We start from the raw sequence: 56,186 nt of genomic DNA, 5'->3' as shown, positions 1-56,186 counted from the left end.
GCACGGCGACTCGATCGCGGTCAGCGGCGTCTGCCTGACCGTCGTCGAGGTGGCGGGCGGCGAGTTCACCGTCGACGTCGTCAACGAGACGCTGGAGCGGTCGAGCCTGGCCAAGGTCGCGGTCGGCGACCGCGTCAACCTCGAACGCGCCACCCCGGCCGGCGGCCGGCTCGGCGGCCACATCATGCAGGGCCACGTCGACGGGACCGGCGTGTTCCTCGGCCGCGACGAGAACGGCGTCACGACGTTCGCGCTGCCGGCGCACCTGGCCCGGTACGTGGTCGAGAAGGGCTCGATCGCGGTCGACGGGATCTCCCTGACCGTGGCCGCGGTGACCGCCGACCAGTTCAAGGTGGCGCTGATCCCGACCACCCTGGAGGTGACCACGCTCGGCGGCCGGGAGGCCGGCGACCTGGTCAACCTCGAGGTCGACGTGGTCGCGAAGTACGTGGAAAAGCTGGCCGAGGCGCACATCCGCGACCAGGTGCAGAATCAGCACGGAGGAGCGTCATGAGTGAGACGGCAGAGCCGGAAGCGGGCTGGACCCCGTGCGGCACCGGCGCGGTGTTCGACGCCGACGCCATCGAGCGCGCGATCGCGGACATCGCGGCCGGCCGCCCGGTCGTCGTGGTCGACGACGAGGACCGCGAGAACGAGGGTGACCTCATCTTCGCCGCCGAAAAAGCGACGCCGGAACTGCTGGCCTTCATGGTCCGCTACACCTCGGGGTACGTCTGCGTGGCGCTGACCGAGTCCGAAGCGGACCGGCTGGACCTGCCGCCGATGTACCACACGAACCAGGACGCGCGCGGCACCGCCTACAGCGTCACGGTCGACGCCGCCGAGGGCATCACCACCGGCATCTCCGCCGCCGACCGCGCCCACACGATCCGGCTGCTGGCCGACCCGGCGTCCACGGCGAAGGACTTCCGCCGCCCCGGGCACGTCGTGCCGCTGCGCGCCAAGGAAGGCGGCGTGCTGCGCCGGCCCGGGCACACCGAGGCGTCGGTCGACCTGGCCCGGATGGCCGGCCTCGCCCCGGCCGGCGTGCTCTGCGAAATCGTGTCGCAGAAGGACGAAGGCGACATGGCCCGCCGCGACGAGCTCGAGGTGTTCGCCGCCGACCACGACCTGGCGATCATCACCATCGCCGACCTGATCGCCTACCGCCGCCGCACCGAGAAGCAGGTCGAGCGGGTCGCCGAGGCCCGCATCCCGCTGGCCGCGGGCACGTTCCGCGCGGTCGGCTACGACTCGCTGCTCGACGGCATCGAGCACGTCGCGTTCGTCTACGGCGAGATCGGCGACGGCCAGGACATCCTGGTCCGCGTCCACTCCGAGTGCCTCACCGGCGACGTCTTCGGCTCGCTGCGCTGCGACTGCGGGCCGCAGCTGGAGGCGGCCCTGGAAGCGGTGGCCGCCGAAGGCCGCGGCGTCGTGCTCTACATCCGCGGCCACGAAGGCCGCGGCATCGGCCTGCTGCACAAGCTGCAGGCCTACCAGCTGCAGGACGACGGCGCGGACACCGTCGACGCCAACCTCGCGCTCGGCGTCCCGGCCGACGCCCGCGACTACGGCACGGGTGCCCAGATCCTCTGCGACCTCGGCGTCCGCACCATGCGGCTGCTGTCGAACAACCCGGCCAAGCGGATCGGCCTGGAGGGCTACGGCCTGCGCGTCACCGGCCGCGTGCCGCTGCCGATCTCGCCGAACCCGGAAAACCTGCGCTACCTGCGCACCAAGCGCGACCGGATGGGGCACGACCTGGCCCAGCTGGAGCACTACGACCAGGTCGGCGCGGGCACCGAGCACCCCGACGGAGGAGCACTGTGAGCGGCGAAGGCCGTCCGGACGTCAAGCTGGACCTCTCCGACTGCAAGTCGCTGAAGCTCGGCATCGTCGCCACCCGCTGGAACGCGGACATCACCGACGTCCTGCTGGAGCGGGCGCTGGTCGCGGCGCGCGAGGCCGAGCTGGAAGACGAGCCGACGGTCGTGCACGTCGCGGGCGCGGTCGAGCTCCCGGTGGTGGCGCAGGCCCTGGCCCGCAACCACGACGCGGTGGTCGCCCTCGGCGTGGTCATCCGCGGCGGAACCCCGCACTTCGAGTACGTGTGCGACGCGGTGACGGCGGGCCTCACCCGGGTCGCGCTCGACGAGAGCACCCCGGTCGGCAACGGCGTCCTGACGTGCGACACGCACGAGCAGGCGGTCGACCGGTCGGGCCGCCCGGGTTCGAAGGAGGACAAGGGCTACGAGGCGACGGTGGCGGCCCTGGACTCCGCGCACGTGCTGCGGAGCCTGCGCCAGCCGTGGACCGAGCGGGGTTTCCAGTGAGCGTCGCGACTTCGCTGGTGATCCGCCCCCGCCGGGCGATGATCATGTGCAGCGTGCTGGCGGTGGCGCTGCTGGCGGTGTTCGTCGTGGTGGCGATCCTGCTGCGCAACGGCGACACCGGGGTGCGTTTCCAGCGCTCCGACCAGGCGGCGATGGTGGGCATCGGCATCCTGCTGGCGTGCGGGGTGATGCTGTTCGCGATCGCGCGCGTACGGGCGGACGCGGAGGGCATCGAGGTGCGGAACGTGCTGCTCACGCGCCGGTTCGCGTGGAGCGAGGTACTGTCGGTGAGCTTCCCCGACGGGGCTTCGTGGGCGCGCCTGGAGCTGCCGGACGACGAGTACCACGCGGTGATGGCGGTGCAGGCCGTGGACCGCGACCGGGCGGTGGAGGCGGTGCGGGCCCTGCGGAAGCTGCACCGCGCGGCCACCGGCGGCTGATCTTCGCGTCAAACGGAACGGCGCACGAGTTCCGCGGGGTCGGCAGCTGTCGCGGCTCCGAGGAAAAACGCGACGAGTCTGTGGCTGGCGTCGTCCTGCGGAGTCACAGACGCCGCGACGTCGTACATCTCCCGGCGGACCGCCGCCGGCAGAAGGTGCTGAAGACTCAGGCCGTGGGCGAGGAGAAGGCGAGTCCACCGGCTCGTCTCCGGGTCGGCGATGCGATCGAGCACCGGTGCGACGTCGAGCTTGCGGGGCTTCGGCGGGACCCATCCGTCCTGGCCCGAGGTGAGGCTCAGGGTGCTCCAGAAGATGACGTTGGCGTCGCGGTGGATCAAGCAGGCTTGGTCGATCTCGCGAATCACCGGCGGAATCCGGGCGCATGCCTGGTGCCGGTAGCGGGCGATCGTCCACAGTGCGACAGCCGAATCGAGCGACTGTTGGTGCAGTCCGCGGATCCTGGAGACGAGGACATCCACGGACTGACTCAGGACCGACTCGTGCTCGGCTGCCACTTCGAGGCCCTTGGACACGGCGACTCCCACGGTGTACAGGTCGTCGTCGTGGCACCGATCGAGCAGCTTGCCGCACAGTTGCACATAGGCTCGGGCCGCCTTGGTGTTGCTTGATGTGACCGGTCTGCGAAGAAGAGCTATGAAGGCGAAGTAGTCGTTGGCGGAACGCGTGGCCAGTGCTCGGGTCAGCGCATCCAAGAACCGGTCGCTCGTCCAGAGGTGGAAGAACGCCGACCTTGGTAATTGCCGGATGAAGTCGGCCAGGTTCTGGCTCTGGAACTCGTCCTTCGTTATCCTGGTGTGCAGAGCCGACAAGAGGGATTCTTTCGAATCGTTGCTGTTGAAGACCTTCTGGTGCAGTTCGGGGTCCGAGATCCGGCTGGCCCGCATCAGGCGTGCGGCCGAATGGAAGTTCATCCGGAATTGCTGTTGTTCGTCCAGTCTGAGCAGCTCCGTGGTGATCGCCGACACGGGCAAGATTGCGCCGATGACTTGCATGTGTGGCTTCATGTCGAGAATGCGGAGCCTGCCGATCAGCTCCAGAACGTCCTTCACGTGACTTCGGCCGAGCCTGCGCAGCAGCTGGTGAAAGTTCTCGTGAATCGCGTCGGCCAGTGCCTCCCTGGGTACGTGTCTCGACTTTGTCGCCGTTCCGAGGAACTTGGTGCAACTGCGTGGGCTCATCGTTCCGAAGAGCTCGCCCAGCGCGGCAGCCCAAGTGGTTTCCTCCGGGAGTGGGCGCCCGTTCATCGCCTGACTCACGGCCTGCCGTACTGCCTGCAAACTGCGGGGCTGGGGATCGTGCTGGTGCTGGCGGTCATCCGGGTAGGCCAGCCAGTCGGAGAAGGTGACGAGGGTCGCCAAAAGCTGCGTCGCGCGAGCTTCGTTCGGCCCGTGTCTGTCGAACGGGGAGAAGTGGGACGCGACGTTTCTGATCTGCCGGGCATTGGTGAGTGCTCCGGCTACGGTGAACACGGCGGGAGCGTCGAACAGCCCGGAATCGATGGACTTTTCTATCACTTTTTCGAACGTAGACTTTCGGGAAAAGGCGGCCAGGTCGGGCCGGCTCTGCAGGAGGGCCGCCCTGATGTTGGCTTCCAGTATCTGTCCGCAGAGGGCGGTCATCGAACGCCAGGCGCCGACGTGCTCGACCAGGATCAGCTCCTGCCACAGGTCCTTCAGTGCGGCTTGGCTGTTCCCGGCATCGAGAACCTGGGCAGGACTCCACTTCGTCATGATCAAGGAGCGGATGTGCGAGAGTCCGTACTCCATCGTGCCTCCACCGACGCGGACCGGGCTGGTCGTAGGACTTGAGTCGGCGAGCGCGTGATGGTTGTTACGATCAGAGATCCAGGTCGACCACGATCGGCGCGTGGTCCGACGGCCCCTTGCCCTTCCGCATGTTCCGGTCCACATAGGAATCCGTGACGGCGTCGGTGAACGCGGAATTCCCGTACACCAGGTCGATCCGCATGCCCTTGTTGTTCGGGAAGTTCCCCGCCCGGTAGTCCCAGTACGTGAACGGGTGGTCGTACTTCAGCGGCCGCGGGAAGACGTCCGACAGGCCCAGGTCCCGCAGGCGGGCCAGGGCGTCGCGCTCCGGCTTCGTCACGTGGGTCGACTCCGCGAACTGCGTGATGTCCCAGACGTCCGCGTCCGTCGGGGCCACGTTGAAGTCCCCGAGCACCGCGAACGGCCCGGCCGCGATCTCCGCCGCGACCAGCGAGTGCAGCGACGCAAGCCACTCCAGCTTGTACGCGTAATGCGGGCTGTCCGGCTCGCGCCCGTTGGGCACGTACACCGACCACACCCGCACACCGCCGCACGTCGCGCCCACCGCGCGCGCCTCCGCGGCCCCCTCGAACGAAGGCTGGCCCGGCAGCCCGCGGACGACGTCGGCCAGCCCCACCCGCGACACGATGCCGACGCCGTTCCAGCGCCCGAGCCCGTACGCCGCGACCTCGTACCCCAGCGCCTCGATCTCGGCCGCCGGGAACGCCTCCGTCGTGTTCTTCAGCTCCTGCAGGCACAGCACGTCCGGCGCCGTCTCCTCCAGGAAGCCCAGGACGCGGGGCAGGCGGGGGACGATGGAGTTCACGTTCCAGGTGGCGATCCGCATGCCGCGAGCATCGCACACCCCACCGACAAAACCGGGGCGGCGCCGGAACGCCGCCCCGGGAACTCACACGCCCGCGGTCGTCCGGATCCAGGACCGGCTCGCCGCCACGCTCGCGTAGTTGTTCGTGCCGCGCGTGTTCGAGCCGCTCTGGTTCTGCACCGTCGACGCGACGCCGACCTGCACCCCGTTCGCGACCTCGGGACCGCCCGAGTCGCCCTTCCACGCCGAGCCGTTGACGCCGACGCTCTGGATCGCGCGGCCGCCGTAGGCGTCCGTGGACCGGCCGGTCACCTGGACGTTCGCCGTCTTCAGGGCCGTCGCCGGCGGGCCGCTCGGGGTGGTGCGGCCCCAGCCGTAGATCTGGTTCGTGCTGCCGGTCGCCGGGTCGGAGCTGCCCAGCGAAATCGGGGACGCGCTGGTCGCCGAGGCCAGGTGCAGCAGCGCGATGTCGCCGTTCGGGGACTCGTACTCGCCGTCGACGGCGATCTTCGTGCCCGAGAGCAGCGTGTTGCTGCCGACCCGGACGTACATCCCCGAATTGTCCTGGTCCAGGCAGTGCACCGCGGTCAGCACCCAGCGCGACGCGATGACCGTGCCGGAGCAGTTGAAGCCCTGGTAGTCGCGGCCGGGCGTGTTCACGTACACCTGGGCGCCCCAGGAGACCGCCGGGGCGGTGCCGCCGCCGACGATGTTCGGCTGGACGCCCGCGGAGGCGACCGCGCCGCCGGCGAGGGTGAGCGCGACAGCGGCCGCGGTGGCGGCGCCGGCCAGACGGAGAGAGCTCACGGTGGTGATCCTTTCGACAGGGGGACCGGATCGGCCGGTCGGAAAGTAACCACCACGTCACCGAGCGGGACACCGACGAAGGTCGGAAACGGACGAACACCCTACTTCCGATGGGGCAGCCGGGGGCCCACCGGAAACTGTCGGTGCCGCCCCATAGTCTTGAGGAGTGGCTGACCCGACCACCTACCGTCCCTCGCCGGGGAGCATCCCGGATGCCCCTGGCGTGTACAAGTTCCGTGACGCGACCAAGCGGGTCATCTACGTCGGCAAGGCCAAAAGCCTCCGCAGCAGGCTGAACTCCTACTTCGCCGACCTCTCCGGCCTGCACCCGCGCACGCGCCAGATGGTCACGACGGCCGCGAGCGTCGAATGGACCGTCGTCACCACCGAGGTCGAGGCCCTCCAGCTCGAGTACAACTGGATCAAGGAGTTCGACCCGCGGTTCAACGTCCGCTACCGCGACGACAAGAGCTACCCGGTGCTCGCGGTGACGCTGAACGAGGAGTTCCCCCGCCTGCACGTCTACCGCGGCGCGCGCAAGAAGGGCGTCCGGTACTTCGGCCCGTACGCGCACGCGTGGGCCATCCGCGAGACGCTCGACCTGCTGCTGCGCGTCTTCCCCGCGCGCACCTGCTCGGCCGGGGTGTTCCGGCGCCACGGCCAGATCGGCCGCCCCTGCCTGCTCGGCTACATCGACAAGTGCTCGGCGCCCTGCGTGGGCCGCGTCTCCGCCGACGAGCACCGCGACATCGTCGAGGACTTCTGCGACTTCCTGGCCGGCAAGACCGACGTCATGATCAAGCGCCTGGAAGCCGAGATGGCCGCCGCGTCCGAGGAGCTGGAGTTCGAGCGCGCGGCCCGGCTGCGCGACGACCTCGGCGCCCTGCGCCGCGCCATGGAGAAGCAGGCCGTCGTGCTCGGCGACGGCACGGACGCCGACGTCGTCGCGTTCGCCCACGACGAGCTCGAAGCCGCCGTCCAGGTCTTCCACGTGCGCGGCGGCCGGGTCCGCGGCCAGCGCGGCTGGGTCATCGACAAGGCCGAGGAGATGGACGTCCCGGCGCTGGTCGACCACTTCCTCACCCAGTTCTACGGCGACGAAGCCGAGCTCGACGCCCGCGACGACGTCGACTCCGGCCCGGTCGTCCCGCGCGAGGTCCTGGTGCCGGAGCTGCCCGCGGACGCCGAGGCGGTCGCGGAGTGGCTCACCGGGCTGCGCGGCTCGCGGGTCCAGCTGCGGGTGCCGCAGCGCGGCGACAAGAAGGCCCTGGCCGAGACCGTGCAGCGCAACGCGGGCGAGGCGTTCACCCAGCACAAGCTGCGCCGCGCCGGTGACCTCACCGCCCGCTCGGCCGCGCTCACCGAGCTGCAGGAGTTCCTCGGCCTCGACACCGCGCCGCTGCGTATCGAGTGCATCGACATCAGCCACATCCAGGGCAGCGACGTCGTCGCGTCGCTGGTCGTCTTCGAGGACGGGCTCGCGCGCAAGTCCGAGTACCGCCGTTTCGCGCTGCGGGAGGCGGCGGCCGAGGGTGACGTCGCTTCGATCGCCGAGGTCGTGCGGAGGCGGTTCTACCGCTACCTGAAGGAAACCGCCGAGGAGTCGAGCACGCCCGGCCTCGACCCGGAGACCGGGCGGCCGAAGAAGTTCGCCTACCCGCCGAACCTGCTGGTCGTCGACGGTGCGGGCCCGCAGGCCACCGCGGCCGCCGACGTGCTGGCCGAGCTCGGCATCACCGACATCTCCGTGGTCGGGCTGGCCAAGCGGCTGGAAGAGGTCTGGCTGCCGGCCGACCCCGATCCGGTGATCCTGCCCCGGACGTCGGAGGGGCTGTACCTGCTGCAGCGGCTCCGGGACGAGGCCCACCGGTTCGCCATCGCCTACCACCGCGAGAAGCGCTCCAAGCGGCTGCAGACGTCCGAATTGGACAGTGTGCCCGGGCTGGGGCAGGCTCGCCGCACCGCGCTGATCAAGCACTTCGGCTCGGTGAAGAAGCTCAAGCAGGCCAGGGTCGAAGAGATCGAGGCGGTGCCCGGCTTCGGCAGGCGCACCGCGGAGGCCGTGGTCGCCGCGCTGGCCGGGGAGTCCGGCGCGAGCAACGGCACAGGAGCAGGGGAGTAGGGAAACACAGTGAGTGCGCAAGAGGAGATCCGCGGCTCCGGCATGGAGGTCGCGGTCGTGTCCGGGTTGTCCGGGGCGGGCCGCAGCACGGCGGCCAAGTGCCTGGAGGACCTGGGCTGGTTCGTCGTCGACAACCTGCCCCCGGAGCTGATCGCCACCATGGTCGAGCTGGGTGCGCAGGCGCGCGGCGCGATCACGAAGGTGGCGGTCGTGATGGACGTGCGCTCGCGCGCGTTCACCGACGACCTGGCCTCGGTGATCAAGGACCTCGACGCCCGGGGCTACAAGCCGCGGGTGCTGTTCCTGGAGGCGACCGACGCCGTGCTGGTGCGGCGCTTCGAGGCCGTCCGCCGGGGCCACCCGATGCAGGGTGACGGCCGGCTCGCCGACGGCATCACCGCGGAGCGGACGCTGCTGGAGCCGCTGCGCGAAGAGGCCGACCTGGTGCTCGACACGTCGTCGCTGTCGGTGCACGACCTGCGAGCCAAGATCGAGGACGCGTTCGGGTCCGAGGCGAGCACCCAGACCCGCGTCACCGTGCTGTCCTTCGGCTACAAGTACGGCCTGCCGATGGACGCCGACCTGGTGATGGACGTCCGGTTCCTGCCCAACCCGTTCTGGATCCCGGAGCTGCGCGAGCACACCGGGCTCGACGGCGAGGTCCGCAACTACGTCCTCTCGCAGGAGGGCGCCGAGGAGTTCCTCGACCGCTACCACCAGCTGCTGCGGCTGATCGGCGCCGGCTACAAGCGCGAGGGCAAGCGGTACCTGACGCTGGCCGTCGGCTGCACCGGCGGCAAGCACCGCAGCGTGGCGCTGTCGGTCGAGCTCGCCCAGCGCCTGTCCAAAGAGGACGGTATGGCCGTGAAGGTGGTGCACCGCGACCTTGGTCGTGAATAACGTGCGCGCGGTCGCCCTCGGGGGCGGCCACGGACTGCACGCCACACTGTCCGCGGTGCGGCGGGTGACCCCCGACGTCACCGCGGTCGTGACCGTGGCCGACGACGGCGGATCGTCCGGCCGGCTGCGGCGCGAACTCGGGCTGCTGCCGCCGGGCGACCTGCGGCAGGCGTTCGCCGCCTTCGCCGCGGAGGACGGCGGCACGCTGTGGGCCGAGGTCTTCCAGCACCGCTTCGGCGGCGACGGCGCGCTGGCCGGGCACGCGGTGGGGAACCTGTTGCTGGCCGGGCTGTTCGAGGTGCTCGGCGACCCGGTCGCCGCGCTCGACGAGGCCTGCCGGCTGATGGGCGTCTCGGGCCGGGTGCTGCCGATGTCGCCGGAGCCCCTCGAAATCGAGGGGCAGGTCAGCGGCCTCGACAGCGAGGACCCGGCGGCCCTGCGGACGATCCGCGGCCAGGTCGCGGTGGCCACCACCCCGGGTCAGGTGCGGCGGGTCAGCCTGCGCTCGCCGGGCCGGGCCGGGCGCCCGCCGCTGGCGTGCGAGGAAGCGGTGCAGGCGGTGCTGAACGCCGACGTCGTGTTCCTCGGGCCCGGCTCGTGGTTCACCAGCGTGCTGCCGCACCTGCTCGTGCCGGGGCTGCGCGACGCGCTCGTGCGGACGGCCGCGACGAAGGTGCTCGTGCTCAACCTTGTCCCCCAGCCGGGGGAAACCGCGGGATTCTCACCGGAGCGGCACCTCGACGTCCTCTTCGAGCACGCGCCCGATCTGCGGGTCGACGCGGTGATCGCGGACCGCGATTCCGTGCCCGACCCGGCGAATCTCCGGCGCGCGGCGGAACGGCTGGGCGGCCGGGCGCACCTGGGGGCGGTGGGCGACCCCGAAGTGCCGGGACGGCATGATCCTGATGCGCTCGCGTTGTGCATGCGGGAGGCTCTCGGTCTCGGCGGGGAGCACGGGGGAGGAGCGAAAGGCAGGGAGGGGCAGTAATGGCGATGACCGCCGCGGTGAAGGACGAGCTGAGCCGGCTGGAGATCACGAAGATCGGGCCGCGCCGGGCGGAGGTCGCGTCGCTGCTTCGCTTCGCCGGCGGGCTGCACATCGTGGCCGGCCGGGTGGTCGTGGAGGCGGAGCTGGACACGGGCTCGGTCGCGCGACGGCTGCGCAAGGAGATCCACGAGCTGTACGGCCACCATTCGGACGTCCACGTCATCACCGCCAGCGGCGGCCTGCGCAAGGGCACCCGGTACGTCGTGCGCGTGGTGAAGGACGGCGAGGGCCTGGCCCGCCAGACGGGGCTGATCGACCAGCGCGGCCGCCCGGTGCGCGGCCTGCCGGCGGCGGTGGTGTCCGGGGGCGTGGCGGACGCGGAAGCGGCGTGGCGGGGCGCGTTCCTCGCGCACGGCTCCCTGACCGAACCGGGCCGCTCGTCCTCGCTCGAGGTGACCTGCCCCGGCCCGGAAGCGGCGCTGGCCCTGGTCGGCGCGGCGCGCCGGATGGGCATCCAGGCGAAGTCCCGCGAAGTCCGGGGAGCGGACCGCGTGGTGGTCCGCGACGGCGACGCGATCGGCGCGCTGCTGACGCGGCTGGGCGCGCACGCGAGCGTCCTGCAGTGGGAAGAGCGCCGGATGCGCCGCGAAGTCCGCGCGACGGCGAACCGCCTGGCCAACTTCGACGACGCGAACCTCCGGCGCTCGGCCCGCGCGGCGGTCGCGGCGGCGGCCCGGGTGGAGCGCGCCCTGGAAATCCTCGGCGACACGGCCCCCGACCACCTCCTGGCCGCCGGTCGGCTCCGGCTGTCCAACCGCCAGGCGTCCCTGGAGGAGCTGGGGCAGCTGTCGGACCCGCAGATGACGAAGGACGCGGTGGCGGGCCGGATCCGCCGCCTGCTGGCGATGGCGGACAAGCGGGCCAAGGACCTGAACATCCCGGACACCGAGTCGGCGGTCACCCCGGAGATGCTGGAAGAGGAAGACGCCTGAGAGCCCGGTGCCAAGTCGCTTGGTGTCGGAGGTCGGTCAGGCGGCCGGGTGGGCCGGCAGCGCTTCTGCTGATCGGCAGGTCGAGCCGGCTGAACGGGCTCTCAGCGGTCGCTGTCCGGTCCGTGGTTCGGGCATTCGGCCGCGTGCCGCGCGTTCCAGGCCTCCCGCATCGACTCCTGCTGCCGCTCGAACTTGGCGTCGCGGCGCACTTGCCAGGGCGAGCGGGCCAAACAGCGGGTCACCAGCAGCTGGTCCGGCGAGTAGTCGTCGCCGCTGTCGGTGACTTCGAGCCCGGCCGCGGTGAGGATCTTCCGCATCGCCTCGGCCATCGCCTCGCCGACCGCGACCGCCAGCCTGCCGAACGCCGCGCATTCGGCGCCTTCCTGGTGCGGATCCTCGGCCCAGGCCTCCTGGCTGGCGTCCCAGAAGAGACCGTGGGCCTGCCAGTCGACCGTCACGCCGCGAAGCTCCGGCACATCGGCGTGCACGACGGCGCCGACCGAGCCGATCGGATCGTTGCCGGACAGCACCGGCAACCCGGCCGCCATCAGCTCCGCCTGGACGGTGGTGGCCAGGACGTCCAGGCGGAACCGCCGGTCCTGGTCGTCGTGCGCTGCGGTCATGTGCTCCCCTTGGGGGTGAGATGCCCGACGAGCTCCCGCAGCCACGGCTCGGCGATCGCGGGTTCGCGCTGGAGGACCCGGACCAGCTTTTCGCGGACGGCCGGGGTACGCCCGGCCTCGACGATCGCGGCCGCTTCGGCCAGCGCCCGGCGGGTCCGGTCGTCGTGGCCGGGCCGGCGGACCCGCTCGTCGGCCCACAGGTAACGGCCGAACGACGGCGTCAGCTTGTGCTGGTGGTCGGCGAGGTAGCTGAACAGCGCGGACTCGACGGCGACGTTCCGGATCGGCACGTCGCGAGCCCAGTCCGCGTGCTGCTGCCACCGGCGGGTGTTCGGGCTGGTGTACGTGCGCCGGGTGAGACCGACGATCCGGACCCGGCGCCGGATCGCCGGCCAGTCGGCCCGTTCGTCGGCGGCCCAGTCCCGCAGGAGGCCGAGCAGCTGCTCGAGTGTCCGGCCGGTGGACACGACGTCCGCGAAGGCGATCGGCCGCGAACCGCGGGCGAGCCCGGCCGGGTGCAGGCCGTGCGCGGCCAGGTTGGCGCGCAGCTGCGCCACTTCGGCCGGGTGCAGCCGGGGGGCAGGCCAGCCGCTCAGCCACGTGGTGGACAACGGCAGCAAGTGCAGCCGCCCCGGGTCGGGCAGGGCACCGCCGAGCAGGTCGAAGACGGAGTCCGCGGACCGGCCGACGAAGTGGAGCTCGCCGTCCCCGGACCGGGCGAGCACCTTCGCGGCGCACTCGATCAGGTCGTCGAGGAACCACAGGTCCGGCTCGGGAAGGCCGTCGAGCAGGGTGCCGAGGTGGTCGGGGCGCACGAGGTCCCAGCGGAACGGCCGGATCGCTTCGCGCACTCTTCCCCCTCGGTTCGCCGTGAGCCTAGGCGCGTTGCCTGCGGCCGTCAGCCTGATTAACACGGCGCGCCATCTCGTAACACCGCGGTAGCGCCCGGGAGCCGTGCCGGAAACGCGGGCCCCCGAACCTCGGAAGCGAACGAGGGAAGGGGAAGCGCATGCTGCAGGTTTCGCCGGAAATCGGCACCTGGCTCTCCCGGCGCAGCAGCAAGGCCGGGGATTGGACCACCCAGGAGCTCGTCGCGGCCAAACGCGGCACCACCGTCTCCGTCGTCATCCCGGCCCGGAACGAGGAAGCCACCGTCGGCGCGATCGTCGGCGCCATCCGTGACGAGCTGCACGGCAGCCTCGTCGACGAGATCCTCGTCGTCGACAGCCACTCCACCGACGCCACCGCCGAGGTCGCCGCCGCCGCGGGGGCCGACGTCGTCGCGCAGGACGCCGTCTTCCCCGGCCTCGAAGGCCTGGCCGGGAAGGGCGAAGCGCTGTGGAAGGGCGTCGCGGCGACGAGCGGCGACCTCGTCGTCTTCGTCGACGGCGACCTGTTCGACTTCACCACCGACTACGTCACCGGGCTGCTCGGCCCGTTGCTCACCGACCCCTCGGTCGCCTACGTCAAGGGCTTCTACCACCGCCCGCTCGGTACCGAGGCCGATGGCGGCGGCCGGGTCACCGAACTCGTCGCCCGCCCGCTGCTCAACATGTTCTGGCCCGAGCTCGCCGGGTTCGTCCAGCCCCTCGCCGGGGAGTACGCGGGCCGCCGGGAAGTGCTGGAGAGCATCCCGTTCGTCGCGAACTACGGCGTCGAGGTCGGGCACCTGATCGACCTGCTCGAACTGCGCGGCCTCGACGCGCTCGCGCAGGTCGACCTCGGCCACCGCGCGCACCGCCACCAGAGCACCCAGGCGCTGGGCCGGATGTCCGGGCAGATCATGCAGACGCTCTTCGACCGGCTGGAACGCCACGGCCGGCTGGTCACCGCGGCCCCGCCGGCGACGCTGCTCGCCCAGTTCCGGCGCGGGACGTCACCCGGCGTCGAGCGGGAGATCGTGCTGACCGACCTCACCTCACCGCAGCGCCCGCCCCTCAACAGCCTCGCCCTGCGGGACATCGCGTAGCTGCCAGCCGGGCGGCCCGAACACGTACCCGGCGCGCTCGCGCCACGTCCGGGCCGCCCGGAGGTCGCGCAGGATCGAGCCGTACTCGTGGAAACCCACGCGTAGCAGGTTGTACGTTCCGATGTTCGTCGTCAGCCCGTACGTCGGCCGCTTGCCTTCGGGGACGAAGCTGCCGAACATGCGGTCCCAGATGATCAGGATCCCGCCGTAGTTGGCGTCGAGGTACTCCTCGTCGCTGCCGTGGTGGACGCGGTGGTGGGACGGGGTGTTGAAGACGTACTCGAACCAGCGCGGCAGCTTGCCGACCTTCTCGGTGTGCACGAAGAACTGGTAGACGAGGTCGATCGACAGCCCGGTCAGGATCATCCACGGCGGGATACCGCACAGCGCCAGCACGGACCAGAACGGCAGCTGGAAGTACGGGGTCCACTTCTGGCGCAGCGCCGTCGAGAAGTTGTAGTGCTCGCTGGAGTGGTGCACCTGGTGCCCGGCCCAGAGCAGCCGCACGCGGTGGCTGGCCCGGTGGTAGGCGTAGAACACGAGTTCCTGGCCGAGCAGCATGAGCACCCACGTCCACCAGTCGCGCGGGTCGAATTTGACCGGCGCCAGCTCGAACAGTGCCGCGAACACGACCAGCATCACGAGCCGGAACAGCGCGTTGACGCCGACGGCGACCGTGCCCATCAGCATGCTCGTCCGCGTGTCGGCGACGCTGTAGCCGACGACGTTGTCGTCGTGGCCGAGCACGTGCACGGCGACGATTTCGATCGTCACGAACAGCAGGAACACCGGAACCGCGAACAGCACGGGGTCGCGCAGGTGCGCCAGGAAGTCGGCCACGTCGCCTCCTCGGATCTGACCATACGGTAACTTACCCTTGGGTCACTTTACGCACGGTAGGCTCTTCCGTGTGACGGAGTCAAGGGCGGTCGGGACCAAGGGGATGCCCCGCGAAGAGCGCGAGGCCCAGCTCGTCGTGGCCGGCACCGAGGAGTTCGGCCGGGCGGGGTACGCGGGCGCGTCGATGGTCGAGATCGCGCGCCGGGTCGGGGTCACGAAGCCGTTGCTGTACCAGTACTTCGGCTCGAAGGACGGGCTCTACCTAGCCTGTCTCCACCGCGCCGGCGGCCGTCTCACCGACGGCGTGGCGGCGACCATGGCCGCCGGCGGCGAGCCCGACCAGATGCCGCTCAAGGTGCTCTCGGCGATCTTCACGACGTTCGACCACGACCGGTACGCCTGGCGCCTCCTGCGCGACGCCACGGTGCCCTCCACGGGCGACATCGCCGCGGCCGCCGCGGACTACCGCCGCCGGCTCGACGCGTTCGCGGTGCTGGGCGCCACGCAGCTGCTGACCTCGCGCGGCCTGGCCGACCCGGCGGACATCGAGGCGGTGGCGCAGGTGTGGACCGGCGTGGTCGACTCGCTGATCAGCTGGTGGATCGACCGCCCCGACGAAGACGCCGACGCGATGACGGCCCGCTGCGCGCGGATCATGGGTGGCCTGTTCGGCTGGTGACTTCCGCCAGTGCCGCACGCACCTCCTCCCGGAGCCGGGCCCGATCGTCGCCGTAGGTGTGCTCGGCCGCGGACAAGGCCGACCCCAACGCCTCCCAGGCGTCCTCGCCCGCCGCGGCGAAGATCGCCGGGAACGCCATGGCCTGCTGCAACGCGTTGTCGTGCCGCCCGTCCGGGGTGCGCACCAGCGTCTGCGGCACCGCCGGATCCGACAGCAGCCGGTCCCACGCCGCGGTCCAGTCGCCGAACGGCGGCGGCAGCGGGCTCCCTTCGTCCAGCGCGCGCAAGCCATCGGCGATCCAGCCGACGCCGTCCAGCCCGGCCCGCTCGAACGCCAGGTGCGCCACCCGGCGGGCGAGCGCGCGGCAGACCTCCGGCCCCGCGGTGACCGCCGCTCCCACCAGGGCCCGATCGCGCTTGGCGAACTCCCGCAGCGAACCCGGCGGCAGCTTGCGCACCGGCAAGGGCGGCAGCACGCCACCCCATTCCCGCAGCAACCGTTCCCGCTCCGCCTTCGCCCGCGCCTCCTCCTCGGCCCGTTGGCGGGCTTCCCACCGCTGCGCGAGCTCCTCGTCCGTCGGCGGCGGGGGCAGCTCCCGCGCGAAACCGTGCCAGTAGGCCGCGATCGCGCTCGTTTCGCGGACGACGGCGTCCGGAGCCGGCGGCGCGGGCCAGAACTGCAGCAGGTAGCTGTCCTGCAGGGGCTCGCCGCCCAGCCGGGTGTCGCGCTCGCGGCCCGCGTCCATCGCCGTGCCGCTGTAGCGGACGCGGTAGTCGCCCGGCGTCAGCTCGAGGTCCCACGCGTCGCCGCCACCCCAGGTGACCAGCGCCGTGCGGCCTTCGGCGCGGAAGGAGGCCTCGACGACGTCCTCCGTGCCGCTCTCCGGCGGCGCGGACGAGTGCACTTCGGCGGTGAAGCCGACCTCGCCGGTGTGCAGCCCGGTGATCAGGAAGAGGGTGCCGGGCACCGCGGCGCCGCACAGCCCGTTGCGCTGCCCGGCGAAACACGCGTGCAGGTCACCCTCGAACGGCTCTCCTTCCTCGTCGTGGACGTAGATCTGTCCATAGTGGACGTGAACCTCGCCGTGGACCACGGTGCGCATGGCGGTCAGGATGGCAGAGACCACCGACAGTTTTCGGGGGTTCGGGTGGCGAAGCCCCCGACCTGGGGCGAAGCCCCAGATGTCGCTGCCAGTTTCGGCTTTGCCCTATTTGTCCGCTTGGTCGACACGGAGAGTGCTCTTCGCGAATTCGTTGCTCGAATGGCGTAGCGAAACCGGGCCGGTTCGCGATTAATCTGGGAAGCCGTCGCGTCGAGAGGTTGCCCCATGCCCGAACCAGCCGCATCCGTCCCGGCCGATCCTCGGCTCGCTGCGCGATTCACCGAGGATCTGCTCGACGGATGCCGGGTTCTCGCCAAGGATTACGGCTACCGGCCCGCCCAGTTCGAACGCATGGTGCGCGAGCACGGCGGCGTCGAAGCGGCCCGGCTGCTGCTGCGGGGCGCCGGCACCGCGGGCGGGTTCACCGTGCTCTGGGAGAAGAACCAGCTCGGCCGCAGCTCCGAGGCGGTCATGCTGCGCGAGGAGTACGCCGAGCTGTTCACCCCCGACGAACTGCTGCTGGCCCGCCGCCGGCTGGAGGAACACGGCTTCGACGTCGACGCGCACCTGCGCCGGCTGTCGGGGACGCAGTGAAGGGCGGCAGGGGTGACCGGCGCCGCTCCGGTCACCCCTGCCGCGGCTTTCAGGCGGCCGCGCTGGACTTGCCGCGCAGCACGACGTTCGCCGTCGACGCGCCCTTGATCGCCGTTTCGACCTGGGCCATCGTCGAGGACGACGTCAGGCCGGGGACCGTGGCGGTGTTCAGGGCGTAGAGGGTGAACGTGTACGGGTGGCTCGAGCCGCCCGGGCAGGGGCCGAAGAACTTCTGGCTGTTCGCCCCACTGCCCATGGCCTTTTGTTTCGCGCCACCCTGGTTCGGCACGGTGTACCCCGCCCCGAGCCCCTCCGGGAGGGAGCGGGCGGCCGCCGGCACGTCCCAGATCGCCCAGTGCAGCTTGTTGCCGCCGTTGGCGACGTCGGCGAACACGACGGCGTAGCCCTTCGCGCCGTCGGAGGCACCCCACGCCAGCGGCGGCGACGGGTCCTGGCCCGCCGTGCCGTCCCCGGCGCAGGTGTACTTGTCCGGGATGGTCGCGTTGTCGGCGAAGGCGGAGCTGGTCAGCTTGAAGCCGCCGGGGGTGCCGCCGCCCGGGAACTTCAGCCGCACGATCACGTTGTCCAGCACCGACGGCGTGCCGCCGTTCTTGTCGTTGTTCGTCGAGGTCAGCCAGAGCCCGCCGTCCGGGGTCTTGGTGACCGAACGCAGCCGGCCCCAGCGGCCGGAGAAGAGCGTCGACACCGTGCCGACGCCGGTGCCGGCGGCGTTGATCTGCGTGGCGAACAGCTGCTGCCCGGTGACGCCGGCGATGTAGATCCAGTCGTTGACGATCTCCAGCCCGCTCGGCCCGGCCTGCGACGTCGACCAGGTCTTCTTCGGGGCGATGAAGCCGCTGCAGCTGCCCTGCGTGCCTTCGCAGCTGGGCCAGCCGAAGTTGCCGCCCTTCTGGATCAGGTTGAGCTCGTCCTGGCTGCTCTCGCCGAACTCCGCCGCCCACAGCTGGCCGCGGGAGTCCCAGGCCAGGCCCTGCGGGTTGCGGTGGCCGTAGCTCCAGACGTACCGCGCGTTGCCGCCGGTGGCGTAGAACGGGTTGTCGGAAGGCGCCGAGCCGTCCGGGTTGAGCCGCAGGATCTTGCCGTTGAGCGAGCTCTTGTTCTGCGCGTTGTCGCTGTTCTTGGCGTCGCCGACAGTGGCGTACAGCTTGCCGTCCGGGCCGAACTTGATCCGGCCGCCGTTGTGGTAGCGGTTCTTCGCGATCCCGGTCAGCACCGGCGTCGACGTCGACGACAGCGTGGTGCCGTCGTAGGTCATCTTCACGATCCGGTTGTCCCCGGAAGCCGTGTGGTAGAGGTAGATCGCGTGATCGCTCGACCAGTTCGGCGAGATCGCCAGGCCGAGGAGGCCGCCTTCGCCGTTCGTGCCGACCGCGCCCGGCACCTTGCCCAGGGTGGTCTTCTGGCCGGACGGCGTCACCAGCAGGACCTCGAACCGGTCCCGCTCGGTCACCAGCGCGTTGCCGTTCGGGAGGAAGTCCACCGACCAGCCGAGGTCGACCTTCGCGATGTCCTTGTCGTATTCGGGGATGCCCCCGGCGCCGCCCGGAGCGCTGGTCTTCGCCGTGACGGCGTTGCTGGCGGCCGAGGTGTTGCCGTCGGGGTCACGGGCCTTGACGGTGAAGGTGTAGGAGGTGTTCGGGGTGAGGTCGGTGACCGTCGTGCTCAGGGAAGTCGTGGTCGCGACCTTCGTGGCGCCCTGGTAGACGTCGTACCCGGCGATGGTGCCGCCGTTGTCCGTGGAAGCGTTCCACGCCAGGGAGACGCTGTTCGCGGTGACACTCGTGGAGCGCAGGTTGCCCGGCACGCTGGGCGGGGTCGTGTCGTTGCTCGGCGGCGTGGTGAAGGTGACCACGTTGCTCTGCTGCGACGGGTTGCCCGCGGCGTCGTACGCGCCGACGGAGATGTCGTAGGCGGTGTTCGGCGTCAGGTTGTCGACGGTCGCGCTCGTGGTGTTCCCGTCGACGGTCTTGAGGATGTTGCCGCCGCGGTTGATCTCGTAGCGGACGACGCCGACGTTGTCGGTCGCGGCGGTCCAGCTGAAGGTGGCCGCGGTGGGCAGGATGTTGCTCGCCTTGAGGTTCGACGGCGGCGACGGCGGTTCGCCGTCGACCGGCGCGGTGAAGGTGTCGGTGAGCTTGTCGGCGTTCGGGCCGCCGTTGGCGGTGGTCGCGGTGGTGCGGACCTTGTTGACGCCGGCGGTGAGCTGGACGGTCGCGGTGACGGTCTTCCAGGTCGTCCACGCGCCGGTGGCGGGGAAGTCGACGGTGCCCTTGTCGCCGCCGTCGACGGTGAGCTTCACCGGCCGGTTGTCGGCGGTTCCGTTGGCGTAGCGGAAGGTCAGGGTGTGCGTGCCCGCCTGGGCGGCGTTCACGGAGTATTCGACGTAGCTGCCGACGACGTTGTCGAAGTTGACGAAGCCGGTGCCGGAGTAGCCGGCGTGGTTCGACTCGACCGCGCCCTGGGAGATGGTGGCGTTCTCGGACTCGTAGTCGGTATCGGCCGCGAAAGCGTTTACCGGGCTGACCGCGGTGAGGCCGAGCGCCGCGACGGCGGTACCGGCCAGTACCACGCGCCACGGTGGACGGGGTGCCACTGGGAGCCTCCTGCGTTGTCGGGGGACAGGGGGTGACCGGGGCGGAATGGTCGGCGGACCACCGGCGGCAATAGTTAGGAAAGTTTCCTATCTATGGGACAGATCACACACCCTGGGAGCGGGCCCTGTCAATAGTCCACGCAGCTGCTCACCCGGCGTGCCAAGGGTTTCCCGTTCAGCGGGGCGGCTGCCCCCGGACGGCCCAGCGTGGCAGGGGAGGTGGTTCGGTGCGGCGGATCGGTCCGAGGCGCCGGGGCGCTCTGGGGCCGCGGGCGGCCTCGGCCCCGACGGCCAACCGGCTGCACGACGGGGCGCTGCCCAACACCGAACCCAAGCTGAGAGCCCTGTTCAACAAGCGCGCCACGCAGGGTCGTTGCTGGTGGTGGTCGACCAGCCCGCCACGATCGGGGCGCCCGGCATCGGCGCCAAGGGCAAAACACAACGCCGCCCTCAGCCGCCTCGCCCGACGCCGCGGCCGCCGGGGCGCCCCCCGTTTCCGACTCTACCGGCGGGCACCGACAGTTTCGGCCGCCCAGTCGCGCGGCACGAGGAACGACGCCAGCTCCGCCTCCGCGCTCCCCGGCTCCGGCGCGAACTCCGACTCCCAGCGCGCCGACGGCGGCAGGGCCGTCAGGAGCGTGTCGGCGTCGGCCTGGGCCGCGTCGTTGACCAGGGTGAACTCGACGTACCGGCCGCGGCGGTGGAGCTGCCACTGTCGCTCGCGTTCGCCGTACGGCACGTCCTTGCGGCGGTGGACGATCGGGAAGTACGCCGGGTTCACCGCGGCGATGCCCGCCGCCGTGAAGGCCGCCGAGCGTCGCCAGCCGTCCGGGCCCGGCAAGCTCAGGTGGTCGAAGAGGATGCCGCCGATGCCGCGGGCCTCGTTGCGGTGGGGGAGCCGGAAACGGTCGTCGCACGCGCGTTTCGCCTGGGCGTGGAACGCCGGGTCGAGCGTGTCGCAGTGGCTCTTCAGGACGCGGTGGAAGTGGGTTGCGTCCGCGGCGAAGCCGTAGCAGGGGAGGAGGTCGACGCTGCCGCCGAACCACCACGCTTCCGCGGCTTCGCGGTAGCGGAAGTGCGCCTGGAACGCTGGCACGTACGGGTTGCGCGGGTGCAGCACGACCGACAGCCCGGCCGCGGAGTACTCGTCCGAGAAGGCCGCGCTGACGACGGCGCGTTCGAAGACGTCCCCGTTTTCGAGCAGTCTCGTGCGCCCGGACCGGCCGAAGCGCCCGCCGTCGAGGCGTTCCAGCTCGGCGACCAGCTCTCGCTGGCCCGCGCTGAAGATCGCCTTGACGGCGTCGCGTCTGTCCCCTGAAGGCATACCCCCACCCCCGGAGGCAGATTACCAGCGAAACACCCTCAGCCGGCGATGTCGGCGCGCGCGATCACCTTGGTGATCTTCGCCCGGACGAGGGATTCCTCGGGGACGGCGTTGCGTTTGCCGTACTCCTCGCCGCGCTCGGCACCCATGTACCGCGCACCCAGCTTGGTCGCCCACGCCAGCATGTCGTCCAGGTCGTGGGTCAGCCGCGCCTCGGCGGTGAACTGGACGTAGGAGAACGGCGGCTTCTGGTCGTCGACGGCCAGTGAAATCCGGCCGTCGCGGGCGATGGCCTTGCCCTTGAGCGTCTCGGTGCCGGTGGTGAAGATCAGCTCGTCGCCGTCCGGGCCTTCGTTCAGCAGGAACCACACCGGCGTCACGATCGGGGCGCCGTTGGCCCTGACCAGGCCGAGCATGCCGGTCCGGGTCCCCTCGGAGGCGAACTTCCACCACTCGTCACGGCTCATCTCACGCATGTGAGCGACGTTAGCCCGTCACCCGCGCGTGCGCAGAGGGTGGCCGACTAGCCTGGCCTGCTGTGCGAGACGACGACACCGGTATGACGGGCCTGGCCGACGAGGGGCTGACGCGCCGCCTCAAGGCGCTGGCCTGCACCGCGCCGCTGCACGACCTCGACGCGCGGAAAGCGAAGCTCGACTGGGCCGACGCCACGATCTACCAGATGGCCGAGATCGCGCTGCACACGATCGACCAGGTCACCATCGCGATGGACTTCGACACCGGCGCCGGCCACGACGAGGTGATCGACCGGCTGCTGCCCTTCATCGCCCAGCAGGCGCCGTCGCGGATGCCCGAAGAGCACGTCCGGGTGGCCAAGTGGGTCCTGGACAACCTCATCAACGTCGGCACCACCGACCGCGGCTTCCGGCGCGTCTACGGCTCGATCGGGCCGGGCGGCTACCAGCGCCGCCAGTTCGACTTCAAGCTGCTGGTCGAGCTGGCCGCCCGCGACGGCGAGGTCTACCTGCGCGCCACCGACGAGGCGATCAACGTCCTGGTCGGCGCGCTCGACACCGACGTCGAGTCCGCGCAGATCGCCGCCGAGGTCAAGCTCGAGAACCTGATCAACCGCGGCCGGCTCGCCGACGCCAAGCTCGCCGCCGAGCAGGCCCGCTACCGGACCGTCCAGTACGGCGAGACGCTGCGCGCGAAGCTCGACGCGACCCGCCGCGACGTCCGGTCGGTCGACTGGGAACGCGAGGTCCCGGAGCTCCTGGACAGCGCGCTGAGCCACATCGAGGCCCGGTTCCGCGCCGAGAACGCCATCCTCAAGAACATCACCACCGCCCGCGACGAGACCGAGGACCTCGACAAGAAGCGCCGCGCCGCCGAGCTCGTCGACATCGTCGGCGACTGCATCCGCCGCCACACGCGCCTGCAGTCCCGGCTGGCCGACGCGGGCGCGGTGTTCCGCGCCGAGCAGGACCGCCAGCAGTTCTCCGGCCCGCCCCAGCGCGCGACCCTGGACCTCTTCGGCCAGCTCCTCGTGCCCACCTTGGGCCTGCCGCTGGCCGACGCCGTCGCGCCCGTCGAGCACTTCTTCCACGCCGCCGCCGGGATCACCGCACCGGTCGTGCCGTCGCTGTCCTCCCTCGTCTCGCTGCTGCTGCGGCCCGCGCCGGAACGCGATCAGCTGGTCGGCGAGATCCCGGAACCGGAACTCATGCCCGCCGAGGTCAGCGACAAGTTCGGCGACGAGGTCTGGCGGCGCGCCGACGAACTGCTCGACCTGCCCGAAGTGCCACGGCGGCTGTCGGGGCTGCTCGAAGAAGCCCGCCGCAGCCGTCAGCCCGGGCTCGCCGCCCTGGTCGCGCTGCGCGCGGTCCACGCCTACAGTCCCGGGATCGGCGCGGCCCGCCGCCAGGGCGACCGCTCGGTGCTGCTCGCCGTCGACGACGGCACGCTCCTGGACGACCCCGAGTTCGGCGGCGCCGACCTGCTCCTGTCCACCGCCGCCGTAGAGCGGGCCGACGAAGAAGAGGAAGTCGCGTAATGGCGCTGTCCCACAGCAGCGTGGACGCCGAGGCCGCGGCCCGGCTGGTCGCCTTCGGCATGCGGCCGAAGCAGCTGCCCGCGCGTGACGTCGTCTACGGCGACCTCGTGCGCCGCTACGGCGAGGACAACGCGTTCAAGGCCCTCACCCACGCCGTCGCCGCCGGGCTCGGCCTGATGGTCCTCGAGGTCAACCAGCAGGCCGGCGCGGTGCTGGCGGCCACCGACGAGTCCGTCTTCGAGATCAAGATGGACTCCTACGCCCGCCAGGCCAAGATCCGCGAGCGCCGCGACACGGAGAAGGTGCTGCACGGCCTGATCCACCTCGCCACCGCCGCGCTCGGCTACCCGCGGCCCGACGACCTCGCCAACGACACCTACATCGGCCGCGTCAGCGTCGAGCAGGTCGACGCGATGGTCCGCGAAGCCGCCCGGATGCTCGACGAACGCGCCGCGCAGGCCGAGGCCAACAACGACCCCCTGGCCGACGCGCCCGAGCTGGAACAGGCCTGGCGCGCCTACACCCGCCGTCCCGCGGCCGCGGCCACCAAGGACGGCCGGCTCGCCGCCGACACCACCCGCGGCATGGTCTCCCGCGCCCTGCGGTTCCTCGCCGACCAGGGCTTCCTGGTCCCGGTGAGCGACGAGCAGGGCGGCACCTACCGGACCACCCCGCGCTACCAGATCCAGGTCCGCGAACTCGCTGCCGACGCCGCCTTCGACGACTTGCTCGCGCTCGACGTCGTGGCCGTCGCGACCGCCGGGGGCACGCTGCGCGCAGCGGCGTCCGACACGCTGTAGAGGGGAATCGATGTACGAGCTTTCGCGGGTCCGCCTGCACTCGGTGGGCCCGGCGGGTGCCCGCTACCAGGACGTCGTGCTCGACTTCAGCGGCGTCGGCGCCAAGATCACCGCGCCGAAGCAGGACGCGCTGTTCAGCGCGGGCATCCACGCGACCGGCCCGGCCGAGTTACGCCGCCCGTCACCGGCGAGCGTGCTGTTCCTCGAGAACGGCGGCGGCAAGTCCGTGCTCATCAAGCTGATCTTCTCGGTGATGCTGCCCGGCCGCCGCCAGGTCGTGGGCACCACCAGCACGAAGGTCCTGGAGAAGTTCGTCGCCGCCAAGGACGTCTCGCACGTCGTCCTGGAGTGGCTGCACGTCGAGAGCGGCCACCGGATCATCACCGGGAAGGTGTCGGAGTGGCGCGGGCACGTCGTGTCCGCCGACTCCGAGAACCTCGTCGACTCCTGGTACTGCTTCCGCCCGACCGCCGCGCTGGGCCTGGAATCGCTGCCGATGACCCAGGACGGCCGGCTGCTCACCATGTCCGGCTTCCACGACAAGCTCACCGCGGCCCAGCTGGCCGAACCCGAGCTGGAGCTGTCCTGGACCCGCCGCCACCACGAGTGGACCGGCCGCCTGGACGGCCTGGGCCTCGACACCGAGCTGTTCCGCTACCAGCGCGCGATGAACGCGGGCGAAGGTGAAGCGGCGGACGCGTTCGCGTTCGGCACCGACGACGCCTTCGTCGAGTTCCTGCTGCGCGCGGTCATCTCCGAAGAAGAGCCGAAAGACCTCGCCGAGGTCGTCGCGACCTACGCCCACAACTTGGCCCAGCGCGGGGATCTGCTGTCCGAGCGCGACTTCGTCGCGGGCGCGCTCGACCTCCTGGGCCCGCTGGCCGCCGAAGAAAGTGTCGCCGCGGAGTCGCGGAAGATCGCCGAATCCGCGAAGGCCGACATGGCTTCGCTGGCCGGGCGGGTCGTCGCCCGCAACGAGCTGGAGAACGCACGGCTGTCCGGCCTCGAGGACCACGTCACCGAGGTCAAGTCCGCGGAGAAGCTCGCCGAGGGCGACCACCGGCGGCTCGCCGCGGCCGTCACCGAGCTGCGCCGGCTCGTCGCGGTGCTGCGGCTGGACGAGGCCCAGGAGGCCCGCAAGCGCGTCGACGCCGAGCTCGCCGCGGCGAAGACCGAGGCGGAGGCCTGGCGCGAGACGGCGACCGTGCTCAACTCGCTGAACGCGGGACGCAAGGCGAAGGACCTGCGCGAACTCGTCGGCAGCCGGGAGGAGAAGGCGCGTCCGGCCCTGAAGGCGCGCAACGACGCCGCTTCGGCGCTGGCACGCGGGTTGCACGCGCTGGCGCAGGACGCCCAGCGGCAGGCCGACAAGGCCGAAGCGCACGCGGGCGCCTTGCGTGCCGAAGCCGAGAAGGCGCAGACCGAGCGCGACGAAGCCGCGAACCTCGCGGCCGCCCGCCGGGCCGAGGCGCGCGGGCTGACCACGCGGATCACCGAACTGCGCGAAGAGGTCCAAGCGGCGGTCCGTGCCGGGTTGCTGCCCTCGGGGGCCGACGTCGCCGAAGCTTCGCGCGCTGCCCGTGCCGCGGCCGAATCCGCTTCGGCCGAGCTGGCCCGGCGCGAACAGGAACTCGACCGCGCCGGCGCGGACCTCCAGGCGGCGCAACGGGCCGTGAACGAGGCCCACCAGCTCGCCGGCACCACCCAGGACCGCCTCGAACGCGCCACCGAGGACCTCGACCGCGCGCACCGCCGGACCGACGCCCTCGCCGCCGAAAGCCGCCTGGTCGAGCTGCTCGGCGCCGACGACGTCAACCTGGAGAGCGACCTCCCGGTGCTGCTGGAACGGCTGCGCGAGGCGAGCGCGGCCGTCGAGAAGGAGCAGACGGCGCTGCGGATGGAGGAGTCCGCCGACGAGCGGGCCCTGGCCGCGCTGGGGTCCGGCGGGCTGCTGCCGCCGCCGGAGGACGTCCAGGCCGCGCTGGACGCCCTGGAAGAGGCCGGGATCACCGCGTGGTCCGGCTGGCGCTATCTGTCCAAACTGGACGCTTCCCGGCGCGCCGAAGTGCTGGAAAGCCTGCCGCAGCTGGTGTCCGGCGTCCTGCTGAACGACGCCTCGCACGCTTCCCGTGCCCGGGAAGTCCTGACGAAGCGGAGGCTGCTGCCGAGCGCGATCATCGCCGTCGGTACGACCGAAGCACTGCAGGCCGAGGTGCCGTCCGCGCCCGGTGTCGAGTTCCTCGTGCCGCCGAACCCGGCGATGTACGACGAAGAAGCCGCCGACGCCGAACGGGAAGCCGTCGCGCGGCGGCACACCGAGCGGCAGCGGCGGCTCGAAGCGTTGTCCGCCAAGCTGTCCGCGGACGGCGCCCTGACGTGGAAGCTCACGACCTGGCGCGAGGATTACCCGCCCGGCGCCGTCGCCACCCTGGCCGAGCAGGCTCAGGCGGCCCGGACCGCGCGGGAGACCGCCCGCACCGCGCTGGAGCAGGCCGACGCGGAATTCGCGCGGTTGAGCGAAAAAGCCGCGTCGCTGCGTGAGCGCGTCCCCGAGCTGCGGGCGGCCGCCGCCGAGGCCGAGGAGAAGGCCCGGCGGCTCGGCGAGCTGGGTGTCCGCAGCGCCCGGATCGCCGAGTGGACCGAAGAAGCCGAGCGGGCGACCGAGATCGCCGAGCGCGCCGACCTCCAGGCGTCCGACGCGGCGGGCAAGGCGGCCCGGCTGCGCGAGCAGGCGGGGGAGGAGCAGCGCACCGCGGACGGCCACCGCCGGACCGCGACCACCGCGCGCGCCGAGCTGGCCGAAGTGCCCGGGGCGGCCGACGCGGCGGACGGCCCGGCGCCGTCCGAACCGGTGGACGCGCTGCGGCGGGCGTTCGCTTCGGCGTCGGAGGCGTACGCGAAGGTCGAGGTCGGCAGCGACCTGCGGAGCGAACTGGAGCAGGCCGAGTCCGCCGAAGCCGCGGCAGGCTCCGCCGTGGAGGCCATGGACGAGGCCGTTCGCGTGCGTGCGGGCGAGCTCCTGGAGACGCCGGACGGCTCCGACGCGTCGGCCCGGGCGGCCGCGCTGGCCCGCGCCCGCCGGGTCGTCGACGGCCTCGAAGACGAGCGCACCGAAGCGATCGGGCTCGTCTCGACGCGGCGCGCCGAACTGGACGCGCTGCCGCTGCAGAACGGCGTCAACGGCGAGAAGCCGCGGGACATCGAGCACGGCCTGGAACTGATCGACGCGGCCGGGCTGGAGGCGTCGGCGGCCGCGCGGAAGTGGGAAGAGCTGCAGGACCGCCGGGCGGCGGCCGAAGCCACGCTGGAGTCCGCGAAGAACTCGGCGTCCGGCTTCTCGCTGCTCGCCGAGTCGATGGCGCACCTGGTGACCGACACCGAGAAGGACACAGCGGCCGCCTACGACGGCGACGTCGACACCGCGCGCGCCCAGCACGCGCGGCTGAACGCGACCTTCAACCAGGCCCAGGAAGCCGCCGACGCCGGTGACCGGCGGGTGCGCGCGGCCGCGGACCAGCTCGCGCAGTACGCGACGGAGAAGCGGTTCGAGAAGCTGAGCACCCCGGTGCGGCAGCAGGTCATCTCGGTCAAGCGCGACCAGCTGCCGGCGCACGCCGCCGAGTGGGCCGAAGCGCTGCGGCCGCGGCTGCGGTCGCTCACCGACGACCTCGCGCAGATCGACCGGCACCGCGGCGGCATCATCACCCGCCTGCAGGGCATGGTCGACGGCGCGCTCCGGACGTTGCGTTCGGCCCAGCGCGTCTCCCGGCTGCCGGACGGCCTCGGCGACTGGTCCGGGCAGGAGTTCCTCCGCATCCGCTTCACCGAGCTGGAGGACAACGCGCTCACCGAGAAGCTCGGCGAGGTCGTCGACGAGGCCGCCGTCGGCAAGACGGCGGACGGCCGGGACGTCAAGCGCGACGGGCTTTCCCTGGTGCTGCGCGGCGTCCGGGCCGCGGCACCCAAGGGCTTCCGCGTCGACATGCTCAAGCCGGACTCGGTGCTGCGGACCGAACGCCAGCGCGTCTCGGAGATCCGCGACGTGTTCTCCGGCGGCCAGCAGCTGACCGCGGCGATCATCCTGTACTGCACCCTGGCGGCGCTGCGGGCGAACAACCGCGGCAAGGTCCGCAACCGGCACTCGGGCGTGCTGTTCCTGGACAACCCGATCGGCCGCGCGTCGGCCGGGTACCTCCTGGAACTGCAGCGGGCGGTGGCCGAGGCGCTCGGCGTGCAGCTGATCTACACGACGGGCCTGTTCGACGCGGGCGCGCTGTCGGAGTTCCCGCTGATCGTGCGGCTGCGCAACGACGCCGACCTGCGCGCGGGCCGGAAGTACCTGTCGGTGGACTCGACGATCCGCAACTCCCTGGAGGACCTGGGCGAGCCCGACGGTGTCGCGCGGCTGTCGGCGACCCGGATGTTCACGCGGGAACCCGATTCCGCTGAGGACGAACAACCGGCCTGACGGGAACAACTTCCCGGGTCCCGTGGTTGCCGGGCGCATGACGACACTGGGGCCGCTGGGGGCCACCCACACCGCACTGGACACCGACACCGCCGTCGCCGTCGAGCTGGAAGAACTGGGCTTCGACACGCTCTGGCTGGCCGGCGGGCAGGGCAACAACCTCCCGCGGATCGCCGAGGTGGTCCGCGGGACGTCGCGGATCCAGGTGGCGAGCGGGATCCTGTCGGTGGATCGGGTGCCTTCGAGCGAAGTGAGCGCCGCGTACGCGGACCTGCCCGCCGGCCGGTTCGTGGTCGGCCTGGGCGGGGCGCACGGCGCGCGTCCGCTGGCCACGCTCGGCGACTACCTCGACGAGATCGAGGACGTCGTGCCGCCGTCCGCGCGGATCCTGTCGGCGCTCGGGCCGCGGATGCTGGAGCTGGCGCGCGACCGCGCTTCGGGCGCTTACCCGTACCTGGTGACGACGGACTACGTCGCTTCGGCGCGGGAAATCCTGGGCGCGGACCGGCAGCTGGCGGTGCTGCTGAACGTGGTGGCGGAGACCGACGCGGCCCGGGTGCGCGAGATCGTGCGCGGCGGTTCACTGGGGTTCCTGGCCGGGATGCCGGGCTACGCGGCCAACTTCCGGCGGATGGGCTTCACCGACGCGGACATCGCGGACCTGTCGGACCGGCTGGTCGACGGCCTCACCGTGTGGGGCGGCTTCGACGCGGTGGCCGCGCGGCTGCGGGAGTACCGGGCCGCGGGCGCCGACCAGGTGGTCGTCCCGCTCGACGGTCTGCCGCGGGAGTGGTGGCCGGGGCTGGTGGAGGCGGTCCGGTGACCGCACGCGCCCGCGGGCTCACGCACGTGCTCCCGGCGGAGGTCTCGCTGCACGACGCGCTCGCCGCCGTCGCCGATCCGGTGCGCCGCAGCATCGTGCGCGAGCTCGCGGCCGTGCCCGAGTGGACGAAGGCGTGCGGCACCTTCGACCTGCCGGTGGCGAAGGCGACGCTCAGCCACCACTTCGGGGTGCTGCGCGCGGCGGGCCTGATCGAACAGCGCGACGAAGGCCCGCGCCGGCTGAACCGCTTGCGGCGCCCCGAATTCGACGCCGCCTTCCCGGGGTTGCTCGACCTGGTGCTCAGTCACCCCGGCCGGTGAAGGCCAGCGTGGTGCCCAGGCCGATCATGACGAGACCACCGGTGCCGCCGACCATTTCCAGGCGTTTCGGCGAGCGGGCGAACCACGCGCGGGCGGTGCCGGCGACCAGCGCCCACGCGCTGTCGGTGGCCAGCGCGATCGCGGGCAGGCACAGGCCGAGGACGAGCATCTGGGCCGGCACCGAACCGGCGGCGGGGTCGACGAACTGCGGCAGCAGCGCCGCCAGGAACACGATCGACTTCGGGTTGGCGAAGCCGACGACGAAGCCGTCGCGCAGCACGGTCAGCACCCGGCCCGGGGTGGCGCGCACCTTCGCGGCCATCGCGCCGGTCAGCTTCCGGCGGTGGCGCACGGCCTGGATCCCCAGATACACCAGGTAGATCGCGCCGGCGATCTTGATCGCGGTGAACACCGCCGCGGACGTCGTCACCAAGGCGCCGAGGCCGAACGCGACCGCGACGACCTGCGTGTAGACGCCCACGGAGTTGCCGGCGACGGTGAGGAGCGCGTCGCGCCGCCCGACGGTGAGCGCGCGGCTGATCGTGAACAGCACGCTCGGGCCGGGGACCACGACCATGAGGAACGTCAGCGCGGCGAAGGCCGCGAAGTGCGTACCGGAGACCATTTCCCGAGGCTATCGGCTGGTCACCGGCACGACCAGGCGGTTTTGTCGGTGCCGGGTGGTAGGAACAGCGGGTGCCTCCGAAGATCAGCACCTCGCAGCGCCGGGCCCGCCTCGCCGTCCGGCACCACCTGGCCGCGCCCGCGGCCACGGTGACCGAAGCCGTCGCCGGGGTCGTGGCGCTGCACGCCACCGACCCGGCGACCGTCCACCTGTCCGCGTCCGCCCGGCTCGCCGCGCCGGCGGTCTCGGCGGTGGAACGGGCGCTCTACGAAGAGCGTTCGCTGCTGCGGCTGCTCGGCATGCGCCGCACGGTGTTCGTCACGGACCTGGACACGGCGGCGCTGGTGCAGGCGGGCTGCTCGGCGGACATCGTCGTGAAGCAGCGGAAGCTGCTCGAACAGCACCTCGGGCAGCAGGGGCACCCGGAGAACGTGCCGGAGCCGGGCGCGTGGCTGAAGGACGTCGAGGCCTCGGTCGAGGCGGCGCTGCGGGCCCGCGGCTCGGCGACGGCGCAGCAGCTGAGCGAGGACGAGCCGAGGCTGCGCCAGCAGCTGCTGATGGCAGCGGGCAAGCCGTACGAAGCGATCGGCAACGTGACGAGCCGGGTGCTGTTCCTGCTGGCGGCTGGCGGCCGGATCGCGCGTGGCCGTCCCCGCGGCAGCTGGCTGAGCAGCCAGTACGTCTGGCACCCGCTGGACGAATGGGTGCCGGGAGGCTTGTCGCCGCGGGAGCCGGACGAGGCCCGGGCCGAGCTGGCCCGGCGCTGGCTGCGCGCGTACGGCCCGGCCCCGGTGTCCGACCTGAGGTGGTGGACGGGCTGGACGGCGGGCCAGACGAAGAAGGCGCTGGCGGCGGTGTCCCCGGCGGAAGTCGACCTCGACGGCGTGCCGGGGGTGGCGCTGGCGGACGACCTCGAGCCGGTGCCGCCGCCACCGCCGTGGGTGGCGTTCCTGCCGGCGCTGGACCCGACCCCGATGGGCTGGCAGGACCGCGACTGGTTCCTCGGCCCGCACCGCGCGGCCCTGTTCGACCGCAGCGGCAACATCGGCCCGACGGTGTGGGCTTCCGGGAAGGTGGTCGGCGGCTGGGCCCAGCGCGCCTCGGGGGAGGTGGTGTTCCGGCTGCTGGAGGACGTGGGCGAGGAAACCCGGGCGACGGTCGAGGCGGAGGCGGAGAAGTGCGCGAAGTGGTTCGGCGAGGTGCGCACGGTGCCGCGGTTCCGCACGCCGCTGGAGCGGGAGCTGACGGCATGAGGGACGCGTCGGCGGGGTGGTCACCCGACGGGGCGGCTCCGCCCGCGGGCGGTCCCTGGATCGGTCGAGTCATCGACCTCACGTGCCGTCCCGCGAGCCGCTGCCACAACCGCCGGACGGCTCCGGTCGGCTGGATCGTTCAAGTGCCGGATCCCGGCCCGCGGCGGACCCGCTCGCCGGTCACCCCGCACCGGTCACGATCAGCCGGAACCGGTCCCGGAGCGCAGACCATGGGAGCCCACTGGTCCGCCGTGGTCCGCCCCCGGAACACCCGGCGTGGCGGCCTCGCTTCTTAATCGATTCTTGACCCGTTCGCCAAGTGGTGGAAGTCTCGTCAGGGCAGTCAGGGACGCGCATGCCCGCACGCTAGGGTGGCCGCGAGCCCGCAAGTCACGGCCGGAGTGCCGGCCGATCCTCAGAGGAGTGGCAGCAGTGACCGTTCGCGTAGGTGTCAACGGCTTCGGCCGCATCGGCCGCAACTTCTTCCGCGCCGTGCAGGCCAGCGGCCAGGACATCGAGGTCGTCGCCTTCAACGACCTCGGCGACGTCGCCACCATGGCCCACCTGCTGAAGTACGACTCCATCCTGGGCCGGTTCCCGGGTGAGGTCAGCGTCAGCGACGAGGGCATCGTCGTCGACGGCAAGACCATCAAGGCCCTCGCCGAGCGCGACCCGGCCAACCTGCCCTGGGGCGAGCTGAACGTCGACGTCGTCCTCGAGTCGACCGGCTTCTTCACCAACGCCGACGCCGCCAAGGCGCACATCGCGGGTGGGGCCAAGAAGGTCATCATCTCCGCGCCCGCCAAGGGCGAGGACCTCACCATCGTGCTCGGCGTCAACGACGACAAGTACGACGGCTCGCAGGTCATCATCTCGAACGCGTCCTGCACCACCAACTGCCTCGGCCCGCTGGCCAAGGTCCTCAACGACGCCTTCGGCATCGAGCAGGGCCTGATGACCACGGTCCACGCCTACACCCAGGACCAGAACCTGCAGGACGCCCCGCACAAGGACCTGCGCCGCGCCCGCGCCGCCGCCCTGAGCGTCGTCCCGACCTCGACCGGTGCCGCGAAGGCCATCGGCCTCGTCCTGCCGGAGCTGCAGGGCAAGCTGGACGGCTACGCGCTGCGCGTCCCGGTCCCGACCGGCTCGGCCACCGACCTCACCGTGACGCTGTCCAAGGCCGCCACCGTCGAGGAGATCAACGCCGCCTACAAGGCCGCCGCCGAGGGCCCCCTCGCCGGCATCCTGCGCTACTCGGACGACCCGATCGTCTCGGCCGACATCGTCACCGACCCGGCGTCGTGCATCTACGACGCGCCGCTGACCAAGGTCATCGGCAACCAGGTCAAGGTCGTCGGCTGGTACGACAACGAGTGGGGCTACTCCAACCGCCTCGCCGACCTGGTCAAGCTCGTCGGTTCGAAGCTGTCCTGAAGCAGATGAGCGTCAAGAACCTCGACGACCTGCTGGGCGAGGGCGTTCAGGGCCGGTACGTGCTCGTGCGGTCCGACCTGAACGTCCCGCTCGACTCCGGCCGCATCACCGACGACGGCCGGGTCCGCGCCGCGTTGCCGACGATCAAGAAGCTCGCCGACGCGGGCGCGAAGGTCGTCGTCACCGCGCACCTCGGCCGTCCGAAGGGCGAGCCGGACCCGAAGTACACGCTTGCGCCCGTCGCGAAGCGGCTGTCGGAGCTGCTCGGCGCCGAGGTCGCGCTGGCCGGTGACCTGGTCGGCGAGTCCGCGAAGGCGCTGACCGGCGGCCTGGCCGACGGCGGTGTCGTGCTGCTGGAGAACGTGCGCTTCGACGCGCGCGAGACCAGCAAGGACGCCGTGGACCGCTCCGAGCTGGCCGCCGAGCTGGGCGCGCTCGTCCCGGGCGGCGCGTTCGTCTCCGACGGCTTCGGCGTCGTCCACCGCAAGCAGGCCTCGGTCTACGAGGTCGCGTCGGTGCTGCCGGCGTACGCGGGCGGCCTGGTGCTGGCCGAGCTGGACGTGCTGAAGAAGCTGACCGACGACGTCCAGCGGCCGTACGTGGTCGTGCTCGGCGGCGCGAAGGTGTCCGACAAGCTCGGCGTCATCGCGAACCTGCTGACGAAGGTCGACAGGCTGATCGTCGGCGGCGGCATGGCGTACACGTTCCTCAAGGCCCAGGGCCACGAGGTCGGCCAGTCGCTGCTGCAGGCCGACCAGCTCGACCAGGTCAAGGGCTTCCTCGCCGAGGCCGAGAAGCGCGGTGTCGAACTGGTCCTGCCGGTGGACGTGCTGGCCGCGACGGAGTTCTCGGCCGACGCCGAAAACGAAGCCGTCGACGCCACCGCGATCCCGGCCGACCGCCAGGGTCTGGACATCGGCCCGCGCAGCCGCGAGCTGTTCGCGAGCAAGCTGGCCGACGCGAAGACGGTCTTCTGGAACGGCCCGATGGGCGTGTTCGAGTTCGAGGCGTTCTCGGGCGGCACCCGTGCCGTGGCCGAGGCGCTCGTGAAGAGCGACGCGTTCACCGTGGTCGGCGGCGGCGACTCGGCGGCCGCGGTGCGGCAGCTGGGCCTGCCCGAGGACGGCTTCTCGCACATCTCCACCGGCGGCGGCGCCTCCCTGGAGTACCTCGAGGGCAAGGAACTGCCGGGCGTCGTGGCACTGGAGGGATCGAACTAGTGGCACGCAAGCCGTTCATCGCCGGCAACTGGAAGATGAACCTGAACCACCTCGAGGCGATCGCGCTGGTGCAGAAGATCGCCTTCGCGCTGCCGGAGAAGTACTACGCGAAGGTCGACGTGGCGGTGCTGCCGCCGTTCACCGACATCCGCAGCGTGCAGACCCTGGTCGACGGCGACAAGCTGTCGCTGACCTACGGCGCGCAGGACCTCGCGCCGCAGGATTCGGGCGCCTACACCGGCGACATCTCGGGCCCGATGCTGGCCAAGCTGGGCTGCAAATTCGTCACGGTCGGCCACTCGGAGCGGCGCGAATACCACGCCGAGTCCGACGAGCTGGTCAACAAGAAGGTCAAGGCCGCGCTCAAGCACGGCATCACGCCGATCCTCTGCATCGGGGAGAAGCTCGAGGTCCGCGAGGCCGGCGAGCACATCCACCACACCACGACGCAGCTGATCGAGGGCCTGAAGGGCCTCAAGGCCGAGCAGGTCAAAGACGTGGTGATCGCGTACGAGCCGGTCTGGGCGATCGGCACCGGCAAGGTCGCGTCGTCGTCGGACGCCGAAGAGGTCTGCAAGGCGATCCGGGCGACCCTCCAGGAGAAGTACGGCGACGAGGTCGCTTCGTCCGTCCGGGTGCTCTACGGGGGATCGGTCAAATCGGGCAATATCGGCGAACTGGTGGCCTGCGAGAACATCGACGGTGCCCTGGTCGGCGGAGCGAGCCTCGACGGTGAGGAGTTCACGAAACTCTGCGCACTCGCCGCGGGCGGGCCGCTGCCCTGATCGAGGCCACGACCGGGTAGCCTGTGTATCCGGTCCGTCACACAGCAGTGGACGAGTCCAGGGGTACGGTGGTGGTCGGAAACGACCATGCCGTACCCCTGCATTCTCCTAGAGCCCAGAGGATGACATGAAGCTGTTCCTGCAAATCCTGTTGATCGTCTCCAGCGTCCTGCTGGTGGTCGCCGTGCTGCTGCACCGTGGCCGGGGCGGTGGCCTGTCGTCGCTGTTCGGCGGTGGGATGCAGTCGAGCCTGGCCGGGTCGAGCGTGGCCGAGAAGAACCTCGACCGGATCACCCTGCTGCTGGGCGCGGTCTGGCTGATCAGCATCGTGGGCCTGGGTCTGCTGCTCAAGGTGTGAGGCGTCCGGCGTTCCGTCGTCGGCCGCGACCGGGTCGAGGCGGCGGGGCGCAGCGATTCGGCGTGCCTATTGGGGGGCGCGCCGCCGATTCCTAGGTGTGAGGATTCATGGTTGGCGGTAACGCGATTCGGGGCACCCGGGTGGGTGCCGGTCCTACGGGCGAATCGGAACGGGGAGAGTCGGCGCCGCGCCGCCGCATCTCCTACTGGTGTGCCAACGGGCACGAGGCTCGGCCGTCGTTCGCGCTCGACGCGGAAATCCCGGACGAGTGGGACTGCCCCCGCTGCGGGCTCCCCGGTGGGCAGGACGAGAAGAACCCGCCGGCCGCGCCGCGGACCGAGCCGTACAAGACCCACCTCGCGTACGTGAAGGAGCGGCGCAGCGACGCCGACGGCGAGGCCATCCTGGCGGAGGCGCTCGACCGCCTGCGCAAGCGCCGGGAAATCCTCTAGCGGTTCCTGCTGGAAGCCACCCCGAGGGAAGCGGACCCCCTCGAGGTGGCTTTTCGCGCGCTCACCACCGCTCGCCGCGTGATGGAGCAGCCGACACGCGTGATCAGGAGGTCGACACGCGTGATCAGAGGGTCGACACGACGCTGATCCCGTGTCGACCCTTCAATCACGCGTGCTGACTCCTCAATCACGCGTGTCGACCCTTCAAGCACGGGGCGAGCGTGGGCCGGAAGTGTCGGTGCCCGCCGGTAAGCTGGATACCGGGGGCCGGAGGTCAGCGGTCCAGGGGATACCGGGCTCGCACGCGGAAGCCGCCGTCTTCGGTTCCGGACGTCTCGAAGCTTCCGCCCAGCAAGCGGGCCCGCTCGGCCAGGCCCGTCAGGCCGTGGCCGCCCGAGGGGAGGCCCTCCGCCGGGCGGCTGGCCCGCTCGTTGCGGACCTCGATCTTGAGCGCACCGTGCTCACCTTGGATGCGGATCGTCGCCGTGGCGCCCGGGGCGTGCTTGTGGACGTTCGTCAAGCACTCCTGCACCGTCCGGTACGCCGCCGCCGAGACCTGGTTGGGCAGCGCCTCCGGCAGGTGCTCCACCGACAGGTGCACCGGCACCTCCGACGTGCGGATCAGCCGGTCGAGGTCGTTGATGCCGGGGCGCGGGCCGTCGTCGTCCGGGCCTGCGCGCAACACGCTCAGCAGCGACCGCAGCTCCTCCAGCGTCCGCTTGGACAGCGTGCGGATGACCTGTGCCGTCTCCTGCGCGCGGTCGTCGGTGGTCTGGGCCTGGAGCGCGCCGGCCTGCATGGCGATCAGCGTGATCTGGTGGGAGACGACGTCGTGCATCTCGCGGGCCAGCCGGGCGCGCTCCTCGGCGCGGACGGCGTCGGCGTGGAAGCGGCGCTCGCGGTCGCGGCTCGTGGCCAGCTCGGCGAGCTTGTTCGAGACCTCGGTGCGCGCGCCGATCAGCAGGCCGATGGCGATCGGCATGCCGGCGACCAGGACACCGTAGATGCCGTCGAGGATGTGCTCACGCCAGCTCAGCTCGGCGAAGTCTTCCAGCGGCCACTGCACGAACCGGCACGTCCACACCAGCGCCGCGCCGACCCAAACCTGCCAGTGCAGCTGACGGCGGGTGGCGAGCATGCCGAGCGTGATCATCGACGCCAGCTGCGCCCAGCCGGCCAGGAAGCCGGGGACCGCGACGAGCACGGCGAGGAACGGGAACTTCCGGCGGAACACCACCGCGAGGCACGCGGCGCCGGAGAGCCAGATCGAATAGGGCTGGGCCTTCTCGGGGATCACCAGCCAGACGTCGAGCACGGCCAGGATGACGGCCGCCGCCTCGATGGCGAACGTGACCACAGCGGGGCGGGGCACCGAGCCGAACAGGCTCAGCCCGCGCTTGCGCACCCGCTCGGCGGCCGATGGCCCCGAGCCGGCGATCGAGATGCCTGGAATCGAGAGTCCCTCTGTACTCATCGCTGGCGACCCCATTCGTCTTGTGGACTTGTTGGTGAGAGGCGCGCAGGGCCCGATCGGGACGCGCAGCGGCAGACAAATGTGCGGATGCTAACGAGGTCGCGTACGGAGACGGTTAGTTTCACCCGCGGTCGGCGTTCCGGCGTCCGGATTCCGTAATCCGCTGGGCCGTCCGGGGGATGGCGGGCGATGGGTGCTACCCAGTGTGGGAGTGCTGTCTCCCAGCGTGTGCCAAGACGACCACATCGTGGGAATCATGTTACCCACGTGTGGTCGCTTTTGGCACACGGATCTCAGGCGGCCATGGACCTCAGGTCGTCGCTGAGCAGGTCGTGCAGGCCGGACGCGCAGGCCTTCGCCGTCTCGATCGACCGCGGCAGCATGCCGGCCTCGTACGCGCGGACGGCGTCCCCGACGCTCGGCGCCGTGGCCAGCGCGGTCGCCAGCTCGGTGCCGTCCAGCAGGGCGAGGTTCGCGCCGACGCCGAGCGGCGGCATCAGGTGCGCGGCGTCGCCGAGCAGGGTGAGGCCGGGCGTGGTCGTCCAGGCGTGGGGGACCGGCAGGACGTGCAGCGGCCGGTGCGTGAACCCGCCGTCGTGGTCCCGCAGGTAGGCGAGCAGGTCCGGGTGCCAGCCGGCGTACCGCTCGAGCAGGTGGCCGCGCACCGCGTCCGTGGCGGCGAAGTCGAGGCCGGCGGCCCAGTCCTCGGGTGCGTAGAAGACGGCGTAGCAGCGGATGTGGCCGTTGCTGTTGCGTTGCGCGACGAGCGCCTTGCCGCCGGCCTTCGTCATCATCGTTCCCTGGCCGGTCCGCGCGGCCAGGGCTGGGTGGCGGCGGTCGGCGTCGTCGAAGCCGAACTCGACGAACGTGACGCCGCTGTACTGCGGCCGGACGCCGGTGAGGGCACGCCGGACGCGGGACCAGGCGCCGTCCGCGCCGACGACCAGGTCGAACTCCTCGGACGTGCCGTCGGCGAACGTCAGCCGGGCGGCCTCGGTGACGTCGGCGACCGGTCGTCCCCAGCGGACGGTGCCAGGGGAGAGGGAGTCCAGCAGGATGCCGCGGAGCTGGCCGCGGTCGATTTCGGGCCGGATGTCGCCGTCGGGGGTCTCGTCCATGACGACCTCGCCGGTGTGCGGGTCGACGCCGCGCATCTGCTGGCCCTCGGGCCGGGCCAATGTACGAAACGGTTCGTCCAGCTGTGCGGTGCGGAGCGCGACTTGGCCGGTGTCGGCGTGCATGTCGAGCGTCCCGCCCTGCGGCCGCGCGCCGGCGGCGGGTTCCTGTTCGAAGACGGTGACGTCGAGGCCGTGGAGCTGCAGGACACGGGCGCAGGCGAGCCCGCCCAGGCCGGCGCCGGCGATCGCGATACGAGGAAAGGTCATGTCACTACGAAAGCAGAGTCACTCAAAAAGTGCAACGACTAAACTTTTGAAGTGAGTTAGACTTCGCCGCATGACCGAAGTGATCGGACGCCGCGAGCGCAAGAAGGCCCAGACCCGCAAGGCCCTCGCCGACGCCGCGCTCGCGCTGTTCCTCGAGCACGGGTACGAGAAAGTCGGGGTGAAGGAAGTCGCGGACGCCGCGGACGTCTCGGTGACGACGTTGTTCAAGTACTTCCCGAGCAAGGAAGCCCTGGTGTTCGACCAGGACGAGGACATCGAGGCGGCGCTGGTCCTGGCGGTCCACGGACGGCCGCCGGGTCACTCGATCGTGGACGCGCTGCGCAAGCACATCCTGCGCCTGGCCGAAAGCGCCCCGAGCGGGGAGTTCCTGCGGTTGATCGAAAGCGAACCGGCCCTGCGCGACTACGCCCGGCGGATGTGGATGCGCCACGAGACGGCGCTGGCCCGCGCGATCGCGCAGGAGATGGGCGCGCCCGAGGACGACGTCACGTGGGCGGCCCTGGCCCGGTTCGCGCTGGCGTCGCGCGAGCTGATCCAGGCCGACAAGCACCCCCGCCGGGCGGCGGAGCAGATCTTCGCCAGCCTGCAGCGCGGCTGGCGCACGGAGTAAAGCGCGGCCGCCGGGGATCAGCCGAGCCCGCAAACGAATGAAGGCCCCCTGCCGAAGCAGAGGGCCCTCACCCGGAACAACATTCAAGCCGTGGGCGGCTGATAGACCTTCGTCAGCTTCCCCGCCGCAGCGCGGTCCAGCAGCCACAACGTCCGGCGGTGCCCCCGCGCCCCGGCCACCGGCAGCTGAACCTCACCCGCACCGGCCAACGCCAACGCCACCGCGTCCGCCTTCGCCGATCCGGCCGTCATCAGCCACACGTCCCGGGCCCGCCGGATCGCCGGCAGCGTCAACGAGATCCGCGTCGGCGGCGGCTTGGGGCAGTTCCGCACCGCCACCACCGAACGCTCGGTCTCGTACACCGCCGGGGACTCCGGGAACACCGATGCCGTGTGGCCCTCGCCGCCGAGGCCCAGCAGCATGATGTCGAACGACGGCACGTCGCCGTGGTCCTCCGGGCCCGCCTGGGATGCCAGCACGTCGGCGTAGGCCGCGGCCGCCGCGTCGACGTCGTCGCCGAACTCGCCGTCCGACGGAGCCATCGCGTGCACCCGCTTCGGGTCCAGCGGGACGTGGTCCAGCAACGCTTCGCGCGCCTGCTTCTCGTTCCGCTCGTCCGAATCCGCCGGGACGAACCGCTCGTCGCCCCAGTAGATGTCCAGCCGGGACCAGTCGATCGCGTCCCGTGCGGACGAGGCCTGCAGCTCCGACAGCACCGCGATCCCCGTGCCGCCGCCGGTCAGCACCAGGGACGCCGACCCCTTGGCCGCCTGGACGTCCACCAGCCGCGTCACCAGCCGGGCGGCCGCCGCGGCGGCCAGGATGTCCTGGTTCGCGTAGACGACGACTTCCGTCTTGCTCATTTCGTGGCACCCGAAGCGGCCGAACCCGCCGCCGCGGCCGGGGACGTCACGTCCGCCTTGGCCGGGGCGCCCGTCTTGCCGTTCGTGCCCGAGGTGATCTTGCCCAGGCCGTGCAGGGCCGCCTCGTAGACCTCGTCCGGGTCGAGCCGGCGGAGTTCCTCGATCAGGCAGTCTTGCGTGCTGCGCCGCTGCAGGGCGATGCGGCGGGTCGGCTGGCCCGGCTGGGTCAGCGTGCCGACGCGGCCGTCCGGGCGGTGCAGCTCCACCGGGCCCGACTTGCGGTCGAGCGTCACCGAGATGATGCCGGCCGCGCCCGAGCTCTTGACCCGCTTGACCGGCACCTTCAGGTACTCGGCGAGCCAGGCCGCCAGCAGCTCGGTCGACGGCGAGTCGGCCTCGCCGGTCACCGTCGCGCCGGTGATCTTCTCGTACGGCGGCAGGTCCAGCGCCGACACGAGCTGGGCGCGCCAATGGGTCAGGCGCGTCCAGGCCAGGTCGGTGTCGCCTTCGGTGTACGCCTTCGCCCGCGTCGTCAGCGCCTTGACCGGGTTCTTCTCCGCGGCCGAGTCGGTGATCCGGCGCTGGGCCAGCTCGCCGAGCGGGTCCTTGTCCGGGTCCTTCGGGCCGGCCCCGGGCCACCAGCACACGATCGGCGCGTCCGGCAGCAGCAGCGGCACCACCGCGCTCTGCCCCTGCGACGCCAGCGGGCCGTAGAGCCGCAGCACGATGACCTCGCTCGCGCCGGCGTCGCCGCCGACCCGGATCTGGCCGTCGATGCGCGGGGCCGCCGTGCGGGCGCCCTTGGCCACCACGATCACCCGCGACGGGTGTTCGCGGCTCGCGCCGTTGGCCGCCTCGATGGCCTCTTCGAGCTTGGCGTCGTCGTCGGCCACGATCACCAGCGTCAGGACGCGCCCGAGCGCGACCTGCCCGCCCTGTTCGCGGATCTCCACCAGCTTCTTGTTGAGTGCCGAAGTCGTGGTGGACGGCAGGTCGATGATCACGGGCGCCTCCATTTCCGGCCGGTGCGCTCCAGCATTTCGTCGGCGGACGCCGGCCCCCACGTGCCGGGCGCGTACTGCTCCGGCGCGCCTTCCTTCGCCCAGTGCTCCAGGATCGGGTCGAGGATCTTCCAGGAGAGCTCGACCTCTTCATTCACCGGGAACAGCGATGGCTCGCCGAGCAGCACGTCCAGGATCAGGCGCTCGTAGGCCTCGGGGGAGGACTCGGTGAACGCGTGCCCGTAACCGAAGTCCATCGTGACGTCGCGGACCTCCATCGTGGTCCCCGGCACCTTCGAGCCGAACCGCAGCGTGATGCCCTCGTCCGGCTGGACCCGGATGACCAGGGCGTTCTGCCCCAGCTCCTCGGTCGACGTCGAGTCGAACGGCAGGTGCGGCGCCCGCTTGAACACGACGGCGATCTCGGTGACGCGGCGGCCGAGCCGCTTGCCGGTGCGCAGGTAGAACGGCACCCCGGCCCAGCGGCGGCTCTGCACCTCGAGGGTCACCGCGGCGTAGGTCTCGGTCTTCGAGTCCTTCGCGAAGCCCTCTTCCTGCAGCAGGCCCGGCACCTTCATGCCGCCCTGCCAGCCGCCCGCGTACTGGCCGCGCGCGGTGGTCTTGTCCAGCGGCCCGAGCGGCTTGGTGCCCGAGAGCACCTTGATCTTCTCCGCGCGCAGGGCCCGCGGCTCGAACGACAGCGGCTCCTCCATCGCGGTGAAGGCCAGCAGCTGCAGCAGGTGGTTCTGGATGACGTCCCGGGCGGCGCCGATGCCGTCGTAGTAGCCCGCGCGGCCGCCGAGGCCGATGTCCTCGGCCATGGTGATCTGCACGTGGTCGACGTAGTTGGCGTTCCAGATCGGCTCGAACAGCTGGTTGGCGAAGCGCAGCGCCAGGATGTTCTGGACCGTCTCCTTGCCGAGGTAGTGGTCGATGCGGAACACCGACTCCTCGGGGAAGACGTCGTTGACGATCGCGTTCAGCTCTTCGGCGCTCTTCAGGTCGTGCCCGAACGGCTTCTCGATGACCACGCGCCGCCAGGTCTTCTCGTCGGCGTTCGCCAGCCCCGAGCGGGCCAGCTGCTTGGTCACCACCGGGAACGCGCCGGGCGGGATCGACAGGTAGAACGCGGTGTTGCCGCCGGTGCCGCGTTCCTCGTCGAGGTCGCGGACCGTCTTCGCGAGCCGGTCGAACGCTTCGTCGTCGTCGAAGGTGCCCTGCACGAACCGGATGCCTTCGGCGAGCCGGTTCCACACCGACTCCTTGAACGGCGTCCGCGCGTGCTCCTTGACCGAGTCGTGCACGAGCTCGCCGAAGTCCTGGTGCTCCCAGTCGCGACGGGCGAACCCGACGAGCGAGAAGCCGGCGGGCAGCAGCCCGCGGTTGGCCAGGTCGTAGATGGCGGGCATCAGCTTCTTGCGGGCCAGGTCGCCGGTGACGCCGAAGATCACCAGGCTGGACGGCCCGGCGATGCGCGGGAGCCGCTTGTCCCGCGGATCGCGAAGGGGGTTGGTCCAGGTCATGCGGTGACCTCCTGTACCGCGCGGACGACGGCCGCGAGGCCCGCGGCCCGGTCGGTCAGGTGCAGGCGCAGCACCGGGCGGCCGTGCTCGGCGAGCACCTGCCCGTCGCCGAGGGCCTGGGCGTGCTGCAGCTGCCCCAGCGTGTACGGCCGGTCCGGCACGTCGAGGTCCTGCTCGACGGCGCCGGTGAGCTGCAGGAAGACGCCGTTCTGGTGCCCGCCCTTGTGGTACTGGCCGGTCGAGTGCAGGAACCGCGGTCCCCAGCCGAACGTCGTCTGCTTCCCGGTGCGCTTGGCGATCTCGCCGCGCAGCACCGCTGTGGAGGCGTCGTCGAGCCGGTCGAGGTAGGCCTGCACCGCGATGTAGCCCCCGTCCGGCGCCGAAGCGAAGAACGCGCGCAGCACGTCGGTGAGGCTGCCCTCGGTGGACACCCCCTCGCTGCCGAAGATCTCGACCGGACCGTCCACGTTGGACGGCTCTTCGCCGCCCTTCAGCTTCTCCGGGTCGTCCAGCAGCGCCCGTGCCGCCTTCTTCGCGGCTTCGACGTCCGGCTGGTCGAACGGGTTGATCCCGAGCAGCCGGCCGGCCAGCGCCGTGGCGAACTCCCAGAGCAGGAACTGCGCGCCCAGCGAGCCGGTGACGGCGATCTTGGCCGATCCCTGCGGGCCGCCGACCGCGGTGGGCGTGGCGTCGGACCCGGCGTCGGCGAAGCCGGGCGCCTCCGGGCCCTCGACCGCGACCGGCAGCAGGCCGGTGCCCTGCTTGCCGGTGGACTCGGCGATCAGCTGCTCCGCCCAGTCGGGGAAGCCCTTGATGCCCGAACCGGTGTCCGCGAGGACGACCTTCTCGGCGCCGGCCTCGTGCGCGGCGGCCCACGCGGCGGCCAGCTCGACCGCCGGGTTGTCCGCCGAGTCCGCGGCCAGCTGCTCGGCCACCGAAGCGGCCTGGTCGAGCAGCCGGGCGACGTCCGCGCCGGCCAGGCCGGCCGGGACGAGCCCGAACGCGGTCAGCGCCGAGTAGCGGCCGCCGACGTGCGGGTCGGCCAGGAAGGTCTTGCGGTAACCCTCCTTTTCGGACAGTTCCTGGAACGGCGAGCCCGGGTCGGTGACGACCACGATCCGCCGTGCCGCGTCGATGCCGGCGTCGGCGAACGCTTTCGCGAAGATCCGCCGGTGGCTGTCGGTCTCGACGGTGCCGCCCGACTTCGACGACACCACGATCACCGTGCGCTCGAGGTCACCGGCGAGCGCGTCGGCGACCTGGCCCGGGTCGGTGGTGTCGAGGACGGTCAGCGCGACGCCGTCGGTCGCGGTGATCACCTCCGGCGCCAGCGACGAGCCGCCCATGCCGGCCAGCACGACGCGGTCGACGCCCTCGGAGCGCAACTCGGTCCGCAGCGCCTCGATCTCGCCGATCAGCGGCCGCGACGACTTGTGCAGCGTCGTCCACGACAGCCGGATCGACGCCTCGGGTTCGGCGTCCGGCCCCCAGAGCGTTGCGTCCTGCGCCGCCAGCTTCGAGGCGGCCTGGTCGGCGACCAGCCGCTCGGCCAGCGGCGCGGCCCGCTCCGCCAGTGCGGCGTCCACGATCTCGACGCCGGTCTTCTCACCTGTCGTCATGTCGTGCGTCAGCCCTTCGCCTTCTCGAGCTGCCCGTTCACGGTCTCCAGAAGCTCGGTCCACGACTTCTCGAACTTCTCGACGCCCTCGTTCTCCAGGACGAGGAACACGTCGGTGATGTCGATGCCCACCGCGGAGAGCTTGTCGAAGACGTCCTGCGCCTCGGCGGCGCGGCCGGTCACCTGGTCACCGGTGATCTGCGCGTGCTCGGCCACCGCGTCCAGAGTCTTCTCCGGCATCGTGTTGACCGTGTCCTTCACGACGAGCTGGTCGACGTAGAGCGTGGGGGAGTAGTCCGGGTTCTTCACGCCGGTCGACGCCCACAGCGGGCGCTGCGCGTTCGCGCCGTCGGCCGCGAGGGCCTTCCAGCGGTCGGTCGAGAACAGCTCCTGGAACGCCGCGTAGGCGAGCCGGGCGTTGGCGACGGCGGCAATGCCGCGCAGGGCCAGCGCCTCGTCGGTGCCGATGGCTTCCAGCCGCTTGTCGATCTCGGTGTCCACGCGGGACACGAAGAACGACGCCACCGAGTGGATGCCCTTCAGGTCGTGGCCGTTGGCCTTCGCCTGCTCCAGCCCGGCGAAGAAGGCCTCGATGACCTTCTGGTAGCGCTCGACGGAGAAGATCAGCGTGACGTTGACGCTGATGCCCTCGGCCAGGGTCTTGGTGATGGCGGGCAGGCCCTCTTCGGTGGCCGGGATCTTGATCAGCACGTTCGGCCGGTCGACGGTCTTCCACAGGTCCTGCGCCTCGACGACCGTCTTGTCGGAGTCCTTGGCCAGGCGCGGGTCGACCTCGATCGACACGCGGCCGTCGACGCCGTTCGTGGCGGTGTAGACGTCGCGGAACAGGTCCGCGGCGTTGCGCACGTCGGTCGTGGTCAGGTCGCGGATGGTGGCCTCGACGTCGGCGCCCTGGGCGGCGAGCTCGCGCGTGCGCTCGTCGTAGGCGTCGCCCTTCGACATCGCGTTGGCGAAGATCGTCGGGTTCGTCGTCACGCCGACGACGTGCTTGTCACGGATCAGGTCGGCCAGGTTGCCGGTGTTCAGGCGTTCACGGGAGAGGTCGTCGAGCCAGATCGATACACCGGCCTCGGACAGTGCCGCGAGCTTGTCGTTGCTCATTACTGTCATCCCCTTCAGGAATTCTTGGTGTTCTGGATCGAGCGGCGGGCGGCCTCGACGACTGCTTCCGCGGTGAAACCGAACTCACGGAACAGTGTGGCGGCATCGGCGGAGGCGCCGAAGTGCTCGATCGAAACGTTCACCCCGGCGTCACCGGTGAAGCGGTGCCACGACTGGGCGATGCCCGCCTCGACGGACACGCGGGCCTTCACACCGGCCGGGATGACGGATTCGCGGTAGGCCGCGTCCTGCGCGTCGAACCACTCGACGCACGGCATGGACACGACACGCGCCTTGACGCCGTCGGCGTCCAGGGTCTTCTTCGCCTCGACCGCCAGCTGGACCTCGGAACCGGTGGCGATGAGGACCACGTCCGGGGTGCCGTCGGAGTCGGCCAGGACGTACCCGCCCTTGGCGACGCCCTCGGCGCTGGTGCCCTCGAGCACCGGCACGTTCTGGCGGGTCAGCGCCAGGCCGGACGGGTGGTCGGTGTCCTCCAGCACGGCCTTCCAGGCGTACGCGGTCTCGTTGGCGTCCGCCGGGCGGACGACGTTGAGGCCCGGGATCGCGCGCAGCGCGGAGAGCTGCTCGATCGGCTGGTGCGTCGGGCCGTCCTCGCCGAGACCGATCGAGTCGTGCGTCCACACGTAGGTGACCGGCGCCTTCATCAGCGCGGCCAGCCGGACCGGCGGGCGCATGTAGTCGGAGAAGATGAGGAACGTCGCACCGTACGGGCGGGTGCCGCCGTGCAGCGCGATCCCGTTGAGGATCGAGCCCATGGCGTGCTCGCGGACGCCGAAGTGCAGCGTCCGGCCGTACGGGTTGGCCTGCCACATGTCGGTGGCGGCCTTCTCGGGACCGAACGAGTCGGCGCCCTTCATCGTCGTGTTGTTGCTCTCGGCCAGGTCGGCCGAGCCACCCCACAGTTCCGGCAGCGGGTCGGCGAGGGCGTTGAGCACCTCACCGGAGGCCTTGCGGGTCGCGATGCCCTTGGCGTCCGGCTCCCACTTCGGCAGGTTGTCGGCGAAGCCCTCGGGCAGCGTGCGGGTGGCCATCCGGTCGCCGAGCTTCTTGCGCTCCGGGTTGGCCTCGGCCCAGGCCTCGTACTTCTCCTGCCATTCGGCGTGCGCGGCCCGGCCGCGCTCGGCCGCCTGGCGGGTGTGCTTGAGCACGTCGTCCTCGACCTGGAAGGACTGGTCCGGGTCGAAGCCGAGGATCTCCTTGACCGCGGCCACCTCTTCGCCGCCCAGCGCGGCGCCGTGCGCCTTGCCGGTGCCCATCTTCTTCGGCGCCGGGTAGCCGATGATCGTCCGCAGCGCGATGAACGACGGCCGCTGCGTCTCGGCCTTGGCGGCCTTGATGGCCTCCTCGATCGCGACGACGTCCTCGCCGCCCTCGACGACCTGGGTGTGCCACCCGTAGGCCTCGTACCGCTTCACGGTGTCCTCGGACAGCGCGATGTTGGTGTCGTCCTCGATCGAGATCTTGTTGTCGTCGTAGAAGACGATCAGGTTGCCCAGCTCCTGGCGGCCCGCGATGGACGAGGCCTCGGAGGTGACGCCCTCTTCGATGTCGCCGTCGGAGGCGATCACGTAGATGTGGTGGTCGAAGATGCTCTCGCCGGGCGCCGCGTCCGGGTCCAGCAGGCCGCGCTCGCGGCGGGCCGCCATCGCCATGCCCACGGCGTTGGCCAGGCCCTGGCCCAGCGGGCCGGTGGTGGTCTCGACGCCGTCGGTGTGGCGGTACTCGGGGTGACCCGGGGTCTTGGAGCCCCACTTGCGCAGCTGCTTGAGGTCCTCGAGCTCGAGGCCGTAGCCGGCGAGGAAGAGCTGGATGTAGAGGGTGAGGCTCGAGTGGCCGGCCGACAGGACGAACCGGTCGCGGCCCGGCCAGTGCTGGTCGTTCGGGTCGTGCCGCATGGCCCGCTGGAACAGCGTGTAGGCGAGCGGCGCGAGGCTCATCGCGGTGCCGGGGTGGCCGCTGCCACAGTTCTCCACGGCGTCGGCGGCCAGCACCCGGACGGTGTCCACGGCGCGGGTGTCGGTGTCGGTCCAGTCGGCGGGGACGTTACGCCGGAGGAGTGGGTTGTTCTCGCTGGTAGTGGCGGTTTCGGACACTGAACTCCAACTCCCGGTCATGATGGTTGCGGCTGGTCTTCCTCGTTCCGGTTACCCGTACGCGCGGCTACTTATCTCAATCGATCCCGAAGGGACGATATTCCTGCTCGCGGCCATGCGCAGGGGCAATCGCGGCCCGTCGCGGCCAGCCTAGTGCTTGGGCCGGTCGAGGACCCGCGATCACCCACGGGATTCACCACGTCTAACATCGTTCGAGGGTTCAGTGGCTGGTTCTTCGGCTACCCGCGCTGTCCCGCCCGAACCTGACGCAGGGAGTGAAATGTCGTTGGTGAACGCTGCGCACGGACGCAGTGACGACACCAGCGCCGTGCACCCGACCGGTGAGCGACCGCACGGTGAGCGGCGAAGCCTCCGCCGGGTCGTCGGCGCCTACGCCGCGCTGGCCAAGCCCCGGGTGATCGAGCTCCTCCTGGTGACCACCATCCCGGCGATGTTCCTCGCCGGCCGTCAGATCCCCTCGCCGTGGCTGGTCCTGGCCACGCTGGTCGGCGGGACGATGGCCGCGGGCAGCGCGAACGCGCTCAACTGCGTGATCGACGCGGACATCGACAAGGTGATGAACCGCACGAAGCGCCGCCCGCTCGTGAAGGACTCGGTGCCCCGTCGCGGCGCGCTGATCTTCGGCCTGGTGATGGGCGTCGCCTCGGCCGCCGTGCTGTACCTCACGGTGAACCTGCTCTCGGCGATCCTGGCCATCGCGACGATCCTCTTCTACATCTTCGTCTACACGCTCGGCCTGAAGCGGCGCACGTCGCAGAACGTGGTCTGGGGCGGCGCGGCGGGCTGCATGCCGGTGGTCATCGGCTGGGCGGCCGTGACCGGCACGGTCCAGTGGCCGGCGTTCGTGATGTTCGGCGTGATCTTCTTCTGGACGCCCCCGCACACGTGGGCGCTGGGCATGAAGTACCGCGACGACTACGAGCGCGCGGGCGTTCCGATGCTGCCGGTGGTCGCCACCGCCCAGCACGTCGCCCGGCAGATCGTCATCTACTCGTGGGTGATGGTGGCGTGGACGCTGCTGCTGCTCCCGGTGACGTCGTGGCTGTACGGCACGTTCGCGATCCTGGCGGGCGGCTGGTTCCTCTTCTACGCGCACAGCCTGCAGGCGGCCGTGCGGCGGGGCGAGGAGACCAAGCCGATGGCGCTGTTCCACCGGTCGAACACGTACCTGATGATCGTGTTCGTGGCACTGGCGGTGGACTCGGCCATCGGGCTGCCGACCCTCGGCCTGCCGTTCTGATCCTCCGGCGGATCGGGATCGGGGTCACCGCGGTCGTCGCCTTCGGCCTGCTGGCCCTGCTCGGCCGCGGCCGGTTCGACCTCGACCAGGACCGGCTGCTCGGCACCGGCTGTGCCATCCCGGCCAAGATCACCGCACGCCCCGGCCCCGCCCCCGACGGAGGCGGCATCCGGATCGCCGAGCAGGGCCCGGGCGCGGCGGTGCTCGAGAACACCAGCACCCTCGCCGCCTACCGGATCGCGGTGACGTCGGGCACCCGGACCGTCGAGGTGCCGGTCCTCCTGCCCGGCGGGCGGAGCGGGGTCGCGCTCGACCGCCCCGCCGTCGGGCCGGTCATCTGGATCGCGCCGGAGGCCCTCGGCGGCTTCACGCCCGTGACCGCCACTCTTGTCCCCGATGGCGTCCGGTACCGCAGCGAGAACTGCCGGGCCCTGACCAGCCGGGGCGCCGCGGTGCTGTTCCGCGCTCCGGACGGGCGAATCACCGGTGGCGAACAGCTGCCCGCGGCGAGCGTGGGGTGCGCGCCGGGGGAGCAGGTGCGGCCGGCCGCCGTCCCACCGGGCAGCGAGGTCTTCCCCCACTGCGACCTGCGGACGGAATGATCGCGCCGCGGGCGCCGTTAGACTTCGTTGGCTCTTTTTCCCCGAGGCGAAAGCAGGATCCTTGTCTTCGGACGGTTTTTCCGCCGAGCTCGCCCGCGAGCAGGCGTACGTCACCACCCTCTACGCGAAGCTCGACGCCGAGCGCCTCGAAGCCCAGCGCCGCCTCGACGAGACGTTGCGGCAGACCGGCGGCACCCCGCAGGCCCGCACCGAGCGGGACGTCGCCACCACCCTCTACACCGACCGGCTCGCCCAGCTCGGCTCGGTCGAGCAGGGCCTCGCCTTCGGACGCCTCGACTTCGTCCCCGAGAGCGCCGAGGAAACCACCTACATCGGCCGGCTCGGGCTGTTCGACGAGGACGACGACTACAAGCCGCTGCTGGTCGACTGGCGGGCGCCGGTCGCGCGACCGTTTTACCTCGCCACCGCCGCGTCACCCGAAGGGGTGCTCCGGCGGCGGCACCTGCGGTCGCTGAGCCGCAAGGTCACCGGCTTCGACGACGAGGTCCTCGACCTCACCGCCGCCGACCAGGGCCAGGACCTCGGCCTGGCCGGCGAGGCCGCGCTGCTGGCCGCGCTGGAACAGCGGCGCACCGGCGAGATGAGCGACATCGTCGCGACCATCCAGGCCGAGCAGGACCGGATCATCCGCGCCCCGCTCGGCGGCGTCATGGTCGTGCAGGGCGGCCCCGGCACCGGGAAGACCGCCGTCGCGCTGCACCGCGCCGCCTACCTGCTCTACACGCACCGCCAGCAGCTCACCACCCGCGGCGTGCTCGTCGTCGGCCCGAACAGCACCTTCCTGCGCTATATCGGCCAGGTGCTGCCCTCGCTCGGCGAGACCGGCGTGCTGCTCGCCACCATCGGCCAGCTCTACCCCGGCCTGACCGCCGACGGCGTGGAGCCGCGCGAGACGACCGAGGTCAAGGGGCGGCTGGTGCTGGCCGACGTGCTGGCCAACGCCGTCCGCGACCGCCAGCGCGTGCCCGAGCCGGTCCTCGAGATCGAGTACGAGCACGACGTGCTGCGGCTGGACCGCAAGACCTGCACCGACGCCCGGACCCGTGCCCGCCGTTCGCGGCGGCCGCACAACCCGGCGCGGCGCCTGTTCGTCTCCGACGTCCTCGACGCGCTGACCCGCCAGGCCGCCCGCAAGCTGGGGGAGGACCTCCTCGACGGGCAGGACCTGCAGGACATCCGCGCCGAGCTGGCCGCCGACGAAAACGTGGCCGCCGCGCTCGACTCGCTGTGGCCCGTGCTGACCCCGGAGGGCGTGCTCGACGACCTGTTCGCCGACCGCGAACGCCTCGACGCCGCCGCCGGGAAGCTCCTGTCACCCGAGGACCGCGCCTTGCTGGAGAGCGGCCGGGATGCCCGCTGGACACCCGCCGACGTGCCGCTGCTCGACGAGCTCGCCGAGCTGATCGGCGTCGACGACACCGAGGCGCGCGTCGAGCGCAAACGCCGTGAGCGCGAGGACCGCGCGTACGCCGAGGGCGTGCTCGACATCCTCGAGCAGGACGAAGAGATCATCGACGAGGAACTGCTGCGCGTCTCCGACGTCCTCGACGCCGAGCTGTTCGCCGAGCGCCAGCAGGCGCGCAGCGAGCTGACCGCCGCCCAGCGGGCCGCGCAGGACCGGACCTGGACGTTCGGGCACGTGATCGTCGACGAAGCGCAGGAGCTGTCGGCGATGGACTGGCGGCTGCTCATGCGGCGCACGCCGAACCGGTCGATGACGCTGGTCGGGGACGTCGCCCAGACCGGCGCGGCGGGCGGGGCGCGGTCGTGGGGCGAGGTGCTCTCGCCGTACGTCGAGGACCGGTGGCGGCTGGAGCAGCTGACCGTGAACTACCGCACGCCGGCCGAGATCATGGCCGTCGCGGCGCGGGTGCTCGCGGAGGTTTCGCCTTCGCTCTCGGCGCCCTCTTCGGTGCGGGAGACCGGGGTGCCGCCGTGGTCGGTGCGGCCGGCTTCCCTGGAAGCGGAGCTGCCCGGGCTGGTGACGCGCGAGCTGTCCGAAGTGGACGGCGGCACGGTCGCGGTGCTGGTGCCCGCGGGCCGGTTGGACGCCGTTTCGGCGCTGCTCGGGTCGTTCGACGAACGGCTGAGCGTACTGACGGTCGAGCGGTCGAAGGGCCTGGAGTTCGACTCGGTGGTCCTGGTCGCGCCGGACGAGGTCGTCGCGGGTTCGCCGCGGGGCCTCAACGACCTGTACGTGGCCCTGACGCGCGCGACCCGGCGGCTCGGCGTGGTCGCCACCGGTGACGAGATTCCGGCACTCTCCGTGCTTGGCTAGGGTGCCTCGCATGCAGAAGATCGGGAAGATCGTGGTGGTCGCCGCGGCGGCGCTGTCGCTGGCCGCGTGCGGCCAGCAGCCCAAGACCGAGACGGCCGCTCCGGCGGGACCGCCCGTCCCGTCGTCCAGCGCCGCACCGGCGCCCGCCCAGAGCAAGGGCCGCGAGTGCACCGCGGACGACATCAAGACGACGGGCAAGTTCGGCGAGGTGCCGGCGATCACCATCCCGGACGACTGCGACCCGCCGAAGAAGCTGGTGACGAAGGACCTGTCCGAGGGCACCGGCGACCCCGCCAAGGCCGGCCAGAAGCTCAAGATGAACTACCTGCTGGTGACCTGGTCGGACAAGAAGAAGCTGGACAGCTCCTTCGACCGCGGCCAGACGTTCGACCTCAACCTGGGCGCGGGCGAGGTCATCCCGGGCTGGGACCAGGGCCTGACCGGCATCAAGCAGGGCGGCCGCCGCCTGCTGATCATCCCGCCGGACCTCGCCTACGGCGAGGGCGGCAACGGCATGAAGCCGAACGAGACGCTGGTCTTCGTGACCGACGCCGTCGCGGTCGGCGCCGCCTAGGACCCCGATGGAGGTCCGCCGCGGCCACGTCCGCGAATGGCACGGCGAAGAGGGCTGGGGGGTCGTCGAAGCGCCGGGCTTCGACGACCCCGTCTGGGTGCACTTTTCGGCGCTCGAGGCCCCGGCGGGGGCCTTCCGGGAGCTGAGCGCGGGCGCCGAGGTCGAGTTCACCGCCGAGCGCGCCGAGCAGGACGGCTACCACTGGCGCGCGGTATGGGTCAGGGGATGAGCAGCAGCTTGCCGGTGGTGCGCCGGCCCTGCAGGTCCTCGTGGGCCTTGCGGGCGTCGGCCAGGGGGTACTTGCCGCCGATGCGGACGGTCAGCTCGCCGGCGAGGATGGCGTCGAACAGCTCCTTCGAGCGCCAGTCGATCTCCTCACGCGTGCGCGTGTAATGCACCGACGTCGGGCGGGTCAGGTAGAGCGAGCCGCCGGCGTTGAGGCGCTGCGGGTCCAGGGGCGGCACCGGGCCGCTGGAGGCGCCGAACAGCGCGAGCAGGCCGCGGACCTTGAGGCTGGCCAGGCTGCCGTCGACGGTGTCCTTGCCGACGCCGTCGTAGACGACGTCGACGCCCTCGCCGTTCGTCAGCTCGCGGGTGCGCTTGGCGAAGTCTTCGCGGTCGTAGCGGATGACCTCGTCGGCGCCGGCTTCGCGGGCCAGCTTCTCCTTCTCTTCGGTCGACACCGTGCCGATGACCCGGGCGCCGCGCGCCTTCGCCAGCTGCACCAGGAGCAGCCCGACGCCGCCCGCGGCCGCGTGGACGAGCACGTCATGGCCCGGCTTGACCTCGAAGGTCGAGGCGACCAGGTAGTGCGCGGTGATGCCCTGCAGCATGGTTGCGGCGGCGGTCTCCAGGGAGACGCCTTCGGGGACCTTCACGGCGACCGACGCCGGGAGGAGCTTCCGGGCCGCGTAGCTGCCGATCGACCCCTGCCAGGCGACGCGGTCGCCGGGCGCGAAGCCGGTGCCGTCGCCGGCCTCCACGACCGTGCCGGCGCCCTCGAGGCCCAGCACGAACGGCAGCTCCACCGGGTAGATTCCCTGCCGCTGGTAGGTGTCGATGTAGTTGACCCCGGCCGCGGCGACGTCGACCAGGAGCTCCCCGGCCTCCGGGGCGCGGACGTCCACTTCGGCCGGTTCGAGCACTTCCGGGCCGCCGGTCTTCGTCACCTGCACTGCGGTGGGCATGGGGCTCCTCCTCCGGGTCGGGGTTCTTCCGGTGCAACTATGGCCGAGGCCACGCTGTTCCGCGTTCCGGCCGGTTCTTGGTTATGGTTCGGAGCGTGACTTCGGAAGAGACCGTTTCGCCGACCAGCGCACAGCTGGGCGCGGCCCGCAAGTTCGTGAAGGCGCACGGCAAGCCGTCCCGGGCGGTGGTGGAGAACATCGGCCGCGCGGGCGCCCGCGTGGTCCTGGTCGGAGCCGACGGAGCCCTCGGTGACGTGGTGGTGCCGTCGGTGGCGACGGGCGAGGCGCTGATCGAGGCGGTCGAGGACCTCACGCCGGCCACGTGGGACGCGGAGACGGTGCAGGCCACGAAGATCGGCCCGGAGCACCGCCGCAAGATGGCGGGCAAGTGAGCCCCACCGCGGTCCTGGTCAGCTGCGCGGAACTCCCGTCGGGCGACGGCGACGACGACGCGGTCGTGCCCGCTTTGTCGGCGCTGGGCTTTTCGGTCTCGTGGGCGCCGTGGGATTCCTCGTACGACTTCGCCGCGGCGGACGCGGTGATCCTGCGCGCGACCTGGGATTACGCCGACCGGCGTCCGGAGTTCCTCGCGTGGTGCGAGTCGGTGCCGTCCCTGTTCAACCCGGCTGAGGTCGTGCGGTGGAACACGGACAAGTCGTACCTGGTGGAGCTGCTGGACGCGGGGGTGGCGGTGGTGCCGACTTCGCTGGTCCCACCGGACTCCGCTCCGTCCTTCCCCGCCGGCGATTTCGTCGTGAAGCCTTCGGTGGGAGCGGGTTCCCGGGGCGCGGCCCGGTTCGCTTCCGGCTCCGACGCATCCGCGCACGTGGCCGGGTTGCACGCCGAGGGCCACACGGCGCTGATCCAGCCGTACCAGTCCAGTGTGGACGATTCCGGCGAGCTGGCTCTGGTGTATCTGGGCGGGATCTATTCGCACGCGTTCTCGAAGGGCGCGATGCTGGGGTCCACAATGGATTCCTCGGGGCTGTACCTGACGGAATCGCTGGCCCCGGCCACGCCCCCCGCGGACGCCGTGGCGCTGGCGGAGGACGTCCTGGACGCGGCTTCGGGCCTGCTGGGGATTCTGCGGGCCGAGCTGTTGTACGCGCGGGTGGACCTGGTACGGGGGGCCGATGGGAAGCCGTTGCTGCTGGAGCTGGAGCTGACGGAGCCGTCACTGGGCTTCCGCCAGACGGACCCGGCGGCAGTGCTGCGGTTCGCGTCGGCGGTGCGGCAGCAGCTGGCGTAGTCACCAGCCGGCGCGCTGCACCGCGGCCAGTGCGATCGCGACGACGGCGCCGATCGCGGTGACGGCCACCGAGCCGGTGATCAGGTAGAGGCCGCCGATCCCGGTGAAACCGGTCTTGATCGTTTGCTGCGTGAGCCGCGAAGCGGGTCGGCCGGGGACGTGGTTCCCTGTTTTCCTCTCGTTCACTGTCACACCTTTCCGTGGTGTACTAGTACACCTCGGGTTCATGGTGGCCGACGAGTGCTGCGCCGAGCGTGGTCATTCATGTCCGACAGATGTCTTTCGTCGTCGGCCAGGTGCAGGTGTCGTCCACTTCATCGTCTGCCCTTGCCGAGGTATGTCGGCCGTTGCCCTGGGCCGATGACGAAGCGGAGGTGACCGTGGCCATCCGGTTGGACGCCCCGCTCGCCGGCGGATCGACGGCGCGAGCGGACATCGAGGCCGCTTTGCGGTGGCTCGCGATTCGCAAGGACGGTGCGCCGCCGAGGTTTCTCCGCTACGCGATCGAAGAACCGGCGAGCGGCTCGGCGGCCGCCCTTGGCTGTTTGGTCGAACCGGTCGCGTCCCTGGAGACAGCCGCGACGGAATCGCGCGCCTTCGCGGTGTGGGGACTGATCGTCGACGAGATCGGCAATCTGGGCTCGGCCGAGACCTCGCGTCGCCGCTGCACCTTGATGGCCGCTTTCCGGTTGCCGCCGGTTCCGGCACCCGGAACCGGGTGGAGGGCCACGCTCGATGACCGGTTCCACCAGCTGGCCGGTCTTCCCGGAGTGTTCGGTGACCCGCCGCCGACCACGACGACGCCCATGCATAAGGCCTGGCGGCGGGCAGTCGGCAAACTGGCGGACTGCTTGGCGGAGAAGCTGGAGTTGTTGCGGCACGACGGCCGGGCCTACCAGGACTACGTCGAAGTCGGCCGAAGAGCGGCTGAGCAGCCACTTCGCCGTCTCGTCTTCGATCGGCAAAGCGGTGCTGAAGCCGGGTTCCGGGCGCCATCGCCCGGTGCGCAACCGGTGTTCGTGGAACGCATGCTCGTCAGAGTGATCATGCGTCGCCGGCTGATCTCACGGCGCACGACGGAACGCGACGTCGTCGCTCGCGAAGATGGAGTCGACGGGTTCGACGTCCTGGCGTCGGCCGGCCGGTCGGCCGATCTTTCGGAATTGCCGGTGAAGGCGATCTGGGCTTGCCGTCTCTTGGCTCCGCGTGCCGCACCTCCGAGCCCGCCGCGGCTGCAGTTCCGGAAGGTGCTTCGTCGAGGAGACCGGTACCACTTCGTTTCCGAGACCTGGGACGACGACCCGGAGGACTGGCAGAAATGGATCAGTGTGGCTGTGGATCACCACGGCGTCGCGCCGGGCGCCTTCGACGATCACGGCCGGCCCGTCGCCGGACTGACCGTGCAGGTGAACTTCGAACCACAGTGCGTGCCCGATGCCTGCTGGTGGTTCGCGGAGCAGACCGGACTGGAACGGTTGCGACGACCGCCGGACGGTGATCGCCGCCTCCTCGACGTCGAGGACGGCTTCGTGGAGCACACCTTCGAAGAACCGTGCCAACCGCGGGAGGAGTACGGGATCGTCTTCAAGTGGCCGCATGAGTGATCCGGACCTGCCGGATCACCACTGGGTGGGCCTAGACGAGTGATGCGTAACTCGGTCAGTGGTCGTAGGCGGTCAGGGATCGGGTGATGGGTTGGCTGGTGGTGCGGTTGTGCCAGATGGCGGCGGTCAACGCGAGGAGGCGTTGGGCGACGCGGACTCCGACGCCTTCGATGGTGCG

Annotated in this window: 52 protein-coding genes and 1 pseudogene (1 of these 53 running past the window's edge); 31 read left to right on the top strand and 22 right to left on the bottom strand. The window is 71.3% G+C overall.

Annotation, left to right across the window (positions count from 1 at the left end; genetic code table 11):
- The 4 genes in view from ACWDN5_RS21305 to ACWDN5_RS21290 are tightly spaced (each overlapping or abutting the next) and all read left to right on the top strand, a layout consistent with a single transcriptional unit that may run on beyond the window.
- Positions 1-514: the 3' portion of a riboflavin synthase gene (locus ACWDN5_RS21305; protein WP_310975087.1), read on the top strand. 107 nt of this gene lie to the left of the window's left edge; the window shows 514 of its 621 coding nt (coding positions 108-621); its start codon lies off the left edge, out of view; the stop codon is at positions 512-514.
- Positions 511-1,833: a bifunctional 3,4-dihydroxy-2-butanone-4-phosphate synthase/GTP cyclohydrolase II gene (locus ACWDN5_RS21300; protein ID WP_310975088.1), complete on the top strand. Its 1,323-nt coding sequence runs from the start codon at positions 511-513 to the stop codon at positions 1,831-1,833. Before ACWDN5_RS21305 ends, ACWDN5_RS21300 begins: the two co-directional genes overlap by 4 nt.
- A complete protein-coding gene (gene ribH, locus ACWDN5_RS21295) occupies positions 1,830-2,336 on the top strand; it encodes a 6,7-dimethyl-8-ribityllumazine synthase (RefSeq protein WP_310975089.1) in 507 nt (168 codons plus the stop codon). Before ACWDN5_RS21300 ends, ribH begins: the two co-directional genes overlap by 4 nt.
- Complete coding sequence (locus ACWDN5_RS21290; RefSeq protein ID WP_310975090.1) at positions 2,333-2,776, top strand: PH domain-containing protein; 444 nt, start codon at positions 2,333-2,335, stop codon at positions 2,774-2,776. The genes ribH and ACWDN5_RS21290 overlap by 4 nt, the downstream gene beginning before the upstream one ends.
- Before the next feature lie 8 nt (positions 2,777-2,784).
- Here ACWDN5_RS21290 and ACWDN5_RS21285 read toward each other — a convergent pair whose 3' ends face one another.
- The 3 genes from ACWDN5_RS21285 to ACWDN5_RS21275 form a co-directional block, all read right to left on the bottom strand.
- Entirely contained in the window at positions 2,785-4,563 is a 1,779-nt protein-coding gene (locus tag ACWDN5_RS21285) for a hypothetical protein (protein ID WP_449677501.1), read from the bottom strand.
- 70 nt (positions 4,564-4,633) lie between these two features.
- Positions 4,634-5,410, bottom strand: a complete 777-nt coding sequence (locus ACWDN5_RS21280) for an exodeoxyribonuclease III (RefSeq protein WP_449677500.1) — start codon at positions 5,408-5,410, stop codon at positions 4,634-4,636.
- Positions 5,411-5,473: 63 nt separating this feature from the next.
- Positions 5,474-6,196: a S1 family peptidase gene (locus ACWDN5_RS21275; RefSeq protein WP_449677499.1), complete on the bottom strand. Its 723-nt coding sequence runs from the start codon at positions 6,194-6,196 to the stop codon at positions 5,474-5,476.
- A 166-nt stretch (positions 6,197-6,362) separates the two neighbouring features.
- On the opposite strand from ACWDN5_RS21275, the gene uvrC reads away from it, so the two are divergent.
- From uvrC to whiA, 4 genes are read left to right on the top strand one after another with little or no spacing between them, the layout of a single operon-like run.
- Positions 6,363-8,318, top strand: a complete 1,956-nt coding sequence (gene uvrC / locus ACWDN5_RS21270; RefSeq protein WP_449677498.1) for an excinuclease ABC subunit UvrC — start codon at positions 6,363-6,365, stop codon at positions 8,316-8,318.
- A gap of 42 nt (positions 8,319-8,360) precedes the next feature.
- Positions 8,361-9,218: an RNase adapter RapZ gene (gene rapZ / locus ACWDN5_RS21265; RefSeq protein WP_003101350.1), complete on the top strand. Its 858-nt coding sequence runs from the start codon at positions 8,361-8,363 to the stop codon at positions 9,216-9,218.
- Position 9,219: 1 nt separating this feature from the next.
- Positions 9,220-10,206, top strand: coding sequence for a gluconeogenesis factor YvcK family protein (locus tag ACWDN5_RS21260; protein WP_449677506.1), 987 nt, complete (start codon positions 9,220-9,222; stop codon positions 10,204-10,206).
- A complete protein-coding gene (whiA, locus tag ACWDN5_RS21255; protein ID WP_043788299.1) occupies positions 10,206-11,198 on the top strand; it encodes a DNA-binding protein WhiA in 993 nt (330 codons plus the stop codon). The genes ACWDN5_RS21260 and whiA overlap by 1 nt, the downstream gene beginning before the upstream one ends.
- A 101-nt stretch (positions 11,199-11,299) precedes the next feature.
- Here the strand turns inward: whiA and ACWDN5_RS21250 are convergent, their stop codons facing one another.
- The gene (locus ACWDN5_RS21250; RefSeq protein ID WP_449677497.1) at positions 11,300-11,821 is read right to left on the bottom strand and encodes a hypothetical protein; all 522 of its coding nucleotides are present in this window, start codon (positions 11,819-11,821) and stop codon (positions 11,300-11,302) included.
- Positions 11,818-12,672 (bottom strand): hypothetical protein, encoded by an 855-nt coding sequence (locus ACWDN5_RS21245; RefSeq protein ID WP_449677496.1) that lies wholly within the window; start codon positions 12,670-12,672, stop codon positions 11,818-11,820. The genes ACWDN5_RS21250 and ACWDN5_RS21245 overlap by 4 nt, the downstream gene beginning before the upstream one ends.
- Before the next feature lie 158 nt (positions 12,673-12,830).
- Between ACWDN5_RS21245 and ACWDN5_RS21240 the strand changes: the two genes are divergently transcribed.
- Positions 12,831-13,790: a glucosyl-3-phosphoglycerate synthase gene (locus ACWDN5_RS21240; RefSeq protein ID WP_310975104.1), complete on the top strand. Its 960-nt coding sequence runs from the start codon at positions 12,831-12,833 to the stop codon at positions 13,788-13,790.
- Here ACWDN5_RS21240 and ACWDN5_RS21235 read toward each other — a convergent pair.
- Positions 13,740-14,630, bottom strand: coding sequence for a sterol desaturase family protein (locus tag ACWDN5_RS21235; RefSeq protein WP_310975106.1), 891 nt, complete (start codon positions 14,628-14,630; stop codon positions 13,740-13,742). The two genes, ACWDN5_RS21240 and ACWDN5_RS21235, sit on opposite strands and share 51 nt — an antisense overlap.
- 70 nt (positions 14,631-14,700) lie before the next feature.
- Here ACWDN5_RS21235 and ACWDN5_RS21230 point away from each other — a divergent pair, with 70 nt between their 5' ends.
- Positions 14,701-15,309, top strand: a complete 609-nt coding sequence (locus tag ACWDN5_RS21230; RefSeq protein WP_310975108.1) for a TetR/AcrR family transcriptional regulator — start codon at positions 14,701-14,703, stop codon at positions 15,307-15,309.
- Here the strand turns inward: ACWDN5_RS21230 and ACWDN5_RS21225 are convergent.
- Positions 15,284-16,411, bottom strand: a complete 1,128-nt coding sequence (locus ACWDN5_RS21225; protein ID WP_449677495.1) for a hypothetical protein — start codon at positions 16,409-16,411, stop codon at positions 15,284-15,286. The two genes, ACWDN5_RS21230 and ACWDN5_RS21225, sit on opposite strands and share 26 nt — an antisense overlap.
- A gap of 225 nt (positions 16,412-16,636) precedes the next feature.
- On the opposite strand from ACWDN5_RS21225, the gene ACWDN5_RS21220 reads away from it, so the two are divergent.
- Entirely contained in the window at positions 16,637-17,005 is a 369-nt protein-coding gene (locus tag ACWDN5_RS21220; protein WP_310975110.1) for a hypothetical protein, read from the top strand.
- 49 nt (positions 17,006-17,054) lie between these two features.
- Here ACWDN5_RS21220 and ACWDN5_RS21215 read toward each other — a convergent pair whose 3' ends face one another.
- From ACWDN5_RS21215 to ACWDN5_RS21205, 3 genes are all read right to left on the bottom strand, one after another.
- Positions 17,055-19,619 (bottom strand): PQQ-dependent sugar dehydrogenase, encoded by a 2,565-nt coding sequence (locus tag ACWDN5_RS21215; protein ID WP_449677494.1) that lies wholly within the window; start codon positions 19,617-19,619, stop codon positions 17,055-17,057.
- A gap of 502 nt (positions 19,620-20,121) precedes the next feature.
- On the bottom strand, positions 20,122-20,943 hold the full coding sequence (locus tag ACWDN5_RS21210) for a coproporphyrinogen III oxidase (protein WP_449677493.1): 822 nt from the start codon (positions 20,941-20,943) through the stop codon (positions 20,122-20,124).
- Positions 20,944-20,981: 38 nt separating this feature from the next.
- Positions 20,982-21,419 (bottom strand): PPOX class F420-dependent oxidoreductase, encoded by a 438-nt coding sequence (locus tag ACWDN5_RS21205; protein ID WP_310975115.1) that lies wholly within the window; start codon positions 21,417-21,419, stop codon positions 20,982-20,984.
- Positions 21,420-21,502: 83 nt separating this feature from the next.
- Here ACWDN5_RS21205 and ACWDN5_RS21200 point away from each other — a divergent pair, with 83 nt between their 5' ends.
- Genes ACWDN5_RS21200 through ACWDN5_RS21180 form a run of 5 tightly spaced genes read left to right on the top strand, consistent with a single transcriptional unit; the run spans position 21,503 to position 29,368 of the window.
- Positions 21,503-22,957, top strand: coding sequence for a hypothetical protein (locus ACWDN5_RS21200; RefSeq protein ID WP_310975239.1), 1,455 nt, complete (start codon positions 21,503-21,505; stop codon positions 22,955-22,957).
- Entirely contained in the window at positions 22,957-23,757 is an 801-nt protein-coding gene (locus ACWDN5_RS21195; RefSeq protein ID WP_310975116.1) for a hypothetical protein, read from the top strand. The genes ACWDN5_RS21200 and ACWDN5_RS21195 overlap by 1 nt, the downstream gene beginning before the upstream one ends.
- Positions 23,758-23,767: 10 nt before the next feature.
- Complete coding sequence (locus ACWDN5_RS21190) at positions 23,768-28,225, top strand: hypothetical protein (RefSeq protein ID WP_449677492.1); 4,458 nt, start codon at positions 23,768-23,770, stop codon at positions 28,223-28,225.
- Positions 28,226-28,262: 37 nt separating this feature from the next.
- Positions 28,263-29,048, top strand: a complete 786-nt coding sequence (locus ACWDN5_RS21185) for a TIGR03620 family F420-dependent LLM class oxidoreductase (RefSeq protein ID WP_449677491.1) — start codon at positions 28,263-28,265, stop codon at positions 29,046-29,048.
- Entirely contained in the window at positions 29,045-29,368 is a 324-nt protein-coding gene (locus ACWDN5_RS21180; RefSeq protein ID WP_310975122.1) for an ArsR/SmtB family transcription factor, read from the top strand. Before ACWDN5_RS21185 ends, ACWDN5_RS21180 begins: the two co-directional genes overlap by 4 nt.
- Here ACWDN5_RS21180 and ACWDN5_RS21175 read toward each other — a convergent pair.
- Positions 29,349-29,993: a LysE family translocator gene (locus tag ACWDN5_RS21175; protein WP_449677490.1), complete on the bottom strand. Its 645-nt coding sequence runs from the start codon at positions 29,991-29,993 to the stop codon at positions 29,349-29,351. The genes ACWDN5_RS21180 and ACWDN5_RS21175 overlap by 20 nt on opposite strands.
- 71 nt (positions 29,994-30,064) lie before the next feature.
- Here ACWDN5_RS21175 and ACWDN5_RS21170 point away from each other — a divergent pair, with 71 nt between their 5' ends.
- The 6 genes from ACWDN5_RS21170 (at position 30,065) to ACWDN5_RS21145 (ending at position 35,498) form a co-directional block, all read left to right on the top strand.
- Positions 30,065-31,246 (top strand): winged helix DNA-binding domain-containing protein, encoded by a 1,182-nt coding sequence (locus ACWDN5_RS21170; RefSeq protein WP_449677489.1) that lies wholly within the window; start codon positions 30,065-30,067, stop codon positions 31,244-31,246.
- Positions 31,247-31,678: 432 nt separating this feature from the next.
- Positions 31,679-32,683, top strand: a complete 1,005-nt coding sequence (gene gap, locus ACWDN5_RS21165) for a type I glyceraldehyde-3-phosphate dehydrogenase (RefSeq protein ID WP_091308527.1) — start codon at positions 31,679-31,681, stop codon at positions 32,681-32,683.
- Between the two features lie 5 nt (positions 32,684-32,688).
- Entirely contained in the window at positions 32,689-33,903 is a 1,215-nt protein-coding gene (locus ACWDN5_RS21160) for a phosphoglycerate kinase (protein ID WP_449677488.1), read from the top strand.
- On the top strand, positions 33,903-34,688 hold the full coding sequence (gene tpiA, locus ACWDN5_RS21155; RefSeq protein WP_449677487.1) for a triose-phosphate isomerase: 786 nt from the start codon (positions 33,903-33,905) through the stop codon (positions 34,686-34,688). The genes ACWDN5_RS21160 and tpiA overlap by 1 nt, the downstream gene beginning before the upstream one ends.
- A 127-nt stretch (positions 34,689-34,815) precedes the next feature.
- Complete coding sequence (gene secG, locus ACWDN5_RS21150; RefSeq protein ID WP_003071471.1) at positions 34,816-35,046, top strand: preprotein translocase subunit SecG; 231 nt, start codon at positions 34,816-34,818, stop codon at positions 35,044-35,046.
- Between the two features lie 107 nt (positions 35,047-35,153).
- A complete protein-coding gene (locus ACWDN5_RS21145) occupies positions 35,154-35,498 on the top strand; it encodes an RNA polymerase-binding protein RbpA (RefSeq protein ID WP_043788280.1) in 345 nt (114 codons plus the stop codon).
- A 274-nt stretch (positions 35,499-35,772) separates the two neighbouring features.
- Here the strand turns inward: ACWDN5_RS21145 and ACWDN5_RS21140 are convergent, their stop codons facing one another.
- Together ACWDN5_RS21140 and ACWDN5_RS21135 are read right to left on the bottom strand one after the other, a co-directional pair.
- Complete coding sequence (locus ACWDN5_RS21140) at positions 35,773-36,972, bottom strand: sensor histidine kinase (protein WP_310975132.1); 1,200 nt, start codon at positions 36,970-36,972, stop codon at positions 35,773-35,775.
- Positions 36,973-37,265: 293 nt separating this feature from the next.
- Positions 37,266-38,357: an FAD-dependent oxidoreductase gene (locus ACWDN5_RS21135; RefSeq protein ID WP_449677486.1), complete on the bottom strand. Its 1,092-nt coding sequence runs from the start codon at positions 38,355-38,357 to the stop codon at positions 37,266-37,268.
- 70 nt (positions 38,358-38,427) lie between these two features.
- Between ACWDN5_RS21135 and ACWDN5_RS21130 the strand changes: the two genes are divergently transcribed.
- On the top strand, positions 38,428-38,988 hold the full coding sequence (locus tag ACWDN5_RS21130) for a TetR/AcrR family transcriptional regulator (protein WP_449677485.1): 561 nt from the start codon (positions 38,428-38,430) through the stop codon (positions 38,986-38,988).
- 83 nt (positions 38,989-39,071) lie between these two features.
- On the opposite strand, the gene pgl is transcribed toward ACWDN5_RS21130, so the two are convergent.
- The 6 genes from pgl to tkt are packed head-to-tail and all read right to left on the bottom strand — an operon-like array spanning position 39,072 to position 47,232.
- Positions 39,072-39,851, bottom strand: coding sequence for a 6-phosphogluconolactonase (gene pgl / locus ACWDN5_RS21125; protein WP_449677484.1), 780 nt, complete (start codon positions 39,849-39,851; stop codon positions 39,072-39,074).
- The gene (opcA, locus tag ACWDN5_RS21120; protein WP_310975140.1) at positions 39,848-40,855 is read right to left on the bottom strand and encodes a glucose-6-phosphate dehydrogenase assembly protein OpcA; all 1,008 of its coding nucleotides are present in this window, start codon (positions 40,853-40,855) and stop codon (positions 39,848-39,850) included. Before opcA ends, pgl begins: the two co-directional genes overlap by 4 nt.
- Positions 40,852-42,375, bottom strand: coding sequence for a glucose-6-phosphate dehydrogenase (gene zwf / locus ACWDN5_RS21115; protein ID WP_310975142.1), 1,524 nt, complete (start codon positions 42,373-42,375; stop codon positions 40,852-40,854). Before zwf ends, opcA begins: the two co-directional genes overlap by 4 nt.
- Positions 42,372-43,994, bottom strand: a complete 1,623-nt coding sequence (locus tag ACWDN5_RS21110) for a glucose-6-phosphate isomerase (protein WP_310975144.1) — start codon at positions 43,992-43,994, stop codon at positions 42,372-42,374. The genes zwf and ACWDN5_RS21110 overlap by 4 nt, the downstream gene beginning before the upstream one ends.
- An 8-nt stretch (positions 43,995-44,002) precedes the next feature.
- Positions 44,003-45,115 (bottom strand): transaldolase, encoded by a 1,113-nt coding sequence (tal, locus tag ACWDN5_RS21105; protein WP_449677483.1) that lies wholly within the window; start codon positions 45,113-45,115, stop codon positions 44,003-44,005.
- Positions 45,116-45,129: 14 nt separating this feature from the next.
- Positions 45,130-47,232: a transketolase gene (gene tkt / locus ACWDN5_RS21100; protein ID WP_449677482.1), complete on the bottom strand. Its 2,103-nt coding sequence runs from the start codon at positions 47,230-47,232 to the stop codon at positions 45,130-45,132.
- Between the two features lie 280 nt (positions 47,233-47,512).
- Here tkt and ACWDN5_RS21095 point away from each other — a divergent pair, with 280 nt between their 5' ends.
- From ACWDN5_RS21095 to ACWDN5_RS21075, 5 genes are all read left to right on the top strand, one after another.
- Positions 47,513-48,493 carry a heme o synthase gene (locus tag ACWDN5_RS21095; RefSeq protein WP_310975150.1) on the top strand — a complete coding sequence of 327 codons (981 nt, stop codon included), beginning with the start codon at positions 47,513-47,515 and terminating at the stop codon, positions 48,491-48,493.
- Between the two features lie 200 nt (positions 48,494-48,693).
- A complete protein-coding gene (locus tag ACWDN5_RS21090) occupies positions 48,694-49,095 on the top strand; it encodes a hypothetical protein (RefSeq protein WP_449677481.1) in 402 nt (133 codons plus the stop codon).
- 61 nt (positions 49,096-49,156) lie between these two features.
- Positions 49,157-51,394 (top strand): HelD family protein, encoded by a 2,238-nt coding sequence (locus ACWDN5_RS21085; protein WP_449677480.1) that lies wholly within the window; start codon positions 49,157-49,159, stop codon positions 51,392-51,394.
- Positions 51,395-51,404: 10 nt separating this feature from the next.
- Positions 51,405-51,968, top strand: coding sequence for an FKBP-type peptidyl-prolyl cis-trans isomerase (locus ACWDN5_RS21080; protein ID WP_310975155.1), 564 nt, complete (start codon positions 51,405-51,407; stop codon positions 51,966-51,968).
- A 7-nt stretch (positions 51,969-51,975) separates the two neighbouring features.
- Positions 51,976-52,197 (top strand): cold shock domain-containing protein, encoded by a 222-nt coding sequence (locus tag ACWDN5_RS21075; protein ID WP_449677479.1) that lies wholly within the window; start codon positions 51,976-51,978, stop codon positions 52,195-52,197.
- Here ACWDN5_RS21075 and ACWDN5_RS21070 read toward each other — a convergent pair.
- A complete protein-coding gene (locus ACWDN5_RS21070; protein WP_449677478.1) occupies positions 52,187-53,155 on the bottom strand; it encodes a quinone oxidoreductase family protein in 969 nt (322 codons plus the stop codon). The two genes, ACWDN5_RS21075 and ACWDN5_RS21070, sit on opposite strands and share 11 nt — an antisense overlap.
- A gap of 83 nt (positions 53,156-53,238) precedes the next feature.
- Here ACWDN5_RS21070 and ACWDN5_RS21065 point away from each other — a divergent pair, with 83 nt between their 5' ends.
- Both ACWDN5_RS21065 and ACWDN5_RS21060 read left to right on the top strand, forming a co-directional pair.
- Positions 53,239-53,547 carry a hypothetical protein gene (locus ACWDN5_RS21065; RefSeq protein WP_310975159.1) on the top strand — a complete coding sequence of 103 codons (309 nt, stop codon included), beginning with the start codon at positions 53,239-53,241 and terminating at the stop codon, positions 53,545-53,547.
- Positions 53,544-54,404 carry an ATP-grasp domain-containing protein gene (locus ACWDN5_RS21060; RefSeq protein WP_449677477.1) on the top strand — a complete coding sequence of 287 codons (861 nt, stop codon included), beginning with the start codon at positions 53,544-53,546 and terminating at the stop codon, positions 54,402-54,404. Before ACWDN5_RS21065 ends, ACWDN5_RS21060 begins: the two co-directional genes overlap by 4 nt.
- Here the strand turns inward: ACWDN5_RS21060 and ACWDN5_RS21055 are convergent, their stop codons facing one another.
- On the bottom strand, positions 54,405-54,590 hold the full coding sequence (locus tag ACWDN5_RS21055) for a hypothetical protein (protein WP_449677476.1): 186 nt from the start codon (positions 54,588-54,590) through the stop codon (positions 54,405-54,407).
- A gap of 89 nt (positions 54,591-54,679) precedes the next feature.
- Between ACWDN5_RS21055 and ACWDN5_RS21050 the strand changes: the two genes are divergently transcribed.
- Positions 54,680-56,008 carry a hypothetical protein gene (locus ACWDN5_RS21050; RefSeq protein WP_449677475.1) on the top strand — a complete coding sequence of 443 codons (1,329 nt, stop codon included), beginning with the start codon at positions 54,680-54,682 and terminating at the stop codon, positions 56,006-56,008.
- A gap of 55 nt (positions 56,009-56,063) precedes the next feature.
- On the opposite strand, the pseudogene ACWDN5_RS21045 reads toward ACWDN5_RS21050, so the two are convergent.
- Positions 56,064-56,186: pseudogene (locus ACWDN5_RS21045) on the bottom strand (IS982 family transposase); the annotation flags it as partial.

The organism is Amycolatopsis sp. NPDC003731 (genome assembly GCF_053586895.1).
The sequence above is the reverse complement of the archived record's forward strand: the minus strand, read 5'-3'. Positions and strand labels throughout refer to the sequence as shown.

Excerpts from the sequence above, each read along its gene's own strand:
- ACWDN5_RS21070 (WP_449677478.1), bottom strand. The coding sequence starts at position 53,155 with ATGCCCACCGCAGTGCAGGTGACGAAGACCGGCGGCCCGGAAGTGCTC.
- ACWDN5_RS21210 (WP_449677493.1), bottom strand. The coding sequence starts at position 20,943 with ATGCCTTCAGGGGACAGACGCGACGCCGTCAAGGCGATCTTCAGCGCG.
- whiA (WP_043788299.1), top strand. The coding sequence starts at position 10,206 with ATGGCGATGACCGCCGCGGTGAAGGACGAGCTGAGCCGGCTGGAGATC.
- ACWDN5_RS21110 (WP_310975144.1), bottom strand. The coding sequence starts at position 43,994 with ATGACGACAGGTGAGAAGACCGGCGTCGAGATCGTGGACGCCGCACTG.
- pgl (WP_449677484.1), bottom strand. The coding sequence starts at position 39,851 with ATGAGCAAGACGGAAGTCGTCGTCTACGCGAACCAGGACATCCTGGCC.
- zwf (WP_310975142.1), bottom strand. The coding sequence starts at position 42,375 with ATGACCTGGACCAACCCCCTTCGCGATCCGCGGGACAAGCGGCTCCCG.
- ACWDN5_RS21080 (WP_310975155.1), top strand. The coding sequence starts at position 51,405 with ATGCAGAAGATCGGGAAGATCGTGGTGGTCGCCGCGGCGGCGCTGTCG.
- secG (WP_003071471.1), top strand. The coding sequence starts at position 34,816 with ATGAAGCTGTTCCTGCAAATCCTGTTGATCGTCTCCAGCGTCCTGCTG.
- ACWDN5_RS21095 (WP_310975150.1), top strand. The coding sequence starts at position 47,513 with ATGTCGTTGGTGAACGCTGCGCACGGACGCAGTGACGACACCAGCGCC.
- ACWDN5_RS21300 (WP_310975088.1), top strand. The coding sequence starts at position 511 with ATGAGTGAGACGGCAGAGCCGGAAGCGGGCTGGACCCCGTGCGGCACC.
- ACWDN5_RS21240 (WP_310975104.1), top strand. The coding sequence starts at position 12,831 with ATGCTGCAGGTTTCGCCGGAAATCGGCACCTGGCTCTCCCGGCGCAGC.
- ACWDN5_RS21135 (WP_449677486.1), bottom strand. The coding sequence starts at position 38,357 with ATGACCTTTCCTCGTATCGCGATCGCCGGCGCCGGCCTGGGCGGGCTC.
- ACWDN5_RS21200 (WP_310975239.1), top strand. The coding sequence starts at position 21,503 with ATGACGGGCCTGGCCGACGAGGGGCTGACGCGCCGCCTCAAGGCGCTG.
- tal (WP_449677483.1), bottom strand. The coding sequence starts at position 45,115 with ATGAGCAACGACAAGCTCGCGGCACTGTCCGAGGCCGGTGTATCGATC.
- ACWDN5_RS21280 (WP_449677500.1), bottom strand. The coding sequence starts at position 5,410 with ATGCGGATCGCCACCTGGAACGTGAACTCCATCGTCCCCCGCCTGCCC.
- rapZ (WP_003101350.1), top strand. The coding sequence starts at position 8,361 with ATGGAGGTCGCGGTCGTGTCCGGGTTGTCCGGGGCGGGCCGCAGCACG.
- ACWDN5_RS21145 (WP_043788280.1), top strand. The coding sequence starts at position 35,154 with ATGGTTGGCGGTAACGCGATTCGGGGCACCCGGGTGGGTGCCGGTCCT.
- ACWDN5_RS21220 (WP_310975110.1), top strand. The coding sequence starts at position 16,637 with ATGCCCGAACCAGCCGCATCCGTCCCGGCCGATCCTCGGCTCGCTGCG.
- ACWDN5_RS21130 (WP_449677485.1), top strand. The coding sequence starts at position 38,428 with ATGACCGAAGTGATCGGACGCCGCGAGCGCAAGAAGGCCCAGACCCGC.
- ACWDN5_RS21050 (WP_449677475.1), top strand. The coding sequence starts at position 54,680 with ATGTCTTTCGTCGTCGGCCAGGTGCAGGTGTCGTCCACTTCATCGTCT.
- ACWDN5_RS21185 (WP_449677491.1), top strand. The coding sequence starts at position 28,263 with ATGACGACACTGGGGCCGCTGGGGGCCACCCACACCGCACTGGACACC.
- ACWDN5_RS21190 (WP_449677492.1), top strand. The coding sequence starts at position 23,768 with ATGTACGAGCTTTCGCGGGTCCGCCTGCACTCGGTGGGCCCGGCGGGT.
- ACWDN5_RS21285 (WP_449677501.1), bottom strand. The coding sequence starts at position 4,563 with ATGGAGTACGGACTCTCGCACATCCGCTCCTTGATCATGACGAAGTGG.
- ACWDN5_RS21065 (WP_310975159.1), top strand. The coding sequence starts at position 53,239 with ATGGTTCGGAGCGTGACTTCGGAAGAGACCGTTTCGCCGACCAGCGCA.
- ACWDN5_RS21140 (WP_310975132.1), bottom strand. The coding sequence starts at position 36,972 with ATGAGTACAGAGGGACTCTCGATTCCAGGCATCTCGATCGCCGGCTCG.
- ACWDN5_RS21205 (WP_310975115.1), bottom strand. The coding sequence starts at position 21,419 with ATGCGTGAGATGAGCCGTGACGAGTGGTGGAAGTTCGCCTCCGAGGGG.
- ACWDN5_RS21250 (WP_449677497.1), bottom strand. The coding sequence starts at position 11,821 with ATGACCGCAGCGCACGACGACCAGGACCGGCGGTTCCGCCTGGACGTC.
- ACWDN5_RS21195 (WP_310975116.1), top strand. The coding sequence starts at position 22,957 with ATGGCGCTGTCCCACAGCAGCGTGGACGCCGAGGCCGCGGCCCGGCTG.
- ACWDN5_RS21225 (WP_449677495.1), bottom strand. The coding sequence starts at position 16,411 with ATGCGCACCGTGGTCCACGGCGAGGTTCACGTCCACTATGGACAGATC.
- ACWDN5_RS21160 (WP_449677488.1), top strand. The coding sequence starts at position 32,689 with ATGAGCGTCAAGAACCTCGACGACCTGCTGGGCGAGGGCGTTCAGGGC.
- ACWDN5_RS21075 (WP_449677479.1), top strand. The coding sequence starts at position 51,976 with ATGGAGGTCCGCCGCGGCCACGTCCGCGAATGGCACGGCGAAGAGGGC.
- ACWDN5_RS21175 (WP_449677490.1), bottom strand. The coding sequence starts at position 29,993 with ATGGTCTCCGGTACGCACTTCGCGGCCTTCGCCGCGCTGACGTTCCTC.